Source organism: Hymenobacter chitinivorans DSM 11115, from assembly GCF_002797555.1.
Lineage (GTDB): Bacteria > Bacteroidota > Bacteroidia > Cytophagales > Hymenobacteraceae > Hymenobacter > Hymenobacter chitinivorans.
Genome location: NZ_PGFA01000002.1, coordinates 576,717 through 634,387, shown reverse-complemented (window position 1 = coordinate 634,387; position 57,671 = coordinate 576,717). Strand labels below are relative to the sequence as shown.

General features: G+C 61.3%; 43 protein-coding genes (1 of these 43 only partly in view). 22 read left to right on the top strand and 21 right to left on the bottom strand.

What is annotated here, in order from left to right:
* Positions 1-383: 383 nt before the first annotated feature.
* The 5 genes from CLV45_RS25565 to CLV45_RS16290 form a co-directional block, all read right to left on the bottom strand.
* Positions 384-2,072 (bottom strand): OmpA family protein, encoded by a 1,689-nt coding sequence (locus CLV45_RS25565; protein ID WP_100337521.1) that lies wholly within the window; start codon positions 2,070-2,072, stop codon positions 384-386.
* A 239-nt stretch (positions 2,073-2,311) separates the two neighbouring features.
* Positions 2,312-4,744 (bottom strand): ABC transporter permease, encoded by a 2,433-nt coding sequence (locus CLV45_RS16305; protein ID WP_100337520.1) that lies wholly within the window; start codon positions 4,742-4,744, stop codon positions 2,312-2,314.
* A 53-nt stretch (positions 4,745-4,797) separates the two neighbouring features.
* Entirely contained in the window at positions 4,798-7,155 is a 2,358-nt protein-coding gene (locus CLV45_RS16300) for an ABC transporter permease (protein WP_100337519.1), read from the bottom strand.
* A gap of 59 nt (positions 7,156-7,214) precedes the next feature.
* On the bottom strand, positions 7,215-7,892 hold the full coding sequence (locus CLV45_RS16295; protein ID WP_100337518.1) for an ABC transporter ATP-binding protein: 678 nt from the start codon (positions 7,890-7,892) through the stop codon (positions 7,215-7,217).
* 230 nt (positions 7,893-8,122) lie between these two features.
* Positions 8,123-9,385, bottom strand: coding sequence for an efflux RND transporter periplasmic adaptor subunit (locus CLV45_RS16290; RefSeq protein ID WP_100337517.1), 1,263 nt, complete (start codon positions 9,383-9,385; stop codon positions 8,123-8,125).
* Between the two features lie 303 nt (positions 9,386-9,688).
* On the opposite strand from CLV45_RS16290, the gene CLV45_RS16285 reads away from it, so the two are divergent.
* Positions 9,689-11,062 carry a sigma-54-dependent transcriptional regulator gene (locus CLV45_RS16285; RefSeq protein ID WP_100337516.1) on the top strand — a complete coding sequence of 458 codons (1,374 nt, stop codon included), beginning with the start codon at positions 9,689-9,691 and terminating at the stop codon, positions 11,060-11,062.
* Entirely contained in the window at positions 11,052-12,401 is a 1,350-nt protein-coding gene (locus tag CLV45_RS16280) for a sensor histidine kinase (RefSeq protein ID WP_100337515.1), read from the top strand. The genes CLV45_RS16285 and CLV45_RS16280 overlap by 11 nt, the downstream gene beginning before the upstream one ends.
* On the opposite strand, the gene CLV45_RS16275 is transcribed toward CLV45_RS16280, so the two are convergent.
* A complete protein-coding gene (locus CLV45_RS16275) occupies positions 12,398-13,438 on the bottom strand; it encodes a LacI family DNA-binding transcriptional regulator (protein ID WP_100337514.1) in 1,041 nt (346 codons plus the stop codon). The genes CLV45_RS16280 and CLV45_RS16275 overlap by 4 nt on opposite strands.
* Positions 13,439-13,745: 307 nt before the next feature.
* Between CLV45_RS16275 and fbaA the strand changes: the two genes are divergently transcribed.
* The 6 genes from fbaA to CLV45_RS16245 all read left to right on the top strand — a co-directional run bounded on the left by fbaA (position 13,746) and on the right by CLV45_RS16245 (position 23,872).
* Entirely contained in the window at positions 13,746-14,831 is a 1,086-nt protein-coding gene (gene fbaA, locus CLV45_RS16270; RefSeq protein ID WP_100337513.1) for a class II fructose-bisphosphate aldolase, read from the top strand.
* 295 nt (positions 14,832-15,126) lie between these two features.
* A complete protein-coding gene (locus CLV45_RS16265; protein WP_100337512.1) occupies positions 15,127-15,660 on the top strand; it encodes a TetR/AcrR family transcriptional regulator in 534 nt (177 codons plus the stop codon).
* Between the two features lie 534 nt (positions 15,661-16,194).
* Positions 16,195-17,625, top strand: coding sequence for a carbohydrate-binding protein (locus CLV45_RS16260; RefSeq protein WP_100337511.1), 1,431 nt, complete (start codon positions 16,195-16,197; stop codon positions 17,623-17,625).
* A gap of 114 nt (positions 17,626-17,739) precedes the next feature.
* Positions 17,740-20,178, top strand: coding sequence for a carbohydrate-binding protein (locus tag CLV45_RS16255; RefSeq protein ID WP_100337510.1), 2,439 nt, complete (start codon positions 17,740-17,742; stop codon positions 20,176-20,178).
* A 62-nt stretch (positions 20,179-20,240) separates the two neighbouring features.
* Entirely contained in the window at positions 20,241-21,782 is a 1,542-nt protein-coding gene (locus CLV45_RS16250; RefSeq protein ID WP_100337509.1) for a glycosyl hydrolase, read from the top strand.
* Positions 21,783-21,877: 95 nt separating this feature from the next.
* Complete coding sequence (locus CLV45_RS16245; RefSeq protein ID WP_100337508.1) at positions 21,878-23,872, top strand: carbohydrate-binding protein; 1,995 nt, start codon at positions 21,878-21,880, stop codon at positions 23,870-23,872.
* Between the two features lie 126 nt (positions 23,873-23,998).
* Here CLV45_RS16245 and leuB read toward each other — a convergent pair whose 3' ends face one another.
* The 10 genes from leuB to CLV45_RS16195 all read right to left on the bottom strand — a co-directional run bounded on the left by leuB (position 23,999) and on the right by CLV45_RS16195 (position 36,723).
* Complete coding sequence (gene leuB, locus CLV45_RS16240) at positions 23,999-25,120, bottom strand: 3-isopropylmalate dehydrogenase (protein ID WP_100337507.1); 1,122 nt, start codon at positions 25,118-25,120, stop codon at positions 23,999-24,001.
* Positions 25,108-25,704, bottom strand: a complete 597-nt coding sequence (gene leuD, locus CLV45_RS16235; protein ID WP_100337506.1) for a 3-isopropylmalate dehydratase small subunit — start codon at positions 25,702-25,704, stop codon at positions 25,108-25,110. The genes leuB and leuD overlap by 13 nt, the downstream gene beginning before the upstream one ends.
* A gap of 228 nt (positions 25,705-25,932) precedes the next feature.
* Positions 25,933-27,327 carry a 3-isopropylmalate dehydratase large subunit gene (gene leuC / locus CLV45_RS16230; RefSeq protein WP_100337505.1) on the bottom strand — a complete coding sequence of 465 codons (1,395 nt, stop codon included), beginning with the start codon at positions 27,325-27,327 and terminating at the stop codon, positions 25,933-25,935.
* Between the two features lie 165 nt (positions 27,328-27,492).
* Positions 27,493-28,659 carry a 2-isopropylmalate synthase gene (locus CLV45_RS16225; protein WP_100337680.1) on the bottom strand — a complete coding sequence of 389 codons (1,167 nt, stop codon included), beginning with the start codon at positions 28,657-28,659 and terminating at the stop codon, positions 27,493-27,495.
* Positions 28,660-29,028: 369 nt separating this feature from the next.
* Positions 29,029-30,303 (bottom strand): threonine ammonia-lyase IlvA, encoded by a 1,275-nt coding sequence (gene ilvA, locus CLV45_RS16220; RefSeq protein WP_100337504.1) that lies wholly within the window; start codon positions 30,301-30,303, stop codon positions 29,029-29,031.
* Positions 30,296-31,360: a ketol-acid reductoisomerase gene (gene ilvC / locus CLV45_RS16215; RefSeq protein WP_100337503.1), complete on the bottom strand. Its 1,065-nt coding sequence runs from the start codon at positions 31,358-31,360 to the stop codon at positions 30,296-30,298. The genes ilvA and ilvC overlap by 8 nt, the downstream gene beginning before the upstream one ends.
* A 254-nt stretch (positions 31,361-31,614) precedes the next feature.
* On the bottom strand, positions 31,615-32,220 hold the full coding sequence (ilvN, locus tag CLV45_RS16210; RefSeq protein ID WP_100337502.1) for an acetolactate synthase small subunit: 606 nt from the start codon (positions 32,218-32,220) through the stop codon (positions 31,615-31,617).
* A 107-nt stretch (positions 32,221-32,327) separates the two neighbouring features.
* The gene (gene ilvB, locus CLV45_RS16205) at positions 32,328-34,064 is read right to left on the bottom strand and encodes a biosynthetic-type acetolactate synthase large subunit (RefSeq protein WP_100337501.1); all 1,737 of its coding nucleotides are present in this window, start codon (positions 34,062-34,064) and stop codon (positions 32,328-32,330) included.
* A gap of 20 nt (positions 34,065-34,084) precedes the next feature.
* A complete protein-coding gene (gene ilvD / locus CLV45_RS16200) occupies positions 34,085-35,746 on the bottom strand; it encodes a dihydroxy-acid dehydratase (RefSeq protein ID WP_100337500.1) in 1,662 nt (553 codons plus the stop codon).
* Between the two features lie 95 nt (positions 35,747-35,841).
* Positions 35,842-36,723: a branched-chain amino acid transaminase gene (locus CLV45_RS16195; protein WP_100337499.1), complete on the bottom strand. Its 882-nt coding sequence runs from the start codon at positions 36,721-36,723 to the stop codon at positions 35,842-35,844.
* 510 nt (positions 36,724-37,233) lie between these two features.
* Between CLV45_RS16195 and CLV45_RS16190 the strand changes: the two genes are divergently transcribed.
* Positions 37,234-38,778 (top strand): hypothetical protein, encoded by a 1,545-nt coding sequence (locus CLV45_RS16190; RefSeq protein ID WP_100337498.1) that lies wholly within the window; start codon positions 37,234-37,236, stop codon positions 38,776-38,778.
* 63 nt (positions 38,779-38,841) lie between these two features.
* Here the strand turns inward: CLV45_RS16190 and CLV45_RS16185 are convergent, their stop codons facing one another.
* Positions 38,842-39,336 carry a hypothetical protein gene (locus tag CLV45_RS16185; protein ID WP_100337497.1) on the bottom strand — a complete coding sequence of 165 codons (495 nt, stop codon included), beginning with the start codon at positions 39,334-39,336 and terminating at the stop codon, positions 38,842-38,844.
* Positions 39,337-39,534: 198 nt separating this feature from the next.
* Positions 39,535-39,972: a hypothetical protein gene (locus CLV45_RS16180; protein WP_100337496.1), complete on the bottom strand. Its 438-nt coding sequence runs from the start codon at positions 39,970-39,972 to the stop codon at positions 39,535-39,537.
* A gap of 186 nt (positions 39,973-40,158) precedes the next feature.
* Here CLV45_RS16180 and CLV45_RS16175 point away from each other — a divergent pair, with 186 nt between their 5' ends.
* On the top strand, positions 40,159-40,893 hold the full coding sequence (locus CLV45_RS16175) for a LytR/AlgR family response regulator transcription factor (RefSeq protein WP_170061876.1): 735 nt from the start codon (positions 40,159-40,161) through the stop codon (positions 40,891-40,893).
* 20 nt (positions 40,894-40,913) lie between these two features.
* On the opposite strand, the gene CLV45_RS16170 is transcribed toward CLV45_RS16175, so the two are convergent.
* The gene (locus tag CLV45_RS16170; RefSeq protein WP_100337494.1) at positions 40,914-43,982 is read right to left on the bottom strand and encodes an ATP-binding protein; all 3,069 of its coding nucleotides are present in this window, start codon (positions 43,980-43,982) and stop codon (positions 40,914-40,916) included.
* Positions 43,983-44,275: 293 nt separating this feature from the next.
* On the opposite strand from CLV45_RS16170, the gene CLV45_RS16165 reads away from it, so the two are divergent.
* From CLV45_RS16165 to ureG, 6 genes are all read left to right on the top strand, one after another.
* Positions 44,276-44,875, top strand: coding sequence for an urease accessory protein (locus CLV45_RS16165; RefSeq protein ID WP_157807583.1), 600 nt, complete (start codon positions 44,276-44,278; stop codon positions 44,873-44,875).
* Positions 44,876-45,095: 220 nt separating this feature from the next.
* Positions 45,096-45,839: an urease subunit beta gene (locus CLV45_RS16160; protein WP_100337492.1), complete on the top strand. Its 744-nt coding sequence runs from the start codon at positions 45,096-45,098 to the stop codon at positions 45,837-45,839.
* Positions 45,836-46,390, top strand: a complete 555-nt coding sequence (locus CLV45_RS16155) for a hypothetical protein (RefSeq protein WP_157807581.1) — start codon at positions 45,836-45,838, stop codon at positions 46,388-46,390. The genes CLV45_RS16160 and CLV45_RS16155 overlap by 4 nt, the downstream gene beginning before the upstream one ends.
* Before the next feature lie 34 nt (positions 46,391-46,424).
* A complete protein-coding gene (gene ureC / locus CLV45_RS16150) occupies positions 46,425-48,140 on the top strand; it encodes an urease subunit alpha (protein WP_100337490.1) in 1,716 nt (571 codons plus the stop codon).
* A gap of 26 nt (positions 48,141-48,166) precedes the next feature.
* Complete coding sequence (locus CLV45_RS16145; protein ID WP_100337489.1) at positions 48,167-48,838, top strand: urease accessory protein UreF; 672 nt, start codon at positions 48,167-48,169, stop codon at positions 48,836-48,838.
* 119 nt (positions 48,839-48,957) lie between these two features.
* Positions 48,958-49,710 carry an urease accessory protein UreG gene (gene ureG, locus CLV45_RS16140; RefSeq protein ID WP_100337488.1) on the top strand — a complete coding sequence of 251 codons (753 nt, stop codon included), beginning with the start codon at positions 48,958-48,960 and terminating at the stop codon, positions 49,708-49,710.
* A 162-nt stretch (positions 49,711-49,872) separates the two neighbouring features.
* Here ureG and CLV45_RS16135 read toward each other — a convergent pair whose 3' ends face one another.
* On the bottom strand, positions 49,873-50,718 hold the full coding sequence (locus tag CLV45_RS16135; protein ID WP_157807579.1) for an urease accessory protein UreD: 846 nt from the start codon (positions 50,716-50,718) through the stop codon (positions 49,873-49,875).
* Between the two features lie 228 nt (positions 50,719-50,946).
* Here CLV45_RS16135 and CLV45_RS16130 point away from each other — a divergent pair, with 228 nt between their 5' ends.
* Together CLV45_RS16130 and CLV45_RS16125 are read left to right on the top strand one after the other, a co-directional pair.
* The gene (locus CLV45_RS16130; RefSeq protein WP_100337486.1) at positions 50,947-51,543 is read left to right on the top strand and encodes an FMN-binding negative transcriptional regulator; all 597 of its coding nucleotides are present in this window, start codon (positions 50,947-50,949) and stop codon (positions 51,541-51,543) included.
* 78 nt (positions 51,544-51,621) lie between these two features.
* Positions 51,622-52,338: a DUF434 domain-containing protein gene (locus tag CLV45_RS16125; protein WP_100337485.1), complete on the top strand. Its 717-nt coding sequence runs from the start codon at positions 51,622-51,624 to the stop codon at positions 52,336-52,338.
* 9 nt (positions 52,339-52,347) lie between these two features.
* On the opposite strand, the gene CLV45_RS16120 is transcribed toward CLV45_RS16125, so the two are convergent.
* Complete coding sequence (locus tag CLV45_RS16120) at positions 52,348-53,757, bottom strand: urate hydroxylase PuuD (protein WP_211289953.1); 1,410 nt, start codon at positions 53,755-53,757, stop codon at positions 52,348-52,350.
* Positions 53,758-53,978: 221 nt separating this feature from the next.
* Here CLV45_RS16120 and allB point away from each other — a divergent pair, with 221 nt between their 5' ends.
* The 4 genes from allB to CLV45_RS16100 all read left to right on the top strand — a co-directional run.
* A complete protein-coding gene (gene allB / locus CLV45_RS16115; RefSeq protein WP_100337484.1) occupies positions 53,979-55,322 on the top strand; it encodes an allantoinase AllB in 1,344 nt (447 codons plus the stop codon).
* A 138-nt stretch (positions 55,323-55,460) separates the two neighbouring features.
* Entirely contained in the window at positions 55,461-56,723 is a 1,263-nt protein-coding gene (locus tag CLV45_RS16110) for an allantoate amidohydrolase (protein ID WP_100337483.1), read from the top strand.
* A gap of 5 nt (positions 56,724-56,728) precedes the next feature.
* Positions 56,729-57,475 (top strand): (S)-ureidoglycine aminohydrolase, encoded by a 747-nt coding sequence (gene allE / locus CLV45_RS16105; protein ID WP_100337482.1) that lies wholly within the window; start codon positions 56,729-56,731, stop codon positions 57,473-57,475.
* Positions 57,476-57,494: 19 nt separating this feature from the next.
* Positions 57,495-57,671 carry the 5' portion of a hypothetical protein gene (locus tag CLV45_RS16100; RefSeq protein ID WP_100337481.1) on the top strand. 84 nt of this gene lie beyond the right edge of the window, so only the first 177 of its 261 coding nucleotides appear in the window; the start codon lies at positions 57,495-57,497; its stop codon lies beyond the right edge, outside the window.

Below are 57,671 nucleotides of genomic sequence, written 5' to 3'. Positions count from 1 at the left end.
CCATGGCGCAGATAGTGCCAGAAGTCACGTATAAATTGACCTATCACGTAGCAGTTACAGAAAAATAGATAGGCTAGAGTAAACCGTGCTGAAGCTATGTATAACTCAACCAAAAGCTCAACGCACACGGGAGCTTTTGGTTGACAAAAAATAATGGAACAGACTGCTTTTGCACCGGCTACTAAGCCAGCAGCTTACGGGGTTAAACAAACGGCACCCTTGCAGGTGGGCTTGATGAAGGTAATTCTGCCAAATACTGTAAGCAAAGCTTTCCCCAAAGTATGGCAGCAGTTTGGTTGCCACCGCTGCTCTCAAGCCAAACGTCAAAAGCCCTGATGGTTACACCAAGGCTTTTGACGTTTGTACCGGCGTGCCGGTGCTGACTAGCGCTTAGCTCTGGGAGCAACCGGCTTCCGGACCGTAGTACCCGGCCTTACGGCCTTGCGGGTGCCGGTTTTGGTTGTCGGCGCTTTGCGGAGGGCCTTTTTGCGGACGGAGCGGGCCTTGCCGGCTTTGGCGGGCGTGCTGGTTGGTTGGGCACCGTATTTGGCCTGGGCCGCATTCTTGCCCGAGCTGACAAACAAGTCGAACTCCACGCGGCGGTTGCGGGCCCGGCCGGCGTCGGTGGCGTTGCTTACAATGGGGTAACGCGGGCCGTAGCCACGCATCTCGATGCGGTTTTCGGCCACGCCCTTTTCCACCAGGTAGCGCCGGGCGGCGGCGGCCCGCTCCCGGGAAAGCGCCAGGTTGAAGGCAGCCGGCCCCTTGTTATCGGTGTGGCCGGCAATGCTGAGGGAATAGTCGGGGTAGTCGCTCAGCACGGGTACCAAGGCATCGAGCGTGGGGTACGAGGACGGCAGCAGCACGGCCTTGTTGGTTTCGAAGCGGATGGAGCGGGTGGCGGCCTGCAGGCTGCGGCGCACTTCGGCCCTGATTTCGGGGCACCCGCCGTTGCTGGCGGGTCCGGCGCTGTTGGGGCAGCGGTCCGCGGCGTTGAGCACTCCGTCGCCGTCGGTATCGGTGCTGGCCGGGGCGGGAACCGGAGCCGCTGGAGCTACGGCGGTGCTGTCGGTGGTGTCGGCTACGGGGCAGCCCGAAGCATCCACGGTAGCACCGGCGGGCGTGTCGGGGCACTTGTCGTCGGGGTCAATGATACCGTCGCTGTCGGCATCGGGGCAGCCCTGCCGGTCGATGCTGCCGGCAATGTCGGGGCAGTTATCTTCCGAGTCGGTCACGCCGTCGTTGTCTTTATCGGGGCAGCCGCGCAGCTCGGCCACGCCGGCCTCGGTGGCGCAGGCGTCGAGGTAGTCGGGCACACCGTCGGCGTCGCCGTCGAGCGGGCAGCCATTGTCATCCACCAACACGCCAGCCGGGGTATTGGCGCACTTGTCGAGGCGGTCCGACACGCCGTCTTCGTCCATATCCAGGGCCTGACCCAGGTTAAACGTCAGCCCGACGCTGTGCTGCAAGAACCGGTCGGCCCAGCGGGGCGTACCTGCTTCCACGGTGCCGTCGAGGTTGGCGTACATCGGCAGGTGCTGGCCACTTTGCACAAATACGCTTACCCCGGCCCCCAGGCGCAAACTGATACCGGCGGCGGCAAACAGGTCGACGTAGCCTTTATCGAGGTCGATGCGGGCCCCGCCGAACTGCCCGGTTCGGCTAGCGTAGGTCCAGCCCGGGGCGGCCAGCAGGTAGGGCTGAATCAAGCTATTTTCCTTCAGGGCCCAGCCGTTGTTGAGCTTGAGCTTGAAGCCCAGATTCACGTTAATTAGCGTGGTTTTGAAGTGGGTATTCTCGCTTCGGCGGCCAGTCAGCTCCCCGTACAACACCTGGGTGCTTAAATCCAGGCCTTTGCCCAGATACTGATTGATGACCAGGCCAGGCGCGAGCTGCGTATTGTCGAGCTTCCAGTAGTCGGAGCCAAAGTCGCCCTGGTACTGCAGGCCGTTGGCCACCAGGCCCAGCCCGGTGCGCCGCTCCGACGTTTGGGCCTGGGCCGGGGGCGCCACCAGCGCCGCCAGGCCCAGGGCCGTTACCACAAATTGAAAACGGAGTAGCAAGTGCTTCATATTAGGGGAGGCGGAGGTACACCGAAGCGAAAGGGCCGGCGGGGGTGTAAGCAATACCGGCGAATTCGGGAACCGAACTTTAATAATACATTTATTCCGCAACTAACGCTACGGGAATTCGACTTTCGGCGGCGCCTCCACTTCCTGCACTGCCCTTATCCGGCTCTGGCCGAGCCCGTAAGCATAAAGCCCCGACTTCGTTGCCGAAGTCGGGGCTTGGTGGGTGGTGGCGCCGGGCCTTAGTCGGCGCGCAGGTTGCGGATGGGATTGGTAGTAGCGGCCTTCAGGGCCTGGTAGCTCACGGTGAGAAAGGCCACGGCGGCGGCCAGCAGCCCCGCCGCCCCGAAGGCCCACCAGGGAATACTGATGCGGTAGGCAAAGTCCTGCAGCCAGCGGCTCAAAGCCAGCCAGGCCAGCGGGAAGGCAATAACGGCCGCCACCCCGACCAGCAGCAGAAACTCCCGGGAGAGCAGCCCCACGATGGTCAGCACGTCGGCGCCGAGGACTTTGCGGATGCCGATTTCCTTTTTGCGCCGCTCGGCCGCGTAGGTGGCCAGCCCAAACAGCCCGAGGCAGCCCACGAAGATGGCCACGCCAGTAAAGGAGAAGAGCAGGGTCTGCAGCTTGTCTTCGGCCTGGTACAATTGGGCGAAGTTGTCGTCCAGGAAGCGGTACTCGATGGGCGTCTCGGGGCTAAATTTGGCCCACACCTGCTTGACGCCCTCCAGGGAGCTGCCCAGGTTGTCGGCCTTGAGCTTGACGGCCACTTTCCAGTAAGCCGGCGGAAAAATCTGCAGCACGGCCGGCTCCAACCGGTCGTAGAGGCTCTTGTAATGAAAGTCCTTGACCACGCCGATAATCTGGCCTACTTTGAGCGAATCGGGGTTTTTCTCGTTCCATACGGGCCACTGCACCTTCTGGCCCAGGGCCTGCTGGGGGCTGCCGAAGCCAAATTCGCGCACGGCCGTTTCGTTCAGGATAAAGCCGTGGTCCTGGTCGGTACTCAGCGCCCGGGAAAAGTCGCGGCCGGCCACTAGCTGCAACCCCAGGGTCTTGATGTAGTCGTAGTCCACCATCAGCTGGGTAACGGAGTGCTCTTTCATTTCGCCGTTGGTGGGCACCTGCAGCCCGTCGCCGGCCACCTGGTCGCCGGGGAAGCCGTAGCCGATGCTGACGGCCGCCACCCCGGGCACCTGCTGGAGCTCGTGCTTGAAGGTTTCGTAGTGCTTGGTCATGTTCTCGCCCCGCATGGGGAAAAACATGATTTGCTCCCGGTTGAAGCCCAAATCCTTGTTGTGCAGATACGACACCTGCCGGAACACGACCAGGGCGCACACAATCAGGAAGACCGACAGGGCAAACTGCACCACTATCAGGCCGTGCCGCAGCCACTGCACCCGGCCGAAGATACCGTCGGTAACCACCGCGCTTTTCAGCACTTTCACCGGCTGAAAGCTCGACAGCACCAGGGCCGGGTAAAAGCCCGCCACCAGGCCCACTACCACCGTGAGCAGGGCCAGCCCGCCGAGCAGGGCCGGATTGCGAAGCACGTCAAAGGTCATGGTCTTGCCGGTAAAAGCGTTGAGCGAGGGCAGCAGCAGGGAGGTCAGCACGGCGGCCAGCACCACGCTGGCCAGGGTGAGCAGCACCGTTTCGCTCAGGAACTGCAGCATCAGCTGCTGCTGGCTGGCCCCGATGGTTTTGCGGATGCCCACTTCCTTGGCCCGCTGCATGGATTTGGCCGTGGCCAGGTTCACGAAGTTGAAGCCCGCAATCAACAGAATAAAGCCCGCAATAAGCGCCAGGGCCTTCACGTAGGTGATGTTGCCCTTGATGGCCGAGTCGTACTTGAAGCTGGCCGAGTACAGGTGCACCTCGCGCAGAGGCTGCAGATACGGCACTGCAGTGAGCTTGTCCTTCTCGCTCAGCGTGGGCTGCACTTTCTCCACGAGGTAGCGCTGCAGCTTGGCCTGGGTTTGGCGGGCGTCGGCGCCGGGCCGGAGCTTGACGTAGGTGTAAAACTGCTGCCAGCCCCAATTGCTCATGCGCGGCTTGGGCAGCTGCGCCGCGGCCATCGGGAGAATGTAGTTGACTTTGCGGTGAAACTTGTCGAGGCCGTTTTGCAGCACGCCCTTCACCACCAGGGTCGACTTATTGATCTTCAGCTCCTGGCCGACGGGGTTTACGTCCCCGAAAAAGGTGCGGGCCACGTCCTCGGCCAGCACCACCGACGTGGTGCCGTCCAGGGCGCCGGCGGCCGAGCCGTACTTAAAGGGCAGCTGAAAAATGCTGAAAAAGGTGGAGTCCGCAATTATGCCGTCCTCGACGTAGATTTTCTTCTCGCCTACTTCCAGCAGATTCAGGCTGGAGCCGGTCATCAGAATGCGCATCGTTTGCTCGACCTCCGGAAACTCCTGCTTGAGGGAGGTGGCAAACATGGGCGACACCGAGCTGAAGATTTCGGGCGTTTCGGTTTTGGTTTGCTGAGTGTAGACGCGGTAAATCCGGTCGGCGGCCGGCACGAACCGGTCGAATTGCAGCTCGTCGTGCACGAAGAGGCCGATGAGCAGGCAGGCCGTCAGGCCCAGGGCCAGGCCGGCAATGTTGAGAAAGGAAAAGCCCTTGTGGCGCACCAGGTTGCGGTAGGCCACAAGCAGGTAGTTTTTAAACATGGTCGTACCAGTTGGGTAGTGGTGGACGAATAGGAGGAAAAAGCAGCCGGCGACTATTCGTCGCGCAGGCTCTGCGTGGGGTTGAGCCGGGCCGCTTGCAGAGCCTGGGTACTAATGGTAAGCCAGGCCACGGTGACGGCCAGCAGGCCTGCGCCCAGAAAGTACCAGGCCTGCAGCGTGATGCGGTATTCAAAGTCATCGAGCCACTGCTTCACCACCAGGTAGCTGAGCGGCAACGCCAGCAGAATGCCCACTCCTACCAGCTTGGTAAGGTCGCGGGAGAGGAGGTAGACAATACTCAGCTCGCTGGCCCCGAGCACCTTGCGGATGCCGATTTCCTTGCGGCGCTTTTCGGCCGTAAAGGCAGTGAGCCCAAACAAGCCCAAACAGGAAATCAGGATGGCTAGGCCGGCAAAGTAGCTGGCCAGCACCCCAACGCGCCGCTCGGCAGCGTACTGGACCTGGTAATCCCCGTCGAGAAAGTGGTAAGTAAGCGTCTGCCCCGGGTTAAACGCGGCGTAGAGCTGCCGGAGCTGGGCTATGGTTTCCTGCTCCCGGCCCGGGGCCAGCCGAACAAGGATGGTAGTAGTCGCCGTGGGCTCCAACCGAAAAATGAGGGGCTTCACTTTCTCGTGCAACGACTGGAAGTGAAAGTCCCTGACGACGCCCACAATCCGCCGCTCGTCCAGCATCTGCCCCACCGGGTTTTGCAGGCCCAGGCTGGCTACCAAGGCCTCGTTCACGATAATCTGAACGCTGTCGGTGCGGAATTGCGGCGAAAAGCTGCGGCCGTCTTTCAACTCAATGCCCAGCGTTTCGAGCAGGTCGAAGCTTACGCCCATGTGGTGAACGAGAATCTTCCGGCCTTGCCACTCTATTGGGATTCCCGCGCCGTCGTTCGTGTCTATAAACGAGCCCAACATGCCGGAGGCGTTTACCACGCCCGGCAGCCGCTTTAGCTCGGCTAGAAAAGCTTCAGGCTGTTGGGCCGCTTTGACTCCCGCTTCGAAGGCGACGACGCCGGTGCGGTCGTACCCCAGGTCTTTGCTTTCGACGAAGGCAAGCTGCCGCTGAATGACCCACACGCAGACGATGAACAGCACGGAGAGCATGAACTGGAAAACCACTAGCCCTTTGCGCGTCCACAGGTCGGCCACCGAACCGGCGAGCTGCCCCTTGAGCACCTCCACCGGCCGCAGCCCCGACAGGTAAATAGCTGGGTAGCTACCCGCCAGCAGCCCCGTAATCAGCGTAATCCCGAGCGCCGAAAAAACCAAGTGCGGCTTGAAGGCCAGCGCCAGTTGCTTGCCGGTGATGTCGTTGAACTGCGGCAACAACAACTCGACTAAAACCAGCGCAATCAATAGCGCAATGATGCTCATGAGCACCGATTCAGCCAGAAAGTGCGCAGCCAGCGAAAAGCGGCCCGCGCCCAGCGTTTTCTTCACCCCGATTTCCTTCAGCCGGCGCGAGGCCTTGGCCGTGGCCAGGTTCATGAAATTGATGCAGGCAATGACCAGAATAAACACCGCAATGGCCGAAAACAGCTTCACGTACTCAATCCGCCCGCCCGACGGCACGCCGTTGCTGTACTCGCCGTGGAGGTAGTTGTCGGCATAGTGCTGCACGAGCAGAGCGCGTTCCTTATTCGTGGTCAGCTTGCGCTGAAGCAGGCCCGACATCTTGGTTCGAAACTGCGCTTCATCGGCGCCCTCGTGCAGCACCACGAAGGTGTTGAAAGGCCCATCCTGGGCCCAGTTGATCGACTCCCCCATTTTCATGATGCCCTTGAAGGCATCGAAGCTGAGCACCACGTCAAACCGGTCGGTAGAATTGGCCGGAATGGGCCCGAACACGCCCGTTACGACGACGGTTTGCTTGAGGTCAGCCAGTTGCCATTCTACCGTTTTGCCCACGGCATTGGCCGCCGTGCCGAACAGGGCCACGGCCATGTCCTGCGAGAGCACAGCGGCGGTGTTGTTGGCCAGCACCTGGCTGGCGTCACCTTGTTGCAGGTTGTAGGAAAAGATGCGAAAGAAGTCTTTGCCGGCAAATTTTGCTTCGGCCCGCACGGTTTTTCCCTTTGCCACCAGCGTGAACCCAGGAAAGAAATTGGGCGGGGTGGCCACGGCCGCGTACTGGATTTCGGGCATCTCCTCGACCAGCGCCTCGGCCAGCAGCGGTGCCGTGCCACTGGTGTTGATGCCCTCGGCCGTGCGCTGGTTTTCCAGCACCTGAAACAGCCGCCCGGTAGTGGCGTGGTACCGGTCGAAGCTCCATTCATCGTACACCCATAAGTAAATGGTAAGTACCCCCGCCAAGCCCACTGACAAGCCCACCAAGTTGATGAAAAAGGTTGTTTTGAACCGCTTGAAGTTCCGGTAAATTAGAAGGAGGGAATGCTGAATCATGGGTTCGGCGAAGTAGGGATGAGTGCCTCAGAAAAAGCCAAGGCACGAGAACTGCGGCGCTACGCCCGGGCGTGCTCCAGCACCACCTGCCCGTCGAGCAGGCGAATCACGCGGTGGGCATAGCGGGCATCGTGCTCGGAGTGGGTGACCATGATGATGGTAGTGCCGGCTTCGTTGAGCTCCGTGAGCAGTTCCATCACCTCGTTGCCGTTGCGGGAATCGAGGTTGCCGGTGGGTTCGTCGGCCAGGATGAGGCGGGGCGAGTTGACCACGGCCCGGGCCACGGCCACGCGCTGCTGCTGCCCGCCCGAAAGCTGCTGCGGGAAGTGGTTACGGCGGTGCATGATCTGCATTTTTTCCAGCACCTGCTCCACGCGCTGCCTCCGCTCGGCGGCGCCCACGCCCAGGTAAATCAGGGGCAATTCCACGTTTTCGTACACGGTAAGCTCCTCAATCAGGTTGAAGCTCTGAAACACGAACCCGATGTGCTCCTTGCGCAGGGTCGCGCGGCGCCGCTCCGGCAGGCGGGCCACCTCCACCCCGGCAAAGGCGAAGGAGCCGCCGTCGGGCTCGTCGAGCAAGCCCAGGATGTTGAGCAGCGTCGACTTGCCGCAGCCCGAGGGCCCCATTATGGCCACAAACTCGCCTTCCCGCACGACCAAAGACACGTCGTTGAGGGCCTTGGTTTGCACCTCCGCGGTGCGGTAAATCTTCTCGAGGTGTTCAATCTGAATCATCGTGGTAGGGAAAGGGTGCGGGGAATGTCGGGGAAAGAAAAAGCAGAAAAAACCCGGCCTGCGGAGTGCCGCCCACTCAGCCCGCTGCCGCGTTGCAGCGCGGCGGCGGGCTCGGGCTCCGTTCACTCACCATTGGTTTGCGGGGCGCGGGCCGCCGGGCTTAGGGCTCCCAAACCCGGCGGCAACCGGCGACACTCCGCGGGTCGGGGTTGGCAGAAATGGCGGCTGGCTTAGTGGGTCGGCGTGGGATGGAGCTGCAGCTCGCCCATCGTGTCGAAGCCTTCGTAGCTGGAAGTAATGACCCGGTCGCCGGGCCGCAGGCCGCTGAGCACTTCGAAGTAGTCGGGGTTCTGGCGGCCCAGGCGAATGTCGGCCCGGTAGGCCCGGGTGCCATCCTCACTGAGCTTGAAAATCCAATTGCCGCCGGTTTTCTGGTTGAAGCCGCCCCGGGGCACGCGCAGGGCCTGGGTCTGGTCGCTCAGGGCCAGGCGCACCGGCAAGGACTGCCCCTGGCGGATAGCCGTGGGCGGGGAGCCGCTAAACTCCAAATCGACTTGCAGGCCCCGGGTTACCTGCGGAAAGATCTTGGTCACGCGCAGCTCGTAGCGCCGCCCATTGAACGTCATTTCCGCCGCCTGGCCGGGAAAAATCCGGGCAATGTAGTACTGGTCGAGCAGGGCGCGCACCTTCAGGCCGGTGAGCATGTCGAGCTGGCCGATGCGCTGCCCACGGGTTTTGAGCTCCCCGATTTCGGCGTTGAGCGAGGTCACGCGCCCGGCCGCCGGGGCCTTGATGGTCAAATCGTCGAGCTTGCGGCGCATCAGGGCCAGGTTGCTTTGCATGCGCCCCACCGACTGCTGCATCTGCCCGATCTGCTGGCCCATCGTCAGCGAATCCTGGCGCAGGGCTTGGCGGGTGAGCTGCTGGCGGCGCTGCTGGTAGCGGTAGTTGTTCTGACTTTGGGTGAACTCCTGGCGCGAAATGACTTTTTGCTCAAACAGCGTCTGGTTGAGCTCGTACTGGCGCTGGGCCTCGCGCAGCTGGTAGTCGATATCGGCCAGCTGGTTGAGCTGCTGGATGCGGTTTTGCTGGAGCAGGTTGCGGGTGTTGTGCAGGTTGTTCATCAAGTCGAAGACGGCCGTTTCGCGGTTCACCATTTCCAGCTGCAAGTCGGTGTTGGCCAGCTGAATAATGGGCTGCCCGGGCGTGAGCGTGGCCCCGTCTTCCACCAGAATGCGCTGCACGGTGCCGCCTTCGGGCGCGTCGAGGTAAATTGTCTTAATGGGCATCACCACGCCCTCGACCGGCACAAACTCCTGAAACGGCCCCCTGGACACGGCGCTGATAGTCAACCGCTCGGGGTCGAGGTTGAGCTTGGCGGGCCCGGCGGCCGACAGCAGGCTGGCCGCGCCCCAGGCGCCCACCAGCACCAGCGCGGCCAGCAGCAGCAGGCGCCGCGGGGTCCAGGTTTTCTTTTGAATGGCTACATCCATGGGTAAAGCAGGGGCTGGAAATGAGGAACCCGCTGCTAACCCAAAGCCAGTAAGAACGATGCCAGCAAATTAACCCACTGATTTACTGCAGATTAATTTTAAAACCCAAAGCACTGGCCCGGAAAGCGTCCGGTTTTGATACAGTCCACTGTCCGCTGCTGATACAGTGGCTAGTTGCCCTACCGGCCACAAGTGGGTTTACGGGCCCGGGAAGCAGGTTTTTAGAAATTAGTATAGTTTATGGTAGGAATTCGGGGCCTTGCTCCGCCGGGGCGGGCTTGCTCCTTTTACCTTTATTGTCCCATGATTCTGAAGAAAGCACGCGTTTTGGTAGTTGACGACGACACGGACGTGTTGTTTGCCGTGCGCCTGCTGCTCAAAACCGAAGTCCAGGAGGTCGTCACCGAGAAGAACCCCGAGTTGCTGCTGTCCTTGCTCAGCCGGCAGCACTTCGACGTGATATTCCTGGATATGAACTACAAAAGCACCCTGGGCAGCGGCAACGAGGGCCTGTACTGGCTGGGGCGCATCCGGGAAAAAGACCCCGGGGCCACCGTCATCATGATTACGGCCCACGGCGAGGTCAGCACGGCCGTCCGCGCCCTCAAGGCCGGGGCCACCGATTTTATCGTGAAGCCCTGGCACAACGCCCAGTTGCTCGAAACCCTAACAGCGGCCCTGGAGCCGCGCCCCACCGGAGGTTCGCGCCCTACCGCCCCGCTCCCCCCCCGCCGGCCGGCTTCCTTCGCCGAGTTTGAGCTGCTGGGGCAGTCGGAAGCCATGCAGGAGGTGTTTTACAAGATTGAGAAAGTGGCGCCCACCGAGGCCAACGTGCTGCTGCTGGGCGAAAACGGCACCGGCAAGGAGCTGGTGGCCCAGGCCCTGCACAAACGCTCCTTCCGGGCCAGCCAGCCCTTCGTCACCGCCGATTTGGCGGCCATGAGTGAAGGAATCTTCGAAAGTGAGCTGTTTGGGCACAAGAAAGGCTCGTTTACCGACGCCCGCGAAGACCGGCAGGGTCGGTTTGCCGCCGCCTCCGGGGGCACCTTGTTTCTGGACGAAGTCGGTAACATCAGCCTAGCCCAGCAGGCCAAGCTGCTCACCGTGCTACAAAACCGCCAGGTAATTCCGCTGGGCTCCAACGTGCTCGTGCCGGTGGATATCCGCCTGATTTCGGCCACCAACGCCCCGCTCTACGAGCTGGCGGCCCGCCAGGAGTTTCGCCAGGACCTTATTTACCGGCTCAACACCGTCGAAATTACCCTGCCCCCGCTGCGGGCCCGGGCCGACGACGTACTGCTACTGGCCCGGCACTTTGCCGGCCTCTACGCGGCCCGCAACCGCAAGCCCGTGCCCGATTTCGAGCCCGCCACGTTGCAGAAGCTTAGGGAGCACCACTGGCCCGGCAACGTACGGGAGTTGCAGCATGCCGTGGAGCGGGCCATTATCCTGGCCGAAACCGACGTGCTCCGGCCCCAGGATTTCCGCTTTGCCACCCCGCCCGCCCCGGTTGCGGCCGGCCCCGCGCCGGAAGGGCCGCTCCACCTGCAGGAAGTCGAGAAAAACACGATTATGCGCGTCATCGAGCGGCACAACGGCAATATTACCAAGGCGGCCAAGGAGCTGGGCCTGACCCGCACGGCCCTGTACCGCCGCCTCGAAAAACATGACCTTTAAGCGCCTCGAAGTTGGAATTGCGGTGCGCCTGCTGGGGCTGCTGGCCGTGCTGGGCGGCCTGAGCTACGCCCTGCCGCGGGGGGCTTACCTGCTCGGGCTGCTGCTGGCGGGCCTGCTGCTGGGGGCCGTGTGGGAGCTGACCCGCTACCTGACTCGCCCCAACCGGGCCCTAGCCGACTACCTGCTGGCCGTGCGCTACCACGACTTCGCCCAGCACTACAACGACGCCCACGCCGACCGGACCCTGCAGCCGCTCTACCGGGCTTTCAATGAGCTCAACGGAGCCTTCCGTCAACTCAGCGCCGAGCGGGAAGCGCAGTTTGCCTACCTGCAAACCGTGCTCCAGCTCATCGACACCGGCATTCTGTCCTTTGATGAGCACGGGCAGGTGGAATGGCTGAACGAGGCCTTTAAGCAAACCCTGGAGCTGCCCTACCTGAAGAACATTCAGGCCCTGCAAAAGCGCCACCCGGTGCTCTACGACGCTATCCGGAGCGTGCAGCCCGGCGAGCCGACCATCGTGCGGCTGAGCGTGGGCGCCAAGCCCCTGCAGCTGCTGCTCTCGGCCACGGGGTTTCGGCTGCAGCAGCGGCAGTTTACGCTGGTGGCATTCAAGAACGTGAGCCACGCCCTGGAAGAAAACGAAACGGCGGCCTGGCAGAAGCTGCTGCGGGTAATGACCCACGAAATTATGAACTCGGTGGCCCCCATTGCCTCCCTGGCCGATACGTTGCGCCGCCACGTGCAGCAGGAGCTGACCACCCAGCCCACTGGCCACGACCTGCTCGACGACGTGGCCGAGGGCATCGGCATTATCCAAAACCGTAGCGAGGGGCTGTTGCGCTTTGCCCAGGTGTACCGCGACCTGAGCACCATCAGCGCCCCACTGCTGACTACGGTGTACGTGCAGGAGCTGTTTGCCAGCATCCGGGGCCTGATGCGCGCCCAGCTCGACGAGGCCGGCATTACGCTGCTCACCACCGTGGAGCCGCCCGACCTGCGCTTCAGTGCCGACTGCCGCCTGCTGGAGCAAGTACTCATCAACCTGGTGCTCAACGCGGCCCATGCCTTGCGCCCGAGCCTGGGCCCGCGCATCGAGCTGCAAGCCCAGGCTACCCCCGACGGCCGGGTGCTGATGCGGGTAGCTGACAATGGCACCGGTATTGCGCCCGAGCTGCTGGACAGCATCTTCATTCCCTTTTTCACGACCCGCAAAGACGGCACGGGCATCGGCCTGAGCCTGGCCAAGCAGATCATGCACCTGCACAAGGGCAGCATCCGGGTGCACTCCGCGGTGGGCGAAGGGGCCGTGTTTCAGCTCGAATTCCCGAAGGCCTAGCGCCGGATGCGCACCGACGACTCCCGGATAATGAGTTTGGGCTCCAGCACGACGGGCTTAAGGGGCGCGGCGGTGGCGGGGCGGTTTAGGAGCTTGAGCAGCAAGCGCACGGCGGTGCGGCCCATTTGCTCACTGCGCTGGTCCACCGACGTCAGCCGGGGCTCGGTCAGCTCGGTGAAGGCCTCGTTGCTGAAGCCAATCAGGGCCACGTCCTGGGGCACGCGCAGCCCTTGCTCCTTAGCCACCTGCATAGCCCCCACGATGGCCAGGTCGTTGGAGGCAAACACGGCATCGGGGCGCTGGGGCAGCCGCAGCAGCTTGCGCATGGCCTGGGTCCCGCTTTTGAGGTTGATGTCGCTGTGGTGCGACACATACTCGCGGCGCAGGGGCAGCCCGTGGGCCTGGAGCGCGTCGAGGTAGCCCTGGTAGCGGTTCTTGTTGATGTTGACGTGCAGCGGGCCGCTGAAAATGCCAATCCGGGTGCAGCCCTGCTCGATGAGGTGAGACACGGCCTGGTAGGCCCCCAGATAGTCGTTGAGCACCACGGCACTCACGTTGGGCCCCTGGAAACCCTCGATAATTCGGTCGAAGAACACGAGCGGCAGGCGCTGATTCTTGACCTCGTCGAAGTGGGTAAAATCCTGGGTAGTGTTAGCCAACGACACCAGAATGCCTTCCACCTGGGCGTTCATAAACAGGTCGATGTTCTTCTTTTCCTGCTGCACGTCTTCGTCCGACTGGCAGATCAGCACGTTGTAGCCCGACTTGCTGGCCTCGGTGGCAATGCCGTGCACGACGTGGGGAAAGAAGTTGCCGGTAATGTGGGGCACCAGCACGCCCAGGGTTTTGCTGTGGCCCCGGCGCAGGGCGGCGGCCAGCTGGTTGGGCCGGTAGTTGAGCTCCTGAGCCGCCTGCCGCACCCGCTCCTTGGTAGCCTCGCTCACGTCGTTGTGGTCGGCCAGGGCCCGGGAAACGGTGGAGGCCGACAGGTTCAGGGCTTTAGCTAAATCAGTAATGGAGGCCCGACGGTTTGCCATGCACTTGAAAAATTGGGTGGACAGTTGCCGGGGCTCAAGATAGAGCCAATTTCACAGCAAAACCCGCGCGTGTATGAAATCTGCCTTATCTTTAGCGCAGTTCCGGGGCGCGGCAGCCCCGAAACTTTTGGCCCCTTTGCCCCGGTTTATCCAGTAATAAGGCGGCCGAATCGTACAGTCCCGGCCCGGGCAGTTCCGGTGGCGAAGCCTGGCTTCGGCTCCGGTAGTGGCCGCGCCGGGGTGCCGCGGCTTACCCTCGCTCTTCCTCATTCCCATTCTCCTTTCGTACCCTAATTTCTCTCCCTCAATGGCAGAATCAACGCTTACCGGCTTGCGCGCCGGCGTGCTCCACGGCGACGAAGTTCAATCCCTGTTTAAGGTAGCCAAGGCCCAGGGCTTTGCCCTGCCCGCCGTCAACGTGACGGGCAGCAACACGGTAAATGCCGTGCTCGAAACGGCCAAGGCGCTCAACTCGCCGGTTATCATCCAGTTTTCGAACGGTGGGGCCCAGTTCTTCGCCGGCAAATCGGTGCCCAACGGCGACCAGCGCGCCAGCATTGCCGGCGCCATTTCGGGCGCCCAGCACGTGCACCTGATGGCCCAGCTCTACGACGTGCCGGTGATTCTGCACACCGACCACGCCGCTAAAAAGCTCCTGCCCTGGATTGACGGCTTGCTCGAAGCCGGCGAAAAGCACTACGCCCAGTACGGCCAGCCCCTCTACAGCTCCCACATGCTGGACCTGTCGGAGGAGCCGATTGAGGAGAACATCGAAATCTGCAAGCGTTACCTGGAGCGCATGGCCAAAATTGGCATGACGCTGGAAATTGAGCTGGGCGTAACCGGCGGCGAGGAAGACGGCGTCGACAACTCCGACGTGGACTCCAGCAAGCTCTACACCCAGCCCGAGGAAGTGGCCTACGCCTACGAGCAGCTGAGCGAGGTGAGCAACCGCTTCACCATCGCCGCCGCTTTCGGCAACGTGCACGGTGTGTACAAACCCGGCAACGTGAAGCTGCAGCCCAAGATCCTGCACAACTCCCAGGAGTTTCTGCGCCAGAAGCACAACATCGAGGAGGCCCTGCCCATCGACTTCGTGTTTCACGGCGGCTCGGGCTCGTCGCAGGAGGAAATCCGCGAGGCCATCAGCTACGGCGCCATCAAGATGAACATCGACACCGACCTGCAGTGGGCCCTGTGGGAAGGTATCAAGGACTATTACGTGCAGAACGAAGCCTTCCTACAGGGCCAGATCGGTAACCCCAGCGGCGCCGACTCGCCCAACAAGAAGTACTACGACCCGCGCGTGTGGCTGCGCAAAGGCGAAGAAACCTTTGTGGCGCGCCTCAAGCAAGCCTTCGAAGACTTGAACGCCGTCAACCGCCGCCCCTAGTTTATTGCCCGGCCCGCGTGGCTACCCCCCTTCTGAAAAAGCCCCCGCAAAACCTTGCGGGGGCTTTTTTTGTAGTAAGCCTATCCAGCCGGAAGGGGTAAGGGCAAAAACAATTCAACTTTTGCCCGGGTAGGGTTATGATTACATAGCCGCAGATTAATAGATTTGCAGGGTTGTGCTTACAGCAACTGGCACTTTTCCGGCCGCTACCCGTTGGTGGCTTTTTATTAACTCACGGCCTTTCCCGCTCCCAGGCTGTCCCGCCGGGTTTTTCCCGCTCAAACTACACCCACCCATGACCAACCGTAAGCAGCATATTGCCCAGGTAGCATTGCAGCTATTCGGCGACAAGGGCTTCGAGCACACGCCCACCCAGCTGATTGCCAAAGAGGCAGGCGTCTCGGAAGCCCTGATCTTCAAGTACTTTGGCTCCAAGGAACAACTCCTGGAGTTTATTATAAAGAACGGCTACAAGCGCATCATCGAGGCCAACCGCGGCTGGCTGGAGGAGCGCGACCCGCTGGGTCTGATTCACAGCGTGATTGAGCTGCCCTATAAGCTGGTCAAGGAAGAGCCGTACTTCTGGAAGCTCCAGTCGCGGCTGACCAACAGCGAAGTGGCCCAGAAGCAGCACGAGCGGTTTTTGCAGCCCGTACCGGCCCTGCTGCACCGCGCCTTCGAGAAGCTGCACTACCAGGAGCCCGACAAGGAAGTAAGCCTGCTGCTGCTGCTCATCGACGCGCTGTGGAAAATTCAGGCCCAGAAAACCGACGAGCAGATTCAGGAGATGCTGAACTTTATCAAGTCCAAGTACCAGGACCAGGCGTAGCGGCGGCCGTTACGCAGCACGACGAGGCCGGGCCAGGAATGGGCCGGCTTTTTTGTGTCCGGCAGAGCGTGTGGCAGCGTAAACCCAGCCTTACATCCGAAGCATATTTTTTTGCCTTATTTATAGTATTACAACGTATATTTTGAAATTGTATCAATTAAATCACTTATTGAACAAGGTTTTTTGCGTGTTTTTTAACCGCGGGGTATTGTGCCCTAAAAGTGGAAATCCAGCCTGTTTCGCGGGTTAAATCCGGCGGGGCAGGTGTGCTTTAAGTGTGTAACCTACTAGCAGAGTCAATTTCAGGCGCCTGCTGAACCCATTTAGCAGCTTGCTTTTAGCCGGATGAAAAGGGTATATTTGGCTACACCACCCCTGTTGCTACCGACCTTTTTTCCTTGCCGCGCAGCTTTGCCTATTGCTCGCGCCGTCGCCTAGCTCTTCCCCTTGTCTTCCCGTCCGGTCTTACTTCTGAGCCCTACTGCTCGGCCGGCTTCCGCACGTCTGTTCTTTCCACTTCCAATCCCACCAACCATGAAAAAAACCTTTACTACGCTGTGGCGTGCCGCAGCCATCCTGGCATTGTGCAACGTTCCGGCCAAAGCCCAAACTTACCAGCAAGTCTGGGCTGATGAATTCAACGGCAGCATCAGTTCGAGCTGGGTGTTCGAAACCGGCGGCGGCGGCTGGGGCAACAACGAAAAACAGTACTACCAGCGCGCCAACGCCACCGTCAACGGCACGGAGCTGATGATTACGGCCCGCAAGGAAAACGTGGGCGGCATGCCCTACACCTCGGCCCGGATGAAAACCCAGGGGCTGAAGCAGTTCACTTTCGGCAAGATTGAGGCCCGCATGAAGCTGCCCCTGGGCCAAGGCTTGTGGCCCGCCTTCTGGATGCTGGGCGCCAATATTGGGTCGGTGGGCTGGCCGGCCTGCGGCGAAATTGACGTTATGGAGCACATCAACGCCGAAAACAAGGTGTACGGCACCGTGCACTGGGACAGCAACGGCCACGCCGAGTACGGCGGCAACATCATTACCTCCCCCGACGCCTACCACGTGTACTCGGTGGAATGGGAGCCGACCTACATCCGTTGGTTTGTGGACGGCGTGAAGTACCACGAAATCAACATTACGGGCGGCACGGGCAGCACCGAGGAATTTCAGCGGCCCTTCTTTCTGCTGCTGAACCTGGCCGTGGCCGGCAACTGGCCCGGGCAAACCGTGGACGAAAGCAAGCTGCCCGCCACCATGTTTGTGGACTACGTGCGGGTGTACCAGAAAACCAGCACGCCCCCGCCGACCACCACCTCGCTCACTATTCAGGCCGAAAGCTACAGCTCCATGAACGGCGTGCAGCTGGAAACGACCTCCGACACGGGTGGCGGCCAGGATGTGGGCTGGATTGACGCCGGCGACTGGATGGCCTACAGCAGCATCAACTTCCCGACTTCGGGCACTTACACCCTGGAGTACCGCGTGGCCAGCCCCAGCGGCGGCACCTTGTCGTCGGACCTGAACGCCGGCTCTATTCAGCTCGGCAACGTGGCCATTCCGGCTACCGGTGGCTGGCAAAACTGGACCACCGTGTCGAAGACGGTGAATGTGAATGCCGGCACCTACAACTTCGGCGTCTTTGCCCAGACCGGCGGCTGGAATATTAACTGGATCCGGATTACCAAGTCGGGCACGGCGCGAATGGCGGCGGAAACGGCTGTAGCAACGGTAGCCCCGGCCGAGTTTGACCTCTACCCCAACCCGGCCACCTCGCAGCTCACGATTCGGGCGGAGCGAGACCTGAGCGGCAGCCAGTACCAGATTGTGGACGACCGGGGCAAAGTAGTAGCCAGCGGTACGGCCCACACCAACCGCCTCGACGTGGCGGGCCTCAAAAACGGGCTCTACACGCTGGTCCTCGTTACCAAGGACCACCAGAAGCTGACCCGCCGCTTCAGCAAATAACCGCTTTTTACGGCTTTCGGCAGGCTGCCCGCGGGGGCAGCCTGCTCAGCTGTTACCCGTTGCTTTCCGCTTTTCTCTTTCCTGCTCTCCTTCTGTTTCCCCTTCCACATCACCATGAAAAAAACTACTCTTTACGGGCTAAGCGCGTTGCTGCTCGGCGGCGCGCTCAGCACTCAGGCCCAGGAGCGGGCCACTCAGCCGGCTTACTCTTTGGGCTCCAGCCAGGAGCTGGTACGGCAGCTCGAAGTCCAGGCGGCAACAGCCGAGGCCCGGCGGGCCGTGCCCACAGTCCAGCTGCGCGTATCGGCCAGTCAGGCCTTCGTGGGCAAAGTAAACTACCGGGAAGACCTGGCTGCCAGCGGCGAATACGTGGTGGGCGAAATCCAGAACGTACCGGGCTCCTCATTTCTGCTGCGCATTGAAGGCGGCAGCGTCAAGGGCAACATCATTTTCCGCCAGAGCCGCCAGGCTTACAGCTACTCGGCCGACGCCCGCGGCAACGTGCTGGTGCAGCCCGCCGACATCAACAAGCTTATCTGCATCGACTACAATCAGCCCGTCGGCTACCGGAACCCAGCGCCCCAGACGGATAATACGGCCAGCAAAATCGCCGTTATTTCCCTGCAAAGCCTGCCCGGCGCCCGGGGCTGCGTCATGCTCGATTTCGACGGGCAATACGTGTCGGGTACGCCCTGGAACAACGGCAACCCAATTAACGCCGCGCCCTCGGGCATGACCGACGCGGCCATTCAGGAGTTCTGGGAGCTGGTCAGTGAGGATTACCGGCCCTTCAGCATGAACGTGACTACCGACGAGGCCGTGTTCAACTCCTACCCCAAAACCATGCGCATGCGCTGCATTATCACGCCGACCAACACGGCGGCGCCCGGCGCGGGCGGGGTGGCCTACCTCACCTCCTTCAACTGGAACGACGACACGCCCTGCTGGGTGTTTATGACCTCGCCCAAAGCCGGCGGCGAAGCGGCTTCGCACGAAGTGGGCCACACCCTGGGCCTGAGCCACGACGGCCGCCTCAACCCCAAGGAAGAGTACTACGACGCCCGCAGCTCGGCCGGCAACTGGGCCCCGATTATGGGTGCGGGCTACTACAAGCCCGTCACGCACTGGAGCCGCGGGGAGTACGCTTCGGCCAGCCAGACGCAGGACGACCTGGCCATCATGAGCGGTGCCACGTACAACGTGGGCTACCGCAACGACGACCACAGCAACAGCATCAGCGGGGCCACGAACCTGGCCCGCAACGGCAACAGCGTTTCGGGCGCGGGCATTATCGAGCGGACCAGTGACCAGGACTACTTTGCCTTCAGCACCAGTGGCGGCACCGTGAGTTTGAACCTGAGCACCGTGAGCCGGCACGGCGACCTGGACATCGTAGGGCGGCTCTTTACAAGTACCGGTGCCCAGATTGGCACCTTCGATACGCAAGGCAGCTTGAGCACCACGCTCAGCGCCAACCTGGGCGCGGGCACCTACTACCTGCAGATTGACGGGACCAGCTACGGCAACCCTACCACCGACGGCTACTCCGACTACGCCTCCCTGGGCACGTTCAGCATTTCAGGCACGGTGCCAGCTCCCGTATCGAGCGGCGTGGCTACTGTGTACAAGGACTGCAACTACACCGGCACGGCCGTGGCCCTGCCCGCCGGCGACTACACCCTCGCGGCCCTGCAAAGCCGCGGTATCCTGAACGACGACATTTCCTCGCTCACCGTGAACGGGGGCTACCAGGTGGTGCTCTACGAAAATGACAACTTCAGCGGCGCGGCCCTGACGCTCACGGCCAGCAACAGCTGCTTGGTGAATAACCCGCTGAGCACCGGCAACTGGAACGACAAGGCCACTTCCCTGCGGGTGCAGCCGGCCGCGTCCAGCTTCAGCGTGACTTTGCAAGCTGAAGCGGCCAGCGTGAACAACGGTATGACGGCCGAAACCACGACTGATGTGGACGGGGGCCAGAACATGGGCTACGTGGATGCCGGCGACTACCTGGTCTGGAACGGCATCAACGTCCCCACTACCGGCTCTTACCTCATCGAGTACCGCGTGGCCAGCCCCAGCGGCGGCACGATTTCGTCGGACCTCAACGCCGGCGCCCTTCAGTTCGGCAACTCGGCCATTCCGGCCACCGGCGGCTGGCAAACCTGGACCACCGTGTTGAAAACCGTGACTATCAATGCCGGCACCTACAATTTCGGTATCTATGCCCAGACCGGCGGCTGGAACCTCAACTGGGTCCGCATCACCAAGACCGGAGCAGCCCGCCTGGCTGGTTCCGAAACGGCCAGTGTAGCTCAGGCCGCGCCCACGCTGGAAATTTACCCCAACCCGGTAACCGACCAGCTTCGGATTCGCGCGGATCAGAGCTTGGTCGGCAGTGAATACCAGATTCTGGACGCCTGGGGCAAGGTAGTAGCCAGTGGCTCGGCCGCGGCCGGGCAGCTGAACGTGGCCGCCCTGCAACCCGGCATGTACACGCTACGGCTCGTCATCGAGGGTAAAGTGCAGCCCACTAAGCGCTTTGTGAAATAACCCCGGCGGCCGGGGCCGCTCAGTATTGAGTTGCCCCGGCCGCCTTTATTTTCTTCGAAATTATGGTACGTAGCCGCAGAATACCGGAAAAATTCGTCCGCGCTGGTTTTGGGGCGCTAGTGCTGCTGCTGGGTTTTGCCGGCGCTGCCCAGGCCCAAACCAAAAGTCCGAAGCGGGGCCTGGCTTACGGCTACCATTCGGCCGCCGACATGCAGGTGCTGGCCCCGGGCGTGAGCTGGTGGTATAACTGGTACTCGCGGCCCGACGCCGATGCGGCGGCCGTGTACCCGGGCCTGGGCGTGGACTACGTGCCCATGCAGTGGGGCCGCGACCTGGACGGCAGCCCCGTTACCGCCGACCGGCTAGCAGCTAATATTCCGGCCGGAGCCAAGTACCTGCTGGGGTTCAACGAGCCCAACTTTCGGTATCAGGCCAACCTGACGCCCACCCAGGCGGCGGCGCTGTGGCCGGTGCTGCAGGAAGTAGCCCGGCGCAAAAACCTCAAGCTCGTGTCGCCGGCCGTGAACTACTGCGGCGACTGTGTTGCGGAAAACGGCACTACCTACTACTCGCCCACGCAGTACCTGGACGCCTTTTTTGCCGCCTGCCCCACCTGTCAGGTCGACTACATTGCGGTGCACACCTACGTGTGTGAGGAACGCTGGCTGCGCGACAAGATTGCCGAGCTCAAGAAGTATAACAAGCCCATCTGGCTGACCGAGTTTGCCTGCGGCGACATGCCCGCCACCCAGATTTCGCTGGCCGTGCAGCAGAAATACCTGCTGGACGCGGTAAACTACCTGGAGAAAGAGCCGGCCATTTTCCGCTATGCCTGGTTTTCGGGCCGCAACAACGAGATTCCCAACATCAACCTGCTCGGTGCCTCCGGCCAGCTGACGCCCCTGGGCCAGCAGTACGTGAGCCTGCCCGTGGGCTGGGAACCGGGCCGGCTTACGCCGGTAGCCACCCGGGCTTCCTCCCAGGAAAGCAACGCTACCGGAGCGGCCAACGCTACCGATACCAACATCAATACCCGCTGGGCCAGTGCTTTTGCCGACCCGCAGTACCTGCAGCTCGACTTTGGCAGCACCCAAAACTTCACCCGCGTGCAGCTGAGCTGGGAGGCCGCCTTTGCCCCGGATTACCAGCTCCAAACTTCCCCAGACGGCCTCACCTGGACCACGATTCGAACCGTAGTCAACGGCGACGGGGGCGTCGACAACCTGACTGGGCTCAGCGGTCGGGGCCGCTACCTGCGCCTGCTGGGCACCCGGCGCGCCACCGCTTACGGCTACTCGCTCTACGAAATCGAGGTATTCGGCAGTGCCGCCAGTGCCTTGAAGACGGCCGCGGTGGCCACCACCGGCCCGGCCGAAACCCTGCAGCTTTACCCCAACCCCGCCGAAACCGCGCTGCACGTGGCCGTCGGCGACGGAACCGGCCTGCGGCACCTGACCATCACCAACGCCCTGGGCCGCACTGTGCTTACCCGCTCGGGCCCTGATGCTGAGCTCAACATTGTCACCTTGCCGGCCGGCCTGTACGTCGTGCGGGCCACCACTACCGATGGGCGGCAGCTCACCCAACGGTTTGTGAAGCGCTAAACCTAGCCACTTGGCTCTTCTGCCCGCTACCCCACTCTCTGCCGACGCCCGGCGGCCCGCCGACCTGTCCCTTTTTCCACTCCAAAACCCATTCTATGAAAACGAACAGCTTACTCAAACGAGCCATAGCCCTAGTGCTGCTTTTGCTGGCCTCGCTCACCACGTTTGCCCAGTTCCGGGTTATCGGCTACATGCCCTCCTGGGCCGGCGACGTAAGCACCGTACAGTACAGCAAGCTGACTCACATCAACTACGCTTTTCTGCTGCCCACCACCACCGGCGGCCTGCAGCCCATTGAAAACCCGTCCAAGCTCCAAAGCCTGGTGTCGACGGCCCACGCCAACGGGGTGAAAGTGCTGATTTCGGTCGGCGGCTGGAATGATGGCAATGACAGCGGCTTCGAAAGCATCGGGGCCAATGCCACCTACCGCAACACCTTCGTTACCAATCTGGTCAACTTTGCCAACCAGTACAACCTCGACGGCGTGGACATCGACTGGGAATACCCCGACGCCGGGGCCTCGGCCAACAACCACGCCCTGCTGATGCAGCAGCTATCCACCGAGATGCACAGCCGCGGCAAGCTGCTCACGGCCGCCGTAGTGGGCACGGGTGGGGCCAGCATCCTCAACAGCGTCTTCACCTCCGTAGACTTTCTGAACCTGATGGCCTACGACTACAACAACTTCGACCACTCGACCTACGACTACGCGTCCCAGTCCATCAGCTACTGGCGGGGCCGGGGCCTGCCGGCCAACAAAACTGTGCTCGGCGTGCCCTTCTACGGCCGGCCCACCTGGGAATCGTACGCCCAGCTGCTGGCCCGCGGCGCCAGCCCCAACGCCGACGTCTTCGACGGCGTGGGCTACAATGGCATCCCGACCATCAAAAGCAAAACCAACCTGGCCTTCGATCAGGGCAGCGGCATCATGATCTGGGAACTGTCGCAGGATGCCACCGGTGCCAACTCCCTGCTCACGGCCATCAACCAGGTGGTGTTGCAGCGCAACGGTACGACAGCGCCCGTACAGGCCATTCCGGGCCGGGTGGAAGCCGAAAAGTTTGCCACGCAGTCGGGCACCCAGACTGAAACCACTACCGACACCGGCGGCGGACTAAACGTGAGCTACTTCGACGGCGGCGACTGGCTCGACTACAGCGTCAACGTGGCCGCGGCGGGTTCCTACACGCTCAGCTTCCGGGTGGCTTCGGCTACCGGCGGCGCCACGTTGCAGCTGCGCACCAGCAGCGGCGCGGTGCTGGGCAGCATCAACGTGGGCAACACCGGTGGCTGGCAGAGCTGGCAAACCATTAACGCCACCGTGACCCTGCCCGCCGGCCGCCAAACCCTGCGCCTGTACGCAGTGGCCTCCACGGGCTGCAACGTGAACTGGCTCAACTTCGCCAGCGCCACGCCCAGCTTCTCGACTACCATCCAGGCCGAAGCCTACACCAGCATGCAGGGCGTGCAGACCGAAACTACCACCGACACCGGCGGGGGCCAAAACGTGGGCTATATCGACGCTACCGACTGGATGGCCTACGCCAACGTCAACTTCCCTACCACCGGCACCTACCTCATCGAATACCGGGTGGCCAGTCCCAGCGGCAGCACCTTATCGTCGGACCTCAATGCCGGCGCCATTCAGCTCGGCAACGTGACCATTCCGGCCACTGGCGGCTGGCAAACCTGGACCACCGTGTCGCAAACGGTAACTATTACCGCGGGCACCTACAGCTTCGGCGTGTACGCCCAGGCCGGCGGCTGGAACTTCAACTGGCTGCGCATCACCAAAGCCGGAGCCGCCCGGCCCGCTGGCACTACCCTGGCCACCACCAGCTCCCAGCTCGACCGAAACCTGGACCTGTACCCCAACCCGGCCGCCCGCACCCTGCATTTCCGCTCGGAGGCCAACCTGGCTGGCAGTCAGTACCAAATAGTCGACGTAACCGGCCGCACCGTGCTGAGCGGGCAGCTTTCGGCCGCCGACCTGGACGTTGCGGCGCTGAAAGCCGGGGTCTACACGGTACGCTTGGTTGCTGAAGGACAGGCCAGCGTGACGCGCCGCTTTGTCAAGGAAGCCGAGTAAAAACCGAGGCTATTCTGCATGCCATGTCGACCAACGGGAGACATGACGGTTTGACGAGAGCTACCCGAAACACAAAAAGTCCGCTCCCAGACTGGGAGCGGACTTTTTTGCGTAAACAAACCAATCCTAAATAATCGTACTCAAGCCCAGGGCAATGTTGTTCTTGTGGAGTTGGCAGTCCAGGATGTCCAGGATGCCGTAGGCCACGAAGCTGCCCACTTGCTCGGTCGTGTAGGGCGACTTGGCGTTGAGCTCGGGCGTCAGCACGCCTTGCTCGAGGGCATTGTCCACGGCTTTGCGCACCGAGTTGGCTTCCTCTTGCAGCCCGAAGTGCTCCAGCAGCATGGCCGCCGACAAAATCGTGGCAATGGGGTTGGCAATTCCCTTGCCCTTGGCCTGCGGGTAGGAGCCGTGAATGGGCTCGAACAGCGCTACTTCGTCGCCGACGGAGGCCGAAGGCAAGAGGCCCAGCGAGCCGGCAATAACGGAGGCCTCATCGCTGATAATGTCGCCGAACATGTTTTCGGTTAGAATCACGTCGAACTGTTTCGGGCTCAGAATCATCTGCATGGCCGCGTTGTCCACGAACAGGTAGTCGACCAGCACCTTGGGGTACTGCAGGGCAATGTCCTGCACCACTTCGCGCCACAGCCGGGAGGTTTCCAGCACGTTGGCCTTATCCACCAGGGTCAGCTTGCCGCGGCGGGCTTCGGCGGCCTGAAAAGCCCGGTGGGCAATCCGCTCAATTTCGTAGCGGCTGTAGGAGCAGTTGTCGTAGGCCGAGCCGTCGTCGCGGCGGCCTTTCTCGCCGAAGTAGATGCCGCCGGTCAGCTCCCGGAAGATGACCATGTCGGCGCCCTGAATCCGGTCTTTCTTCAGCGGCGAGTGTTCCAGTAGCCGGTCGTAGGCCGTCACGGGCCGGATGTTGGCATAGAGTCCCAGCGACTTGCGCAGGCGCAGCAGTCCTTGCTCGGGGCGCACCTTGGCGCTGGGGTTGTTGTCGTATTTGGGGTCGCCGATGGCCCCGAGCAGCACGGCATCGGCGGTGCGGCAGGCTTCGAGGGTGGCTTCCGGCAGTGGGTCACCGGTGGCATCGATGGCGCAGGCGCCCATGAGCTGGTAGTCGAAGATGAACTCGTGCCCGAACTTGTCGGCTACGGCCTTCAGGGCCCGCACCGCTTCCTGACACACTTCCGGCCCAATTCCGTCGCCGGACAGCACCACGATTCGTTTGCTTAAAATACCCATTTGCGCAGCTGTTCGTAGGTTTTGATGGCGTCCCGTTGGCTCACCAGGTAGTCGATATCGTCGTAGCCGTTGATCAGGCACTCCTTCTTGTAAGCGTCCAACTCGAAGCTGATACTAGTTTCCCAGACCGGCACCGACAAGGTCTGGCTGGGCAAATCCACCACCAGCTGGGTTTCAGGCTCCAGCTCGATTTGCCGGAACAAGCCCTGCAGCACCTCATCGGACACCTGCAGCGGCAGCAGGCCCGTGTTCAGGGCATTGCCGCGGAAGATGTCGGCGAAATAGCTTGAAATAACCACCTTGAAACCCGCATCATACAAAGCCCAGGCGGCATGTTCCCGGCTCGAGCCGCAGCCAAAGTTTTTGCCCGCCAGCAGAATCTGGCCCTGGTAGCGGGGGTTATTCAGCACAAAATCGGCCTTGGGCTGCCCGTCGGCCTGGTAGCGCCAGTCGGCAAACAGGTTTTGGCCGAAACCCTCCCGGGTCGTGGCCTTCAGGAAACGGGCCGGGATAATCTGGTCCGTATCGACGTTTTCGATGGGCAGCGGGACGACGCCCGAGCGGAGCGTTTGAAATTTTTCCATGGGTGGGCTGGAAGGTGGTTTAAGCTGCGTCAAGTGAAAGGAGAAACCAGTTTGCGGTAGCCGACTGGTCCGGCGGGCCCAAGGCCAGCTTCCTAGCCGATTCCTCCTCTCGCTTGCGTGCCTTGCGACGCTCAGGTCGCGGCAAAGTAGCAGGGTGTTCGTTTAGGTTTTTTATCAGGTCGTCATGTCGAGCAACGCGAGACATGACGTGCTTTTTTTGCTTGGTTATCAGTTCAAATACTGGGTGATGTCGACAATGCGGCCTTCCACGGCCGTGATGGCCGCCACCAGCGGGCTGGCCAGCAAGGTGCGGGCGCCGGGGCCCTGGCGACCTTCGAAGTTGCGGTTGGAGGTCGAGACGCAGTAGGCGCCGGCCGGAATCTTGTCGTCGTTCATGGCCAGGCAGGCCGAGCAGCCCGGCTCCCGCAGCTCGAAGCCGGCTTCAGCCAGCACCTGGTCGAGCCCTTCGGCAATGGCTTGTTTCTCGACCAGCTTGGAGCCGGGCACGATGATGGCCTCCACGTGGGTGGCCTTGTGCTTGCCCTTCACGTACGCCGCCACGGCCCGCAGGTCCTCGATGCGGGAGTTGGTGCAGCTGCCGATAAAGACGTAGTTGATTTCCTTGCCCAGCAACGACTCACCAGGGGAAAAGCCCATATAAGCCAACGACTTGTCGAAGCTGGCCGCTTCCCCGTCGGTACCGAGCACCGGAATCGAGCTATTCAGCGCGATGCCCATACCGGGGTTAGTGCCGTAGGTTATCATCGGGGGAATGGTGGCAGCGTCGAAGCTCAGCTCCGACTCGAACTCGGCCCCTTCTTCCGAGTACAAGGTTTGCCAATACGCCACGGCCTGCTCCCACCGTTCCCCCTGCGGGGCGTAGGGCCGGCCTTGCAAGTACTCAAACGTAGTGGCATCCGGGGCAATGAGGCCGCCGCGGGCTCCCATTTCGATGCTCATGTTGCAGACCGTCATGCGGCCTTCCATGCTCAGGCCGCGAATGGCGCTGCCGGCGTACTCCACAAAGTAGCCCGTAGCCCCGCCCGTTCCGAGCTTCGAAATGATGTAGAGGATGATATCCTTGGCCGTCACACCGGGCCGTAGCGCGCCGTCCACGGTGATGCGCATGCGCTTGGGCCGGCTGATGAGCAAGCACTGCGAAGCCATGACCTGGGTCACTTGGCTGGTGCCGATACCGAAGGCAATGGTCCCAAAGGCGCCGTGGGTCGAGGTGTGACTGTCGCCGCACACGATGGTCATGCCCGGCTGGGTCACACCCAGCTCCGGCCCGATGACGTGCACGATACCCTGGTACTGGTGGCCCAGCCCGAACAGCTCCACGCCGAACTTTTGGCAGTTTTCGGTGAGCTTATCTACCTGGGAGCGGCTCAGCGGGTCCTCAATCGGGAGGTGCTGGTTGCGGGTCGGCACGTTGTGGTCGGCGGTGGCCAGGATTTGTTCCGGCCGGCTCAGGGGCAGGCCCCGCTCCTGCAGCTCATCGAAGGCCTGCGGGCTGGTGACTTCGTGAATCAGGTGCCGGTCGATGTAAAACACCTCCAGCCCGCCGGGAATGGTTTTCACCACGTGGGCATCCCAGATTTTATCGAATAAGGACTTGGCCATGATGCTTACTTTGAAGCCTTAGGAGGCGTGTTTTCCGCGGACCGGTTGCCTTGGCGCGCTTGCTCGGCGGCGTAGGTTATCCAGTCGGGGCAGCGCGACGAGCGGGCGGCAGCGCGCGGCTCAACTTGGCTGTGTTGCAGGGGCAGGTTCATAAGCGGCAGCGGATTAGTTGGCAGCAACCAGGTTTTCCTGTTCCACCAAGCTGTGCAGGTCGGTATCGACTACTTCCTTCTGGCGGTCGGCCAGCTGCAGGAAGGAGGCGTAAGCCTTGTTCAGGGCGTGTTTGTCGAAGTCGTAGCCAATTTTCTGCAGGCGGTACGCCAGGGCGGCGCGCCCCGAACGAGCGGTTAGTACAATCGACGAATCCGCCACGCCCACCTCGCGCGGATCAATGATTTCGTACGTCTCGCGGTGCTTGATTACGCCGTCCTGGTGGATTCCACTCGAATGCGAAAAGGCATTCGCTCCCACAATAGCCTTGTTGGGCTGCACGGGCATGGCCATCATGTGCGACACCATGGCCGAGGTTTCGGCCAGCAGCGGCGTGGTGATGCCCGTATCCAAATGGAGGTAAGGGTGCTGGCGCAGAATCATCACAACCTCCTCTAACGCCGTGTTGCCGGCCCGCTCCCCTACCCCATTTATGGTGCATTCAATCTGCCGGGCGCCGTTCATGACGCCGGCAATGGAATTGGCCGTGGCCAAGCCCAAGTCGTTATGACAGTGCGTGGAAAGCGTCACGTTGTGCACGCCCCGCACGTTTTCGTACAGATATTTGATTTTGGCGCCGTATTCCTCGGGCAGGCAGTAGCCGGTCGTGTCCGGAATGTTGAGCACCGTGGCCCCGGCCCGAATGGCGGCTTCGCACACGCGAGCCAGAAACTCGTTGTTGGTACGGCCGGCGTCTTCGGCGTAAAACTCCACGTCTTCCACGAAGGATTTGGCCAGCTTCACGGCCGCCACGGCCCGCTCAATAACCTGCTCCGGCGTGGAGTTGAGCTTGAACTTGATGTGGGAGTCCGAAGTGCCGATGCCGGTGTGAATTCGCGGGTAGCGGGCGTGGCGCAGCGACTCAGCCGCCACCCGAATGTCGTTTTCTACCGCCCGGGAAAGGCCGCAGACCGTAGCCTCCCGGGTTTGGGCCGCAATGGCCGCCACGGCGGCAAAGTCGCCGGGGCTCGACACGGGGAAGCCCGCCTCAATCACGTCGACACCGAGTAGCTCGAGCTGCCGGGCAATGACGAGTTTCTCGTCTTGGTTGAGCTTGCAGCCAGGCACCTGTTCCCCGTCGCGCAGGGTCGTATCGAAGATCTGAATTTTCTGAGCAGCCATATTATCGGAGTACTTACAGCGAATTGCTGCCCGCAAGTACACCGGCAAAGCGCAGCCGGGAAAACGACTCCTCGGCACGCCTACTATTTCCAATACGACGTTTTTTATTTATAATAACTTGAATGTCAGTGTATTAAATTTTACCCAACTACAACTCCTAACGCAGAAACTACTGGGTACAAGACTAAACAAAGAACGTCATGTCGGCCAATGGGAGACATCTCGCGCGCCATGGTAATTAGCGTTACCACCGCGGTAGAGATGCTTCGCATGGCTCAGCATGACGTTCTTATGCCTTGTTCTATTTCCCATAACGTCGGCCTGCGAAATGCCCCGTTTGGCTCGACATGACGTGCTGATACGTTCTGCCTACACCAGCAGACTCAAGAAATCCTGCTTGCCGTTCAGGTACTCGTAAGCGAAGCCTTCCTGCTCCATCCGTTGCTGGATTCCCTCAATTTCGTGGGGCTTTTTGACTTCGATGCCGACGAAAACCGGGCCCTTTTCCTTGTTGTTTTTCTTGATGTACTGGAAGTGAATGATGTCGTCGTCGGGGTGCAGCACCTGGGTCACGAAGCGGCGCAGGGCTCCGGGGCGCTGGTTGAAGGTCACCATGAAATAGTGTTTCAGACCCTGGTGACGCATGGCCCGCTCCTTGATGTCCTCCATGCGGGTAATGTCGTTGTTGCTGCCGCTGAGCACGCACACCACCGTTTTACCCCGGATTTCGTCGGCAAACTGCCGCAGGGCCGAGATGCTGAGCGTGCCGGCCGGCTCGAGCACAATGCCTTCCTCGTTGTACATCTTGAGCAAGTCTTCGCAGACCTGACCTTCGGGCACCAGCACCACGTCGTCGAGCAGCTCCCGGCACAGCTCGAAAGTCAGGGCCCCGGGACACTTTACTGCGGCGCCGTCCACGAAGCTTTCGATGTGCGTTAGGGCCTGCCGCCGGCCGGTTTGAATGGCCTGCTGCATGGAAGGCGCACCCAGCGGCTGCACGCCGATGAGCTTGGTTTTCGGGCTCAATTGCCGGAACACGCTCCCCACGCCCGAAGCCAAGCCGCCCCCGCCAATGGGCATAAACAGGTAATCAATGGCCTGGGGCGCGGCTTTCAGGATTTCCAGCCCGACCGTGGCCTGGCCTTCGATAATGGCCAGATCATCGAAGGGATGCACAAAGGCGCTGCCTTGCTCGTCGCAAAACTGCCGGGCAGCCTGAAACGTGTCGTCAAATGTGTTACCGGTCAGGACAACTTCCACCTGCGCCTGCCCGAACAGCCGCACTTTGCTCACCTTCTGGGCCGGGGTGTTGGCCGGCATGAAAATATAGCCCTTCAGCCCCAGCAGCTGGCAGGCGTAGGCCACGCCCTGGGCGTGGTTGCCGGCGCTGGCGCACACTACCTGCGGCGGGTGCTGCTCCCGGGCCAGTTGGGAAATCTTGTGGTAGGCGCCCCGGATTTTGTAGGAGCGCACCACCTGCAAGTCTTCCCGCTTCAGGTACACCGCCGCGCCATAGGCGGCCGAGAGGCCCAGATTCTGCTGGAGCAGGGTTTCGTAAATCACGCCCTGCAAATTGCGGGCGGCCTGCTCCACATTCGGGAGCCGCACCACGGGGGCTGAAGGGGCTAGTGTGTCGCTAGGCATCGGCTTCGGCGGTTTTCTTCAGGGAGCGAAGCTGGCGCACGGTGGCGCCCGTCTGCCACAGCTCCGAGTCCCGCACTTCCTTCAATTCCACTTCCAGCTCCTGGCGGTAATTGGGCGTGGAGCCGCGCTGGATGGTACGCTCGGCTTCCTTGCCCGAGGCCACGCTGTCGTACAATTCATTCAACACCGGCAGCGTAGCTTCGCGGAAGCGGCCCTTCCAATCGAGGGCGCCGCGCTGGGCCGTCACCGAGCAGTTGCTGAACATCCAGTCCATGCCGTTTTCGCCCACCAGGGGCACCAGGCTCTGGGTCAGCTCTTCCACGGTTTCGTTGAAGGCCTCGGAGGGCGAGTGGCCGCGCTGACGCAGCACTTGGTACTGAGCCTCGATGATGCCGGCCAAGGCGCCCATGAGCACGCCCCGCTCCCCGGTCAAATCGGAGTATACTTCGCGCTTGAAGTCGGTTTCGAACAAGTAGCCCGAGCCCACCCCGATGCCCAGGGCAATGGCCTTTTCCAGGGCCTCGCCGGTAGCGTCCTGAAAGACGGCGTACGACGAATTCAGCCCGCCACCCTGCACATACAAGCGGCGCAAGCTCGTGCCGCTGCCCTTGGGCGCTACCAGAATCACGTCCACATCGGCGGGCGGGATGATGTTGGTCTGGTCGTTGAAGGTGATGCCAAAGCCGTGGGAGAAGTACAGCGTTTTGCCCGGCGTCAGGTGTGCTTTCAGCGTGGGCCACAGCGCAATCTGGCCGGCATCCGAAAGCAAGTTGGCAATGATGGTACCACGCTCAGCGGCTTCCTCGATGGAAAACAGGGTTTCGCCTTCCACCCAGCCGTCTTGCAGGGCCTTTTCCCAGGACGGTGAGTCCTGACGCTGGCCGATGATGACGTTGAAGCCATTGTCGCGCAGGTTCAGCGCCTGCCCCGGACCCTGCACCCCGTACCCAATCACGGCAATGACTTCGTCCTTGAGGTAGGCCTGGGCCTTGAACAGCGGATACTCGTCGCGGGTGATGACAGTTTCGTCTACGCCGCCAAAGTTAATGATTGCCATGATGGTGATTGTTGGGGGTTGATGGATGATTGTTGAGTTGATTTTCTGAGGCGGATGGACGCGGCCGTTGTTTAACCTGTCATCCTGCGCTTTCGAAGGACCTTCCCTGCCTACCCCACTGCAGTTAATTCAATGTGCTGAAGACCTTTGCGTGGAGCGGAAAAAGAGCTTTATCACGTTTAATAAGTCTTTGTCACTTATCAGAGGAAGGTCCTTCGCTTTGCTCAGGATGACAGGCGAAGCGGTAGGCTTTTCTACATCTCGAACACCTCGTCGCGGCGGTTGAGAAACTCGTTTTCCACGACTTCCGAGCCGGGCTCGGTGCGCTCAAACTCGCGCAGCTTGCGGTTGAAGCCGTCGCTGTGCTTGATGATGGCAATGCGGGCCGAGCGCACGAACTCAATCAGACCGTAGGGCTGCAGCACTTTGATGAGCGTGTCGGTTTCCTCGCGGTGGCCGGTGGTTTCAAACACGGTGTAGTCCTTGCGGATGACCACGGCCCGGGCGCCGTGCTCCCGCAGCAGGCGCTCCACGGAGGCTTTTTCGGCAATGACGTCGGTGGGCACTTTGTAGAGGGCCATTTCCTGCCAGATTACCTCCTGGTTGGTGTTGTAGTACACCTTGAGCACTTCCACCTGCTTTTCGATCTGCTTGGCAATCTTGCGCACCACGTCTTCCGTCTCGTGAATCACGATGTTGAAGCGGTGAATTCCCTCGATTTCCGAGGGGGAAGTGTTCAGGCTCTCCACGTTGAGCTTGCGGCGTGAGAAGATGATGGCAATGCGGTTAAGCAAGCCAATCTGGTTCTCGGTATAGGCCGTGATGTTGTATTCCTGCCGCTCGATAGGGTGCTCACTCATAAAAGTGAAGTTGTGATGGATGAACTTGTGAAATCCTCGAAAGTGAATGGTGGACAACGAAATAGCCGATACTACTTTCGCAACTTCACCTTTCACAATTTCACTACTCAGCGCAGGCGGATTTCGCTTACGCTACAGCCCTGGGGCACCATGGGGAAGATGTTGTTTTCCTTGGTCACCATGACTTCCAGCAGGAAAGAGCCGGGGTGCTGCAGCATTTCCTGCAGGGAGCTGCGCAGCTCCGGCCGCTCCGCCACCCGCTTGCCAGCAATGCTGTAGCCGCTGGCGACGGTCACGTAGTCGGGGCTGGCAATGTTGACGAAGGAATAGCGCCGCTCGTGAAACAGCTCCTGCCACTGCCGCACCATGCCCAGAAACTGGTTGTTGAGAATGATGATTTTCACCTCGACGCCGGTTTGCATAATGGTGCCCAGCTCCTGAATGGTCATCTGGATGCCGCCGTCGCCGATGATGGCTACCACGGGCCGGTCGGGGCGGCCAAACTTAGCGCCGATGGCGGCCGGCAGCGCAAAGCCCATGGTGCCCAGCCCGCCGCTGGTGATGTTGCTACGGGCATGGTTGAACTTGGCGTAGCGGCAGGCCACCATCTGGTGCTGGCCCACGTCGGTTACCACGATGGCCTCGCCCTGGGTCAGCTCATTGAGCAGCTGGATAACTTCGCCCATCGTCAGCTCATCCGAGGTCGGAAACAGCTCGTCCTGGATAACGGCGGCTACTTCCTCGGCTTGGTACTGCTCGAAGCGCTGCCGCCACTCGGGGTGAGTTTTGGCTTCGACCAGCTCGGTGAGCAGCGGCAGGGTTTCCTTGCAGTCACCCCACACGGGCACGGTGGCCGCCACGTTCTTGTCGATTTCGGTGGGGTCAATGTCGAGGTGAATGACCTGGGCCTGCTTGGCGTACTTGTCGAGGCGGCCCGTGACCCGGTCGTCGAAGCGCATGCCGATGGCAATGAGCACGTCGCACTCGTTGGTCAACACGTTAGGGCCGTAGTTGCCGTGCATGCCCAGCATGCCCACGTTCAGCGGGTGGTCGGTGGGCAGGGCTCCGGCCCCGAGAATGGTCCAGGCCGCCGGAATGCCGCTTTTTTCGATAAAGGCGCGGAATTCATTTTCGGCCCGGCCCAGCGTCACGCCCTGTCCCCAGAGCACAAACGGGCGCTTCGCCTGGTTGATTAAAGCCGCGGCCTGGGCCACGTACTCGGGCCGCACGATGGGCGCGGGCCGGTAGCTGCGGATGTGGGTGCAGGGTTTGTACTCCGGAAAGTCAAACTGCTGCAGCTGGGCGTTTTTGGTAATGTCAATCAGGACCGGGCCGGGCCGGCCGCTGCGGGCCAGGTAGAAGGCCTTGGCCAGGGCCTCGGGCAGCTGACTAGCCTCCGTAACCTGAAAATTCCACTTCGTAACCGGCGTGGTGATATTGATGATGTCGGTTTCCTGAAAAGCATCGGTGCCGAGCAGATGGGCAAACACCTGCCCGGTGATGCACACCAGCGGGGTGCTGTCAATCTGGGCATCGGCCAGGCCGGTGACGAGGTTGGTAGCGCCCGGGCCGCTAGTGGCAAACACGACGCCGACCTTGCCCGAGGCCCGGGCGTAGCCCTGGGCCGCGTGAATACCGCCCTGCTCGTGGCGCACCAGTACGTGGTTGAGCTGCCCGGCGAAGTCGTACAGCGCGTCGTAAATCGGGATAATGGCACCGCCGGGGTAGCCAAAAATCGTATCGACGCCTTCGGCCAGCAGGGCGCGCAGGGTCATTTCCGCGCCCGACATGGTTGGCAGAGCCGTTTCCGGGGCCAGCTGGGTTGTTTTTTCCTGAGTCAACATAAGCTTGCGTTTGACTGGCCTCACGAATCGGTGATGCACCCGGTACTGGCCGAGCCCACGGTGCGGATGTATTTGCGCAGCACGCCCCGGGGCGCATTCACGGCCGGCGGCGTCCACTGGGCGCGGCGGGCGGCCAGCTCGACCTCGTCCACCAGTATATTCATGGTGTTGTTGGCCGCGTCGAGCACCACCTGGTCACCGTTGCGGACCAGGGCAATAGGGCCACCGTCGTAGGCCTCGGGGCTTACGTGGCCGATAACGAAGCCGTGGGTGCCGCCCGAAAAGCGGCCGTCGGTTACCAAAGCCACCTTGTCGCCCAGTCCGGCCCCGATGATGGCCGAGGTCGGCTTGAGCATTTCGGGCATGCCCGGCCCGCCCTTGGGCCCCACGTAGCGGATAATGACGACTTGGCCGGGCTCAATTCCCTTTAAGCCTTCGTTTAGCTCTTCTTCCGAGTCGAACACGCTGGCCGGGCCCTCGAAGCGGGTGCCTTCCTTGCCGGTGATTTTGGCCACTGCGCCCTCGGGGGCCAGGTTGCCGTAGAGAATCTGGATGTGGCCGTCGGCTTTGATGGGGTTGGAAAACGGCCGCAGCAAATCCTGCTCCTCACCCAGGGCCGCAATTCCGGCCAGGTTTTCAGCCAGGGTTTTGCCCGTTACCGTCGGTAGGTTGCCGGTCAGCAGGCCTTCGTTGAGCAACGTTTTCATCACCGCCGGCACCCCACCCAGGGCCGACAAATCCTCCATCAGGTACTTGCCGCTGGGCTTGAGGTCGGCCAGCATGGGCACCCGGTTGCTCACGTTCTGAAAGTCCTGCAGCGTGAGCTTCACGCCGGCCGCGTCGGCAATGGCCAGCAGGTGAATAACGGCGTTGGTGGAGCCGCCTAGTGCCGTGATAAGCACCATGGCGTTTTCGAAGGCTTCGCGCACCATTATGTCCCGGGGCTTGAGGTCCATTTCCAACAGCCGCAGCAGGTATTCGCCGGTGCGCAGGCACTCCTGCCGCTTCTGCTCACTCACGGCCGGCGCCGAGGATGAAAAAGGCACCGACATGCCTAGCACCTCGGCCGCCGAAGCCATGGTATTGGCCGTGTACATGCCCCCGCAGGCCCCGGGGCCCGGACAGGCGTGCTGAATGATACCGCGGTAATCCTCGTCGGAAATGTTGTTCTGCAACTTTTTGCCGTAGGCCTCGAAGCAGGACACGATGTTTAGCTGCTGGCCTTTAAACGAGCCACCTTTAATCGTGCCGCCGTACACCATCAGCCCGGGTCGGTTGAGCCGGGCCAGGGCCATCAGGGAGCCGGGCATGTTTTTGTCGCAGCCCACCACGCAGGCCAGGGCATCGTAGTTGTGGGCCCCGGCCATGGCCTCGATGGAGTCGGCAATGATTTCGCGCGACACCAACGAGTAGCGCATACCCGGCGTGCCGTTGGTAATACCGTCCGACACGCCAATCGTGTTAAACCGCAGCCCCACCAGGCCAGCCGTCTGCACTCCTGCCTTCACGTGGTCGGCCAGGCCGTTGAGGTGCATGTTGCAGGTATTGCCGTCGAAGCCGGTGGAGCAGATGCCCACGAAGGGCTTGCGCAAATCGGCCTCCGACAACCCCGAGCCAATGAGCATGGCCTGGGAAGCGGGCAAACTGTCGTCCTGAGTATAAATGCGGCTGTATTTGTTCATCAGGCAGGGGCGCGTTGCACGCGCCCGGGGCGTTTAAGCTGTTTGTTTTAGCAGTTAGGCGGCCGTTGCAATGGCCGGGCGCGGGCGGCGCGCCCCTACGCCGGGACCAACACGCCGGTTACCAGGGCGTGGTAGCGGCTGGCCAACTGAGCGCCCAGGGTTTCGGCGTAGGGCTTTTCGAAAACTACCTCATCCACCGACGAGACGCCGATAACCTCGGCCGCAGTGCCCGTCATGAAGGCGCCTTCGGCCCCTTGCAACTCGGCCGGCGTGAAGAACTGCTCGTGCACCGTAATGCCGGCTTCGCGGGCCAGGTCGATGATGGTGTTGCGGGTGATACCGCGCAGGATGCTGCCGGCCGGGGCAGTGTAGAGCTCCCCGTTTTTCTCGAAGAAGAAGTTGGCCCCCGGTCCTTCGGCCACGTAGCCGTTCATGTCCAGCAGCAGGGCTTCATCGTAGCCCCGCCCCTTGGCTTCGGAGCTGGCAATGATGGAGTTGACGTAGTGGCCCGCCACTTTAGCCTCAATCGGCACGGCCTTGGGGTTGGGCCGCTCGTAGGGCGAGATGGTCAGGCGCAGGCTTTGGTCGCCGAGGTACTTGCCCCACTCCCAGACGGCCATCAGCAGGTTGCCGGTCGTGGCGTGCTTCAGGCTCATGTTGGGTGTGGCCGCGTAGGCCAGCGGCCGGATGTAGGCGTCGGTCAGCCCGTTCTTTTCCAGCAGCTGGTAGCTGATCTGGGTTAGCTCTTCCACCGAGTAGTTCAGCGGCAGCCCAATGGCCTGGCAGGAATAGTGAAACCGCTCGTAATGCTCCCGAGCCTTGAAAATCTGGGAGCCTTGCGGCGTGTTATAGGCCCGGATTCCCTCAAAAACGGCGTAGCCGTAGTGCAACGATTGGGCGTAGGCGCCGCAGGTGGCCTCGCTGGCCGGCACAAACTCACCATCCAGGAAGGCGACGGTGTTACTGGTGAAATACATAAACGGTGGCGTTAGAGTGGAAGCGTTTAGAAGTAATGGCAGTAAAAAAGCCTTCCTGAGCGCGGGGCTTAGAAAGGCTCGTTTGAGGCAAACAGCAGCAATTCCTTCAGCCCAGCGGCGGCGGAATAATGACCTTTGTGACGAGTAGCGAGGTGAGGCACATGGGAGCAGGCGAATGGACAGTGAGGATGATGCAGGTGAAGCGTAGCCCAACTATCCACTTGGTTTGGTTTAAATTGGCGGTCGGCAAGCCCGGAGGCAGGGCAATACGTGGTGGCGGTTGCCGGTTTGGTTAGCAGCTTCGCCCCGAACTTTTCCGCGGCGGGTAGCCAAAGTCAGAAGCGGTTGTAACTTGCCCGGAAGTCGCCGGTGAAAGCCCGAAGCTGTCCGCAAGTACTAGTGCCTTTGGTGCTTACGAAAAACAATATGGCGGATAACCACTATTTCCAATTACAGCTTTTATATCTATAACTATTTAACAAACAACATCTTACCAAACAGCACACTACAATGCCTAACGAAAGCATTGACCCGGTTTTTCAGTTAATTAAGTCCCTGACCCGCTCCGAAAAGCGGCACTTTCGGCTGTTTACCAACCGCCAGGGCTCCAACGAAGGGCTGAAGTTTCTGCAGCTCTTCGACGCCCTCGACGGGCAGGCGGCTTACGACGAGGAACGGGTGCTGGCCCAGGTACCGGCCATCAAAAAAGTGCAAGTCGCCAACCTCAAGGCCAACCTCTACAAGCAGCTGCTCTCCAGCCTACGCATGTACCACTCGGGCCAGAACCTGGACATTCAGCTCCACGAGCAGCTCGACTACGCCCGGGTGCTTTACAACCGCGGCCTCTACCAGCAGAGCCTCAAAATGCTGGAGAAGGTGAAGCAAAGCGCCCAGCAGGCCGAAATGCCCCACATTACCCTGCTGGCCCTGGATTTTGAGAAGCTTATCGAGGCCCAGTACATCACGCGCAGCCTGCGGGGCCGGGCCGAGGTGCTCTCGGCCGAAGCCTCCGACACGGCCGGGCACGTGGCCCAGCTGCACGAGCTGTCCAACGTGGCCCTGCGCATGTACGGGCTCTACCTCAAGATCGGGCACGTGCGCAACCAGGAAGACTACGACAACATCACGGCCTACTTCCACGAGGCCCTACCGGTGGTCGACCTCCAGCAGGCTGGGTTTTACGAGCAGCTGTACTATTACCAGGCCCACGTCTGGTACCATACCATCACCCAGAATTTTCCGGCCTGCTTCCGCTACGCCCAGAAGTGGGTGGACTTGTTTGAGCACAACCCCTCGATGAAGGAGCAGCAAACCATGCTCTATCTCAAGGGCCTGCACAACCTGCTGATTTCGCTCTACAACCTGCTTTATTTCAGTAAGTTCATTGAAGTACTGGAAACCCTGGAGGCCTTTGCCGCCGACCCCGAGCGCCGCACCAACCCCAACACGGAGATGCTGCTCTTCCTCTACATTTATACCAACCGTATCAATGCCTACTTCCTGCAGGGCCGCTTCACGGCGGGCCTGAACCTGATTCCCGACCTGCTCGACAACCTCGACCGGTTTCAGCTCCAGCTCGACTCCCACCGCCGCCTGGTGTTCTACTACAAGATTGCCAGCCTGTATTTCGGCAGCGGCAACAACGACAAGGCCATTGAGTACCTAACTAAAATCATCCAGTTTCGCGACGTGAGCCTGCGCGAGGATATTCAGTGCTTTGCCCGCATCCTCAACCTGATTGCCCACTACGAAGCCGGCCGCGACGAAGCCCTGGAGTATCAGATTAAGTCGGTGTACCGCTTTTTGGGCAAGATGAATGACCAGCAGCAGATGCAAGTGGCCATCTTCCAGTTCCTGCGCCGCGTCGGCGACATTGCCCCCGACGAGCTCAAAGATGCTTTTGTCCAACTCAAGGAACAGCTTATGCGCATTGCCGGCCAGCCCTTCGAGCGGCGCCCCTTCCTCTACCTCGACATTATTTCCTGGCTGGAAAGCAAGATTGAGAATGTGCCGGTTCAGGAAATCATGCAGCGCAAATTCCACAGCCTGAAATAGGCCAGACACCAAAAAAGGAACCCAGCTGGGTTCCTTTTTGAATTGTGGTCGAACCAGAAAAAATTAGGCGCTGTGGTAAGCGGGCAGCTTGCTTTCAGCCAGGCGCTGCTCCATCAGGGTTTTGCTGGCCAGTACGATGGTAGCAAAGCCCTGGGGGACCTCCGTGTAGCGCAGCGTTACCTGGGGGTCGGTCCAGTTCTCACTTTTGGCCGCTACCCGCTGGCTGGGGCCGTACTCCGACAAGAGCAGGTTGTGAATGCCCTTGCAGTTGTTGTCGCCCATCACGCGCAACTCAATGGAGCAAAGCTTGTCCTTGTAGAAACCGTAGCTAATCCCGGTGACGGTGTAGGCTCCAACCTGCAGATTTTCCCGCTTGCTGGTGTAGTACACGGTTTGGGTGCTAGCCTCTACCCGCTCGGGCACCAGGTGGCGAAACTTGCGGACATCGGTGCCCAAGGTTGCCCGGCGCTGTTCCAGAACGTGCCCAGCCTTGCCCGACTGTGCTACTACGGGGCCGGCAAGGGCCAGCATGAGCGAAAATGCAGCCAGGTATTTCATGGGCTCGGGTTGATAAAAACAGCCCCTAAGATTACTGAAAAAGATTAATAAAAACTACTTTTTCTATTCTTAGCACCTGCTACTCAACCCTCAAGCCGGCCGGCTCCGCCTTGCGGCCAGACTAAGAAAAGCGCGTACCAGCCTGTAGCTACTTCGCGCCCGGGCTGGCTTGGGGCAAGACCAGCGGGCCGCATTCCCTTACTTGCGGGCCACGTGGCCGGACAGTTGCAGCATCTGCCCGGCCTGCCGCTCCTGTAGCAGGTGAAAAGCGCTGTACTGACCCGGCGTCAGAATTTGCAGCATGGCCGCGTCGTACTGCTGCTGTACTTGCTCAGTGGTAAAGGCCGGGGCTTTGGCGGGGTTCGGGGCCGTAATGGCTTCGTTCAGTTGGCTGAGTTGCTCCAGTTCCTGGGTGGTAGCCTGCTTTACGGCCGCCGCCTGACTTATGCTCAGGCGCAGGGCCGAAGCGTAGTAGCACGAGAGCTGCAAGGCCCGCACCTGGCAGCTCTGGTCGGCGGTGGGGTTCTGCCCGCCCGACGCCGTCAAAGACAAGGCCGGGCCGGGGGTTGCCAGGGCTGGAACCGTACTAAATGTGGCAAGGGTAAATCCAGTCAACAGGTGCAGTACGTTTTTCATCGGGCGAGAGGAAAAGGTTAGCGAGAAGTTGTTGTGAAACTGAACGATGCAAACGTAGATTGTACCCCCTTTCGACGCGGACCTTTTAGCTCAACAGTACGCTAAGCTTTCCGAACGACGGGGTAGCCGATGCCAACGGCCGACGTTTCCTTGCCCCGCTCTTTTTCCTCTTCCCTAGTACGCCCCATGCCTACCTCCCCCGCTCGTCTGCGCTGCCTGGTTGTCGACGATAACGAAATCAACCGCCTCACGCTCGAGCATTTCGTGGAAATGACCGATGCCCTGGAACTGGTGGCCTCCCTGCCCGATGCGGTGCAAGCCCTGAACCTGCTCCGCAGCGGCACTGCCATCGACCTGCTGTTTCTGGATATCGAGATGCCCCTGCTCAGTGGCCTGGACTTGGTGCGGGCCCTGCCTGACCCTCAGCCCGAGGTAGTTCTGGTTACGACCCACGCCGATTTTGCCGTGGCCGCCTTCGAACTGGCCGTAGCCGATTATCTGGTCAAGCCCGTCGATTATGGCCGCTTCAGCAAAGCAGTAGCCCGGGTGCTGGCCCAGCGTGCTGCTACGGCCGCCCCGGCCCAGCCTGAAGGCACTAGCGCTACCGAGGGCTCCGAGCTGTTCGTCAAGGTGAACAATAAGCTCGTTAAGCTCGATTTCAATGATGTATTATACATCGAGGCTATGTCGACGTATTCGGTGTTTGTGACGCCCAAGCACAAGCACATTGTGTACATCACCCTCAAAGCCCTGGAGGACCGGCTGCCCTTCAGCCATTTTGTGCGGGTGCACCGCTCCTTTATCGTCAATACCAAGCGCATCGAGGCCGTGGAAGACAATCAACTGCTGCTCGGCGACCATGAAATTCCGGTGGGGAAATCTTACCAGGAAGAGTTTTTCCGCAAGCTGCGCAGCCTCTAGCGGAACTCAGTTCGGATGCCTTAGGCGTCTTCCGAACTGAGTTCCGCGGGCAATTCCTGCACTACCCGGTCGAGGCGGGTGGTGAGGTGGGCAATGGCGGCCATGCGGGTTTCGGAGCCACCAATGCCGTGGCGGGCCTGTTCGAGCCGCTTTACGGCTTCATCCACGCCTTCCACCCCCAGCTGCACCAGGTTGGGCTTGATGTGGTGCACCAGCTCGGCTACGCGGGTCCAGTTGCCGTCGCCGGCGGCCAGGCGCAGTTCCTGCACGGTTTCGGGAATGTTGCGCAGGAAGGAGCGAATGATCTTGTCAACAAACGTCTGCTTACCCCGGGCCAGCTCGCGCAGGCTGGTCAAATCGTAGCTGCGCGCGGGCTGGGCCGCCGAGGCTACCAGGTCAACGAGCTTCTGATAGAGGGCATCTTCCTCGAAAGGCTTGGCCAGGCAGTCGTTCATGCCGGCCGCCAGGTACAGCTCATTGTCGGCGCGGAAGGCGTTGGCCGTTAGGGCCAGAATGGGCACCTGGGCCCGGGCCGCGTCGGGGTGCTGGCGGATGCGGGCCGTGGCTTCCAGCCCGTTCATGTGGGGCATCTGGATGTCCATCAGAATTACGTCGTACACGTTAGCGGCATGCATCTCCACGGCCACCAGTCCGTCGGGGGCTTCGTCGACCTGCACCTGCCATTCCTCCAGCATCAGGCGGGCCACGTCGCGGTTGATTTCGTTGTCTTCCGCCAGCAGGATGCGGCGGCCAACCAGGGAACCAGTATCCACTACGTCTTCATTTTTAGCCCGGGGCGCTTCGGCTTTGGGCAGCGTGAGAACAAACGAGAAGGTGCTGCCGCGCCCCACTTCACTTTCCACCTTGAGCAGGCCGCCCAGCTTTTCGACCAGCACCCGGCTGATGCTCAGGCCCAGGCCCGTACCGCCGAAGCGGCGGGTGGTATCGGCGTAGGCCTGGGTGAAGCCCTCGAAAATGCGGTCAATTTTGTCGGGGGCGATGCCAATGCCGGTGTCGGTAACGCGGAATTCGGTGGTCAGGTGGGTGTCGGTTTCGCCCACGTAGTAGCCGCCCACAGTAATGGTACCCCGCTCGGTGAACTTCACGGCGTTGGACACCAGGTTGATCAGGATCTGATTGAGACGGAATGGGTCGCCGACCACCCAGGAATTGGGGCAGCTCTCGCGCAGGGGCGTGCCTTTGAACTCCAGGCCTTTTTCCATGGCCAGCAGCGCCAGCGGCTCCACGGCCTGTCCCATCGAGTCGCAAAGGTTGAAGGCGGTTTGCTCAAACTCCAGCTTGCCGGAGGTAATCTTGGCCATGTCGAGCACGTCGTTCAGGATACCCAGCAGGTGCTGGCCCGAGGAGCGGATCACCTTCAGCAACCCCTGTTGCCGCTCGTTGAGGTGGGTTTTGGCCAGCTGCCCGGCCATGCCCAACACCCCGTTGAGCGGGGTGCGAATCTCGTGGCTCATGTTGGCCAGGAAGTTTTCCCGGGCTTTGGCAGCGGCTTCGGCGGCTTCGGTGGCCGCTTTCAGGTCGGTAATATCGGTGCTGATGCCCAGCACTTCCACAGTGCCATCGGGGCGGCGCAGGGGGCGCTTAATTGTCTGGAACCAGAGCAGCTCCCCGGAAGGCAGCGTGTAGGGGTCTTCCTTCTTGATTTCTTCTCCCGTGGCCAGCACGTGGGCGTCGGCGGCGGTATACTCGCGCTCTTCCCGGGCCACCACGCTGCTGACATCCTGGGCCGCTTTGGCCCGGTAGGATCTGAACTCCTGCAGCTGGCGCATGGCGTGGTTGCGAAACACGAGGTTGCCAGCCGCGTCGCGCACGTAAATCAGGCTGGGAATAGTATCCAGCACCTGCTGGGTAAATTTCTGTTCGTCGAGCAGTTGCTGCTGGGCCTTTACCCGGTCGGTGATATCGAGGCCGTAGCCCAGCATAAACTGCAAGGTGCCATCCGGACCGGCAATGGCTTTGAAGTGGCGCTGGTGGCACCGTACGCCGTCGGGGTGGGGCGTAATATCGTCCCAGATAATGAGCTGATCGTCCTGGCGCGCCTCTTCGAACATGCGGACGCGCTGCTCGGCCAAGGACATTGGGTACTGGTAGCGCTGGCAGAATTCGGTGATGGTGTGGCCCAGCAGCCAGGTGCGCGCTTCGGTGGCCGGCACGGCGTAAGGGTTGGCGTAGAGGTAGCGCTGCTGGGCGTCGAGCATTACCACTTCCACGGGCAGCTCGTCCAGAATCGTTTCGTAGAACTGCCGCTGCTTGGCCATTTGCAGCTCCACTTCCCGCTGCTCGGTGATTTCCTGCAGATACAGATTGGTGTATTCCTCGGCCGCGAAGGGCATGGCCTTGACCCGGAACAGGCGCGCACCAAAGGCTACTTCCAGGGTTTGGGGCGTTTTGGCCGCTAGAGCCTGCGCCGCCGCGTCGAGCAAAGACTGCCAGACCCGGGCCAGACTGTCGGCGTCGAGGGCGTCGCGCAGCTCGCGCAGGGCCGCGTTGGCAAACAGCACCTCGCCGCTCTTGCGGAAGCGCAGCACCGGGTTAGGATTTTGCTCCGGAATGCGCGACATGGCCTGCAGCTCGGCAGCGGCATGGTGCTGGCCGGTCACGTCGCGGTAGCGCAGCAGCACGTTGGTCGAGCCCACCTCCAGGGCCTGCAGCGGCACTACGTCGCGGTCCAGAACCCGACCGTTGGTCAGGCGCACCAGCTTGCCGTAGGCCGGCTGCCCACTTTGCACCACGGCCTCAAACTCCCGAACCAGCTGCTGGGTCTGGTCGCAGCACAGGGTAATTTCGGCGCTGAGCTCGGCCACGGGGCGCTGCAGCCACTGGCGGGCGGGGGCCGAAACGCCAAAGAACTCGCAGAACGGCTCATTCAGCAGCAGCACCCGGCCTTCCGCGTTGAGCAGCACCACGCCTTCGGTGAGGTAGTTGGCGTAGTAGGCCATACGCTCATCCGCAACCTTTTTAGCCTCATGGGCTTGCTGTAAAGCCTGTTCGAGCTGCGCAATACGCGCCTGGGCCTGGGCAAAATCGGCGAGGGAAGGGGTAGCAGCGGAAGAGGTTAGGTCGGACATACTAGGCACTACAATAACAAGCAACTATGCAAGAAATGGAGAAGTCGGCAAGCGCAGGAGTTTTTTGGCCGAATGGGTTCTGTGACCATGCCAACGGCGGCCCCGACTAGTTGAACCAAGGCCCGCGCCAATTGAAACCCGCTCCTACCCACGAATCCGTTTTCAGCTAGCGCCGGCGCGGGTGGTGGGCTTGCTTGTAACAACTTTTTTCAAGGAAATATTCGATTCCGGCGGTGCTAAGCCCGCCTACCTTCTATATTGAGGGCTCAAGCATTTGGTATGCGCTGCTCGGAATGGAAGCTTTAGTCCCGATTATGTTTGCTTCGGTGGCCGGCCTGGGCCATGCCTTCGAGCCGGATCATCTGTTGGCCGTGGGCAATCTGGTGTCGCGGCGGGAGACGACGGCCGAGGCCCTGCGCGACGGAATATACTGGGGCCTGGGCCACACCACGATGCTGGTGCTGGTGGGCTCCGTCATCCTGCTCAGCCGGGTCACGTTTCTGACATCGGGCTACTTTGAAGCGGCCGTGGGCGTGCTGCTCGTGGCCATGGGCGTGAGCCGGCTGGTGGGCTGGAATAAGCCGGTGAACGTGCGCCCGGCCCGCTACCAGCACCGGTTGGCCTACACCGTGGGGCTGCTGCACGGCCTGGCCGGCAGCGGGGCGCTGGTGCTACTGGTGATGAGCGAAATCCGCCGGCCCCTGCCCGGTATTCTCTACATGCTGGTCTTCGGGCTGGGCTCGATTCTGGGCATGTTCGTGGTGGCCGGCCTGTGCAGTATTCCCTTTACCCGGCGCATGAAAATTAACCGGGCCCTGAAGTTTGGGAGCATCCTGCTCTCGTCGGGCCTTTGCGTGGGCTACGGGGCCTGGATGGTTTTTGAGAATGTATAATTCTAAGTCTGTCATCCTGAGGCGCAGCCGAAAGACCTTCCTCTCCTACCCCACCACAGCGAAGTGCCAACGGACCAAAGCCTTTTATTATAGAAGCATAAAAAGCTTGGTGCGTTGAATAAAGCTTATCACTCAGACGAGGAAGGTCCTTCGCAGGCGGACGCCAGATGAAGGATGACAGTGTAAACCATCAACTCCCAACAATCAGCTCCCCTACGCCATGCACCTGACTCCCAAAGACCTCGACAAGCTGGTGCTGCACCAGGCCGGTTTCGTGGCCCAGAAGCGCTACGCCCGCGGCCTGCTGCTGAATTACCCCGAAGCCCTGGCGTTGCTGGCCACCCAGCTGCTGGAGTTCATCCGCGACGGGGAAGCCGTGACGACGCTCATGAACAAGGGCAAGCTGCTGCTGGGCTTCCAGGACGTGATGCCCGGCGTGGCCGAGATGATTCACGAGGTGCAGGTGGAAGGCACTTTCCCCGACGGCACCAAGCTGGTCACGGTGCACCACCCCATCTGCCGCGAAACCGGCGACCCGGCCCTGGCCCTCTACGGCTCGGGCCTGACGAAAACCGCCGCCGTAGCCACGCCCGACAACCTGATCAACGACACGCCCGGTGAGTACCAGCTGAATGAGGGTGAGTTGATCCTGAACGAAAACCGCGACACGGTGGAAATTGAAGTGGTGAATATGGGCGACCGGCCGGTGCAGGTCGGCTCCCACTACCCCTTTTTCGAAACCAACGCCGCCCTGCAGTTCGACCGGGCCGCGGCTTACGGCTTCCGCCTCAACATCCCGGCCGGCACGGCGGTGCGCTTCGAGCCCGGCGAGCGGAAACGGGTGACGCTGGTAGCCCTGGGCGGCGAGAGAATCGTGTATGGGGGCAATGGGTGGATTGATGGGAAGCTGGATGAGACAGGGCAGAAGCAGGCAGCGCTAGACAAACTACCTGTTAAGCCATGAACTCTTACTTCATTCTTTGGCCCAATGAATGGTGCAAACGTCTCGCGCAAGCCAATGACGCCGGGCCATTACAGGTAGTTTATGGTGGTCCACACATTTCCGTTCCTTCCTTGGGCAAAGTGATGCCCGGCGACCTTATCTACTCAGTTGCAATAAAAGACGGACAGCTGTTTATTCTTGGTAAGCTAGAGGTAGAGCAAATTCAGGATGCAGATAGTTACTTGAAGCAACAGAGGGTCAGTAAACCTGATGGTGAACTTTGGGACACGTTGGCGCTTCCGCTACTAAAGCAACAGCCCCACTTAGGACACCTCATTCCCAGAAGCTGCATTGAAAAGGCGGCCACCGGTCTAGGGTCAAACTTGCGGTTCGACTTCAGTGTGCCAACTGCTGTAGCCCACATGCTGCGTTTCGGGCCCAAACCTGGTCAAGAGAAAGAGCTTCCGCAGGGAAAAGAGGGAAGGGTGTCACACATTGGCTTACAAGGGCATTTTCGCCGATTAAGTATCGACTCGGCTGCCCTTGTAGCCACGCTGATGAGTGAGTTTTAGAGTCAATTTGAATAACAGCTAATCGTCAATCTTCATGTCCCTCCCCATTTCCCGCCGCGCCTACGCCGATATGTACGGCCCCACCACCGGCGACAAAGTCCGCCTGGGCGATACTGACTTACTGATTCAGGTTGAGCAGGACTACACCGTCTACGGCGAGGAATGCAAGTTTGGGGGCGGCAAGGTGCTGCGCGACGGCATGGGCCAGGCCGCCGGCATCAGCCAGAACGAAGCCCTGGATTTGGTGATTACCAACGCCCTGGTGCTCGACTACACCGGCATTTACAAGGCCGACATCGGCATCAAGAACGGGCGCATCAGCGGCATCGGCAAGGCCGGCAACCCCCACATTATGCCCGGCGTGACGCCCGGCATGACCGTCGGCGTGACCACCGAAGTCATTGCCGGGGAGGGCCAGATTCTCACCGCCGGCGGCATCGACTGCCACATTCACTTCATAAGTCCCCAGCAGATTCCCGAAGCCCTGGCCTCGGGCCTGACCACGATGATAGGCGGCGGCACGGGCCCGGCGGCCGGCACCACGGCCACCACCTGCACGCCCGGGGCTTTTTACCTGGAAATGATGCTCAAAGCCACCGAGGCTTACCCTTTGAACTTCGGCTTCCTGGGCAAGGGCAACACCTCCAAGCCCGCGGGTTTGCGCGAGCAGGTCGAGGCCGGGGCCCTGGGCTTCAAGCTGCACGAGGACTGGGGCACCACGCCCGCCGCCATCGACCAGTGCCTGACCATAGCCGAAGAATATGACGTGCAGGTTTGCATCCACACCGATACGCTCAACGAAAGCGGCTTCGTGGAAACCTCCACGGCGGCGTTTAAGGGCCGTACCATTCACTCCTACCACACCGAAGGCGCCGGCGGCGGCCACGCCCCCGACATCATCAAAATCTGCGGGGAGCCCAACGTTATTCCCTCGTCCACGAACCCCACGCGGCCCTTTACGGTCAATACTATCGACGAGCATTTGGACATGCTCATGGTGTGCCACCACCTCGATAAGAACATTCCCGAGGACGTGGCCTTCGCCGAAAGCCGCATCCGGCAGGAAACCATTGCCGCCGAGGACATCCTGCACGATATGGGCGCGCTGAGCATTATTTCCTCCGACTCCCAGGCCATGGGCCGGGTGGGTGAAGTCATAACCCGGACCTGGCAAACGGCCCACAAGATGAAGCAGCAGCGCGGCGCTTTGCCCGAAGACGCGGCCGGCTCGTCCGACAACTTCCGGGCCCGGCGCTACGTGGCCAAGTACACCATCAACCCCGCCCGGGCCCACGGCATTGCCCACGAAATCGGCTCCATCGAAGAAGGCAAACTGGCCGATTTGGTGCTCTGGAAACCGCAGTTTTTCGGGGTGCGGGCCGAAATGATTCTCAAGGGTGGCATCATCGTGCAGAGCCAGATGGGCGACGCCAACGCTTCCATCCCGACGCCCCAGCCCTCGTTTTCCCGGCCTATGTTCGGCTCGTTGGGCGCAGCCATCGGTAAGGCGTCGATGGTGTTCGTGTCCCAGGCTTCGGTGGAAAGAGTGCGCAACACCTACGGCCTGCAGAAGCAGGTGGTGGCCGTGCAGGGCTGCCGCACGGTAGCCAAAAAGGACATGGCATTGAACGACTACCTGCCCAACATCCAGGTCGACCCCGAAACCTACCGCGTGACGGTGGATGGCGTGCACCTGACCTGTGAGCCAGCCCACAAACTGCCGCTGGCCCAGCTGTATAGCCTGTTTTAGAGTTTGTTTAGTAACTCCTCTCATTCATGTCCCAATTTGCCCGTCTGCTCCACCTCGTCGACTCGTCCATTCCGACGGGCGCGTTTGCCTATTCTTACGGGTTGGAAAGCAGTATTACGTTTGGGCTGATCCGCACCCAGTCGGAGCTGCGCAACTTTCTCTATTCCCATTTGCAGCAGGTTGGCAGCCTGGAATTGCCCTTTATGCACGCCTGCTTTCAGCGGGGCATAAGCCCTGAGTTGGCGCCCGTGGCCCAGGAATACGAAGCCCTGCTGCTGGTGCCGGCCCTGCACAAGGCCAGCGTGGTGCAGGGCCGCAACTGGCTTAAGCTGCTCGTTTCCTTTTACCCGGAGGCCAACTTAACCAGCATTAGTAACTGGTTCATGCAACACGAGTTGCCCCCGCACTTCACGCTGGTATTTGCCCTGGGCCTGCAGCAGGTGGGTTTTGCCCTGGACCAAGTTCAGACCATGTTTCTACACATGCTGCTGCGCGACCAGCTCAGCGCCGCCATCCGCCTGGGCTTCCTCGGCCCGATGGAAGGCCACCAGCTCCAGCACGATTTCTACGCCGTTTTCGAGCATATTCTGGCCTCCCAAGCCGGTAAAACCTACGCCGAAGCCACCCGCTCCGCCTTCGTCCTCGACGCGGCCCAGGTTCTGCACGACGACATCTATTCCAAGCTGTTTCAGAACTGAGCCGTCCGTCTGTAGCGCGAACTTTGTAGTTCGCGTGCCCCGCGCCAGTCGAGTCGTTCTGGCACGCGAACTACAAAGTTCGCGCTACTCACTCATTTACCACTTCACTCATTCACTCCATGCCCTTCGTCGAAAAACTCGCCCTGCTGCTGCACGGGCACACCCACGAAGCCTACGAGTCGCCGGGCGACTTTGCGCAGCGCGAAACCCGCCGCCTGCCCTCCTACCGCAACTTCCGCCAGCGGGCCTTTACCGTGGGCATCGGCGGGCCGGTGGGGACGGGCAAAACGGCGTTGCTCAAGGCCCTCTGCGAACGGATGCGCCACGAGCACGAATTGGGCGTGGTCACGAACGACATTTTCACCCGCGAAGACGCCGACTTCCTGATTCGGAACAGCGCCCTGAGCGAGGATCGGATTGTGGGCGTCGAAACCGGCGGCTGCCCCCACGCGGCCATCCGGGAGGATATTTCCCTGAATATGGACGCCCTGGAAGGCCTCATGGCCCGCTTCGAGAACAAGCTCGATTTCCTGTTCGTGGAAAGCGGGGGCGACAACCTGGCCGCCCACTTCAGCCGGGAGCTGGTCGACTACTCGATTTACGTCATCGACGTGTCGGGCGGCGACAAAATTCCGCGCAAGGGCGGCCCCGGCATCACCCAGTCGGACCTGCTCATCATCAACAAAATTGACCTCAAGGACCTCATCAAAGCCGACCTGGGCGTGATGGAGCGCGACTCGCGCAAGATGCGCGGTGAGGGTCCCTTCCTCTTCGCCCGCGCCATCGACGGCCACGGCCTGGATGACATCATCGGCCACATCAAAGAGGCCAAAGCCCGCGCCCTGGCCTCCGTGCGCGAAGACCGGCGGTAAATTCTCAAGGGCCCGAAAACAACTACTTCCGGGTCGTGGAGAAAGTAGCCGGGCTCGGAAACAATTGTTTTTGCGCCTAGCTACTGTCCCCGGGACTTCCAACAACTGTTTTTGAGCCCGGGGACAGTAGCCGAGTCTTCCAACAATTTAATAGACAAACTCCTAATACTTGCGCAGCAGCGGGTTGTAGCCCAGCATGTCCGCGGCGGCCAGCTCCTGCAATAGCTGCTCACACAGCGGCTGCAAGGCGGCGCGGCTGTGGGCGGCGGCCCGCAGAATATACACGTCCGCTTTGGCCCGGGACACGGCTATCAGGCACTCCTGGCTGCTGATCTGGAAGTGGGGCCCCGTGCTGCCGGGCATCTTTTGCTGCTCCAGGCGGGCGGCCAGGCGCTGGAATAAACTGCTTTCCGGGTTGCCAACCAGGTAGAGCGAGAAGAAGGTTTGGTAGCCGGCGAAGTTGGCCGGTGAGGCGGCAATGTGGTGCGCGGGCTCAAAACTCAGCTTATCCAGCAGCACCAGCCTTTCGCCCCGGCTCACGCGCAGCTCGGAATGCAGGCTGGTAAAGGCAAACCTTTCGCCCTGATCCATGCGGCCCGAGTGAAACCAATCCAGCAGCAGCAGGGTGGCCGTGGGGTGGAGCTGCCAGTGCTGGAGCTGCCGGTAGCGGCTCTCGGCCTGCAGCACCACCGGGTCGGGAAAGACGACGGCCAGGGCCCCGGCTTCCACGGTGCCGGCCACGTGCTGCTCGGCCACCGCCCCATCCAGGGATTTGAAAATCTTGGTGTTAGCCTGAGTGCTGACGAAGAGCCGGGCCCCGGCTTCCACGCCAATGCGCAGCCGGATAGCGTCGCCGGCGACCATGCCGCCGCCGTAGCTGCTCAGCACCACGTGGCAGGCGCTGGTTGGCGACTTGGGGTTCAGCAGCTTCAGGGGCTGGAGGTTGTGGCAGGTGATGAGCCGGCTTTGGCCCCGCACCTGCGCTACCTCCACGGTGCTCCACTTCATTCCGTCGGGGTTCAGTGCGTTCGGCCCAACCCTACCGCGGGCGGGGCCCGGCAAAGTAACCGTGCAATTCGCAACCGCCGACATGACAGCCGCAAAAGGTCCAAAAGAAAAAGCCCGCGGGCCACGCTTTTCGGCCGGGCGCCTTCCGGCTGCCAAATGACCATTACCTTGCTGCTTCCGGCTTCCGGCTGCCTACTTCCCCGCTTTCCTTCTTCGCTACCTGCTCCAATGTATATCCCCGCCAATTTTCAGCTCACCGACCAGGCCCAGGCCGTGGCCTTCATGCAGCGCTACGGCTTTGCCACCCTGGTCAGCACCAACCAGCAAATGCCCATTGCCTCCCACCTGCCGTTTAGCGTGGCTGTGGAAGGCACCCAGGTGCGCCTTACTTCCCATCTGGCCCGGGCCAATCCGCAGTGGCAATCCTGGGCCGGGCAAGACGTGCTGGTCATCTTTACCGAGCCCCACGCCTACATTTCGCCCACCCTCTACGACAAGCGGGAAAGTGTGCCCACCTGGGATTATATCGCCGTGCATGCCTACGGCCGGGTGCGTCCCCTCGAAGGCGAAGCCGACACGGCCCGGGCCCTGGAGCAGCTCATTGCCACCTACGAGCCGGCTTATCAGGCCCAGTGGGATAGTTTGTCCGAGAAATACAAAACGGGCATGATGCGCGGGATTGTGGCTTTTGAGGTGGAGGTGACGTCCTTGCAAGGCCAGCAGAAGCTGAGCCAGAACAAGTCGGCGAGTGAGCGGGCTGCCATTGCCGCCCACCTGGCCAGCGGAGATGATGCGGCAGCCCGGGAGCTGGCCCCTTATATCTAACCAAGCAATCAGGGCCCCTACGAACCAATTGCCTGCCCCGATTAGTAGGCCCCGTCCCTTACTTACCGTTTCCTGCCCATGCGTCCTGCCGATACCCGCCACCGCGGCCCCCACCCCAACGATACCCGCCTGTTCGCGCCCGACTGGGTGCCGGTGCTGCGCGAGGCCGTCGGGGAGCTGTCCTGGCTGCTCACGCGCGGCTACCCACCGGCAGCTACTCTGAAGCTGGTCGGCGACCGGTATGCCCTGACCGAGCGGCAGCGCTGGGCCGTGGGCCGAGCCGCCTGCACCGAGGAGCAGTACGCCCGGCGCACGGCCACGCTACTGCCCGCTACTGACCTCGGCGGCCGGCCCGTTGCCATTGATGGCTTCAACCTATTGATTACCCTCGAAACGGCCCTGAGCGGCGGCATCGTGCTGCGGGGCCGCGACGGAGCCCTGCGCGACTTATCCAGCATCCACGGCACCTACCGCGCCGTGCAGGAAACCGACCGGGCCATCCGACTGGCCGCCGCGGCCCTGCTGCCCCTCTCGCCCGGTCCCGTGCAGTGGCTGCTCGACCAGCCGGTGTCCAATAGTGGCCGGCTGGCGGCCCGCCTGCGCGAGCTGGGCCCCGAGCTGGGCCTGCCCTGGACGGCCGAAGTCGTGATGAACCCCGACCGGAACCTGGCCAAAACGACGGATATCGTCGTCACTTCCGACTCGGCCGTACTGGACCGGGCTGGGGCTTGGCTCAACCTGGGCGCCCTGGCCCTGGAGGCCGAGCCACCCCGCTGGCTACTGGATTTGGGGTAAGTACAGGCCTTACTTATTCTGGGCGCCCTGCTCAATCCAGCAGCGGATCAGGTCCCGCTCCTCCTGGGTCATGTTGGTTTTGTTGTTCTGGGGCATCGTTTTGGTGACGACTACGCGCTGCATGATCTTATCCTTGAGCCGGATGATATCCTCGGGCGAGTCGTATTTGACCCCGTTGGGCGCCGATTTGAACACTTCGTCGGTGGGGTTGGAGGAGTGGCAGCGCACGCAACGGTTTTGCACAATGGCGTTGACCTGCGCTATGCTCACATTAGGAGTGCAGGCGGCTGCGCCGGCGCTGGCCGCGCGCGGTGGCGCCGACACGAAGGCTACGGCCAGCAGGAATAGCACCGAAGCGGGCAGAATCCAGGTGGTGGCTTGCTTTTTCTCGCGCAGGTTGAGCCAGTGCTTCACGCCGGCCACGCCCAGGGAAATGGCGGCCAGAATCAGCCAGGGCTGGCTGTGGCCGAAGGTGCTGGGGAAGTGGTTGCTGACCATCACAAACAGCACCGGCAGGGTGAAGTAGTTGTTGTGCAGGGAGCGGGTCAGGGCGTTTTTGCCGAGCGTGGGGTCGAGGGGCAGGCCGAGCGTGGCGGCCTTCACCATGGCTTTCTGGGCCGGAATGATGGTGAAGAACACGTTGCCGACCATGAGCGTGCCCAGCATGGCTCCGAAGTGGATGTAAGCGGCCCGGGCACTGAACACCTGGCAGTAGAAGAAGGCAAACCCGACAATCACCAGGAAGCCCAGCAGGGCAAACCACATTCCCTTTTTCACCAGCGGCGACTTGCAGAGCACGTCGTAGATCAGCCAGGCCACGACAAAGGAACCCACCCCGATGGCCACGCCCGTGAGCGGGGCCACGTCGAGCACCTTGGGGTCGATGAGCATGGAGCCGGCGTTGAAGTAATAGACCACGAAGAGCAGGCTGAAGCCCGAAAGCCAGGTAAAATAGGCCTCGTACTTAAACCAGTGCAGGTCGCGGGGGATTTCCTTGGGGGCCAGCTTGTATTTTTCGAGGTAGTAAAAGCCCCCGCCATGCACGGCCCAGAGGTTGCCGGCCAGCTCGTCGCGCACGTTGTCAGTGCGGTTGAGGGCATTTTCCAGGAATACGAAGTAGAACGAAGCCCCAATCCAGGCAATGCCGAAGGTGATGTGCATCAGGCGCACCACGATGTTCATCCATTCCATCAAATGGCCTTCCCAGGGGGTGCCCTTGATGAGAATGTAGAACACGGCCAGCACGTAAATAACCGCCAGCAGAATAAGAAGATAGGAGAAGCCTTGCATAGTCAGGCCATTTTCCCCTAGCTTACCGCCCCTTTTGTCGACTTTGGCGAAGCGCTGTAGTGCGTACGTTGCTCCCAGCAGCAGCACGAGGCCGAGCAGGAAGGCAGAAAAAAGTAAAACTTGAGTCATGCAAGTAAAAGACCGGGCCCCGGGCGGGGCCTTGGGAAAGGGTGGGAGAAATAGGATTTTTCAGTCCAGAACGCCGCTTTCCGGCAAAAAAGCCGCGCTAGCAGCCTGCTAGGCGTATTTCTTGGTCGCAGGACCACCGAGTGCATACCCGTGCCGCGAGGGGAAAGTCGTGGAAAACTGGCTTGGAAAAGCCTCCAATTTAAAGAGAAAGTATCTTCCGTATGCCAGAGGTAGCCATAAAAAGCCAGCGCGTGGTATTGCCCCAGGGTGAGCAGCCCGCCGTGGTACTCATCGAAAACGGCCGCATTGCCGCCGTGCTGCCAATTGATGCTGCCGTGAGCTGCCCCGTGGTAGACGTGCAGTACCGGGCCGTGCTACCCGGCGTCATCGACCCGCACGTGCACATCAACGAGCCGGGCCGCACCGAGTGGGAAGGCTTCAACACGGCCACCCGTGCCGCGTTGGCCGGCGGCCTGACCACGCTCGTGGACATGCCCCTGAACTCGGCCCCGGTGACGACGTCGGTAGCCAACTTCGAGCTTAAGCTGGCCGCTACGCACGGGCAGCTGCATACCAACGTGGGCTTTTGGGGCGGCATCGTGCCCGGCAACGCGGCGGAAGTAGAAGGCCTCATTGCCCGGGGCGTGCTGGGTTTCAAAGCCTTTCTGACTCACTCCGGCATCGACGATTTTCCCAACGCTACCGAGGATGATTTGCGGCAAATAATGCCCATTCTGGCCCGGCACGGTCTGCCGCTGCTGGTGCACTGCGAGCTGACCACCGACGACGCGGCGTGGAAGCAGCACGATAAACGCTCCTACCAAAACTACCTGGCTTCGCGGCCCAAGCACTGGGAAGACGACGCGGTGAGCCTGATGATTCGGCTGTGCGCCGAGTTCCGCTGCCCCGTCCACATCGTGCATCTGTCCTCGGCCAATTCCATTGCGCCCATTGCCGCGGCCAAGGCCCAGGGTTTGCCGCTGACGGTGGAAACCGGGCAGCACTACCTGTTTTTCAACGCCGAGGACATTGCCGACGGCCAAACCCAGTTCAAGTGCGCCCCGCCGATTCGGGAAAAGGCCAACAACGACCAGCTCTGGCAGGCTTTGCAGCAGGGCATCATCGACTTCGTGGCTACCGACCACTCCCCCGCCCCCCCCGACCTCAAGCAGATTGAAACCGGCGACTTTACCACGGCCTGGGGCGGCATTGCCTCCCTGCAGCTGGCCCTGCCGGTGCTCTGGACCGCGGCCCAGCAGCGGGGCGCTTCGCTGCACGACCTGGCTACCTGGCTGAGCACCAACCCGGCCCGGCTCATCGGCCAAAGCCAGCGGAAGGGGCAAATTGCTACAGGCTTCGATGCTGATTTGCTGATTCTGGACCCCGAGCAGGCGTTCGACGTAACAGCCGACCTGCTTCAGCACCGCCACAAGGTGTCGCCCTACGTGGGACGGCAGCTACGGGGCGTGGTGGAGCAGACGTGGCTGGCCGGGCAACTGGTGTATGAGCGGCCGGAGTTTCGGGTGCTGAATCAGGGGCAGTTGCTGACGGACCGAACGGTGTAGAGACGCATACTTGCGTCTCCTCGTTGAACGGCCTACACCTGAACGACTTGGTTACCAACAACATCAGCAACGATTGAGACGCAAGTATGCGTCTTTACACTGTTCTGACTTCCTTTTCAACTTTAACCACTCCTTTTAGTGGACGACAACTACACTTCTCGGGCCGAGAAAATCCTGCGCCGCATTGAGGCTTTGGCCGCCATCAGCGAAGATACCGACGGCGTGACGCGCACTTTCGGCACCCCGGCCTTTTTGCAGGGCAGCGCCCTGGTCAAGTCCTGGATGGACGCGGCCGGGCTGGCTACGCGTGTCGACAGCATCGGCAACGTGCGGGGGCGGCTGGTGAGCCGCCATGCCGGGGCCAAAACTTTCGTCATGGCTTCCCACATCGATACGGTGGTGAATGCCGGCAAGTACGACGGGCCGCTGGGCGTGCTTATGGGCCTGGATTTGCTGGAGCAATTCGTGCTCAGCCAGACCGAGCTGCCGTTTCACGTCGAGCTGATTGCCTTCAGCGACGAGGAAGGAGTGCGCTACCACACCACGTACCTGGGCAGCAAAGTCGTGGCCGGCTCCTTCGACCAGAATCTGCTGACCAAAACCGACGCGCACGGCATTTCCCTGACCCAGGCCATTGAAACGATGGGCGGCACGACTCAGCTGCTGGCCGCCGAAGCCCTGGCCGTCGACCAGTGGCTGGGCTACTTCGAAACCCATATTGAGCAGGGTCCGGTGCTCTGGGAAAACCGGATTCCGGTGGCTTTGGTCACGGCTATTGCCGGGCAGCAGCGCGTGGCGCTCACCTGGCAGGGCATGGCCGGGCACGCCGGCACCGTGCCCATGAATATGCGCCAGGATGCCCTGGCCGGGGCCGCCGAATTCGTGCTGGCCGCCGAGCAGTTTGGCATCACCCACAAGCACGAGCTGGTAGCCACCGTGGGCAAGCTCGACGTGCGCCACGCGGCCAGCAACGTCATTCCCGGTGAGGTAATCTGCAGCCTGGATTTGCGCAGCGCCGACGCGGCCCGCCTGGCTACGGCCTACGCCGAGCTAGAGCAACACGCCCGGGCCATTGCCCAGAAACGCAACCTGACGCTCGACTGGAACCTGATTCAGTACACCGCGCCCGTCACCTGCGCCCCGGAAATGAATACCTTGCTGGCCCAGGCCATCAGTGAATCGGGACACGCGGTGGTCCGGCTCGTGAGCGGGGCCGGGCACGACGCGGTACCGATTTCGGCCGTTTCGCCGGCCACCATGCTGTTTATCCGCTGCTTTAAGGGCATCAGCCACAACCCGCTCGAAAACGTGGAGCTACCCGACGTGGCCGCCGCCGTGCAGGTGTCCGAGCGGTTTTTGCAGCTGCTTTTCTCCCATTACCAAACCACCCCTTCCGCCTAGAACCGATGGAAATTTCCGCCCTGACCCGCTCCGTGGTCAAGCACAACCACGCCATTATTGCCCCCGACGGCTACATCAACAGCAACGTGCCCGGCTGGACCAACTGCACCGTCAACGTCATCATCAACGAGCAGATGGGGGCCCGCCTGGCCCAGACGCTGATTACGCTGCGGGAAGGCGGGGAGCTGCTGGGCCAGACCCAGGCCGCCCAGATTTTCTTCTACGTGGTGGAAGGCCAGCTGCACGCCAGCATCGACGGCCAGGAAAAAACCCTGACCCAGGGCGAGTACGTCTACGTGCCCATCGAGAAGAGCTACCGGTTTCACGGCCCCACGGAAGGCACCCAGGTACTGACGTTTCACAAAGTATATGAGCCGCTACCAGGCTACGAAACGCCCGGCGTGCTGTTCGGGACCCGGGATATTGCCAAGGCGCCCATCTACATGAACGACGACGCGCTGCGGATTCAGGAGCTGCTGCCAAATGAGCTGGGCTTCGACATGGCCGTCAACATCTTCACCTACGACCTGGGCGGCCACTTACCCATGGTCGAAACCCATATCATGGAGCACGGCCTGCTGTATCTGGAAGGCGAGGCCATCTACATGCTCGACCAGCAGTGGTACCCCGTCAAGAAGGGTGACTCTATCTGGATGGCGCCCTACTGCCAGCAGTGGGCCACCACGATGGGCAAAGTGCCCTCCGTTTACATTTATTACAAGAACGTGAACCGCTTCCCAACGGTACTGTAAGTATTAAATTCTGGGCCTGATGAATATTCTGCACCGATTTCTAGCCACTGCCACCTGGGTGCAGATATTCATTTCGCCCTTCATTCTCGGCCTGGTCCTGGGTGCGCTTAGCTGGTATTACCTACCCGAATGGTGGGGCTTAGGGCTTGGCATACTCGGGGCGCTGCTGGGGGGCGGCGCCGGAATCTGGCTGGCC

Bases quoted from the DNA above. Each gene is read 5' to 3' on its own strand.
- CLV45_RS25565 (WP_100337521.1), bottom strand. From the start codon at position 2,072: ATGAAGCACTTGCTACTCCGTTTTCAATTTGTGGTAACGGCCCTGGGC.
- CLV45_RS16305 (WP_100337520.1), bottom strand. From the start codon at position 4,744: ATGTTTAAAAACTACCTGCTTGTGGCCTACCGCAACCTGGTGCGCCAC.
- CLV45_RS16300 (WP_100337519.1), bottom strand. From the start codon at position 7,155: ATGATTCAGCATTCCCTCCTTCTAATTTACCGGAACTTCAAGCGGTTC.
- CLV45_RS16295 (WP_100337518.1), bottom strand. From the start codon at position 7,892: ATGATTCAGATTGAACACCTCGAGAAGATTTACCGCACCGCGGAGGTG.
- CLV45_RS16290 (WP_100337517.1), bottom strand. From the start codon at position 9,385: ATGGATGTAGCCATTCAAAAGAAAACCTGGACCCCGCGGCGCCTGCTG.
- CLV45_RS16285 (WP_100337516.1), top strand. From the start codon at position 9,689: ATGATTCTGAAGAAAGCACGCGTTTTGGTAGTTGACGACGACACGGAC.
- CLV45_RS16280 (WP_100337515.1), top strand. From the start codon at position 11,052: ATGACCTTTAAGCGCCTCGAAGTTGGAATTGCGGTGCGCCTGCTGGGG.
- CLV45_RS16275 (WP_100337514.1), bottom strand. From the start codon at position 13,438: ATGGCAAACCGTCGGGCCTCCATTACTGATTTAGCTAAAGCCCTGAAC.
- fbaA (WP_100337513.1), top strand. From the start codon at position 13,746: ATGGCAGAATCAACGCTTACCGGCTTGCGCGCCGGCGTGCTCCACGGC.
- CLV45_RS16265 (WP_100337512.1), top strand. From the start codon at position 15,127: ATGACCAACCGTAAGCAGCATATTGCCCAGGTAGCATTGCAGCTATTC.
- CLV45_RS16260 (WP_100337511.1), top strand. From the start codon at position 16,195: ATGAAAAAAACCTTTACTACGCTGTGGCGTGCCGCAGCCATCCTGGCA.
- CLV45_RS16255 (WP_100337510.1), top strand. From the start codon at position 17,740: ATGAAAAAAACTACTCTTTACGGGCTAAGCGCGTTGCTGCTCGGCGGC.
- CLV45_RS16250 (WP_100337509.1), top strand. From the start codon at position 20,241: ATGGTACGTAGCCGCAGAATACCGGAAAAATTCGTCCGCGCTGGTTTT.
- CLV45_RS16245 (WP_100337508.1), top strand. From the start codon at position 21,878: ATGAAAACGAACAGCTTACTCAAACGAGCCATAGCCCTAGTGCTGCTT.
- leuB (WP_100337507.1), bottom strand. From the start codon at position 25,120: ATGGGTATTTTAAGCAAACGAATCGTGGTGCTGTCCGGCGACGGAATT.
- leuD (WP_100337506.1), bottom strand. From the start codon at position 25,704: ATGGAAAAATTTCAAACGCTCCGCTCGGGCGTCGTCCCGCTGCCCATC.
- leuC (WP_100337505.1), bottom strand. From the start codon at position 27,327: ATGGCCAAGTCCTTATTCGATAAAATCTGGGATGCCCACGTGGTGAAA.
- CLV45_RS16225 (WP_100337680.1), bottom strand. From the start codon at position 28,659: ATGGCTGCTCAGAAAATTCAGATCTTCGATACGACCCTGCGCGACGGG.
- ilvA (WP_100337504.1), bottom strand. From the start codon at position 30,303: ATGCCTAGCGACACACTAGCCCCTTCAGCCCCCGTGGTGCGGCTCCCG.
- ilvC (WP_100337503.1), bottom strand. From the start codon at position 31,360: ATGGCAATCATTAACTTTGGCGGCGTAGACGAAACTGTCATCACCCGC.
- ilvN (WP_100337502.1), bottom strand. From the start codon at position 32,220: ATGAGTGAGCACCCTATCGAGCGGCAGGAATACAACATCACGGCCTAT.
- ilvB (WP_100337501.1), bottom strand. From the start codon at position 34,064: ATGTTGACTCAGGAAAAAACAACCCAGCTGGCCCCGGAAACGGCTCTG.
- ilvD (WP_100337500.1), bottom strand. From the start codon at position 35,746: ATGAACAAATACAGCCGCATTTATACTCAGGACGACAGTTTGCCCGCT.
- CLV45_RS16195 (WP_100337499.1), bottom strand. From the start codon at position 36,723: ATGTATTTCACCAGTAACACCGTCGCCTTCCTGGATGGTGAGTTTGTG.
- CLV45_RS16190 (WP_100337498.1), top strand. From the start codon at position 37,234: ATGCCTAACGAAAGCATTGACCCGGTTTTTCAGTTAATTAAGTCCCTG.
- CLV45_RS16185 (WP_100337497.1), bottom strand. From the start codon at position 39,336: ATGAAATACCTGGCTGCATTTTCGCTCATGCTGGCCCTTGCCGGCCCC.
- CLV45_RS16180 (WP_100337496.1), bottom strand. From the start codon at position 39,972: ATGAAAAACGTACTGCACCTGTTGACTGGATTTACCCTTGCCACATTT.
- CLV45_RS16175 (WP_170061876.1), top strand. From the start codon at position 40,159: ATGCCTACCTCCCCCGCTCGTCTGCGCTGCCTGGTTGTCGACGATAAC.
- CLV45_RS16170 (WP_100337494.1), bottom strand. From the start codon at position 43,982: ATGTCCGACCTAACCTCTTCCGCTGCTACCCCTTCCCTCGCCGATTTT.
- CLV45_RS16165 (WP_157807583.1), top strand. From the start codon at position 44,276: ATGGAAGCTTTAGTCCCGATTATGTTTGCTTCGGTGGCCGGCCTGGGC.
- CLV45_RS16160 (WP_100337492.1), top strand. From the start codon at position 45,096: ATGCACCTGACTCCCAAAGACCTCGACAAGCTGGTGCTGCACCAGGCC.
- CLV45_RS16155 (WP_157807581.1), top strand. From the start codon at position 45,836: ATGAACTCTTACTTCATTCTTTGGCCCAATGAATGGTGCAAACGTCTC.
- ureC (WP_100337490.1), top strand. From the start codon at position 46,425: ATGTCCCTCCCCATTTCCCGCCGCGCCTACGCCGATATGTACGGCCCC.
- CLV45_RS16145 (WP_100337489.1), top strand. From the start codon at position 48,167: ATGTCCCAATTTGCCCGTCTGCTCCACCTCGTCGACTCGTCCATTCCG.
- ureG (WP_100337488.1), top strand. From the start codon at position 48,958: ATGCCCTTCGTCGAAAAACTCGCCCTGCTGCTGCACGGGCACACCCAC.
- CLV45_RS16135 (WP_157807579.1), bottom strand. From the start codon at position 50,718: ATGAAGTGGAGCACCGTGGAGGTAGCGCAGGTGCGGGGCCAAAGCCGG.
- CLV45_RS16130 (WP_100337486.1), top strand. From the start codon at position 50,947: ATGTATATCCCCGCCAATTTTCAGCTCACCGACCAGGCCCAGGCCGTG.
- CLV45_RS16125 (WP_100337485.1), top strand. From the start codon at position 51,622: ATGCGTCCTGCCGATACCCGCCACCGCGGCCCCCACCCCAACGATACC.
- CLV45_RS16120 (WP_211289953.1), bottom strand. From the start codon at position 53,757: ATGACTCAAGTTTTACTTTTTTCTGCCTTCCTGCTCGGCCTCGTGCTG.
- allB (WP_100337484.1), top strand. From the start codon at position 53,979: ATGCCAGAGGTAGCCATAAAAAGCCAGCGCGTGGTATTGCCCCAGGGT.
- allE (WP_100337482.1), top strand. From the start codon at position 56,729: ATGGAAATTTCCGCCCTGACCCGCTCCGTGGTCAAGCACAACCACGCC.